Annotated in this window: 51 protein-coding genes (1 of these 51 running past the window's edge); 17 read left to right on the plus strand and 34 right to left on the minus strand. The window is 69.4% G+C overall.

The genetic code is table 11. The annotated features are described in order from the left end of the window. Positions 1–185: 185 nt before the first annotated feature. On the minus strand, positions 186–614 hold the full coding sequence (locus AC3ERS_RS33210) for a DUF4189 domain-containing protein (RefSeq protein ID WP_431972109.1): 429 nt from the start codon (positions 612–614) through the stop codon (positions 186–188). 188 nt (positions 615–802) lie between these two features. On the opposite strand from AC3ERS_RS33210, the gene AC3ERS_RS33215 reads away from it, so the two are divergent. Beyond that, positions 803–1417: a hypothetical protein gene (locus AC3ERS_RS33215; protein ID WP_431972110.1), complete on the plus strand. Its 615-nt coding sequence runs from the start codon at positions 803–805 to the stop codon at positions 1415–1417. Between the two features lie 41 nt (positions 1418–1458). On the opposite strand, the gene AC3ERS_RS33220 is transcribed toward AC3ERS_RS33215, so the two are convergent. Genes AC3ERS_RS33220 through AC3ERS_RS33245 form a run of 6 tightly spaced genes read right to left on the minus strand, consistent with a single transcriptional unit; the run spans position 1459 to position 9106 of the window. Continuing rightward, positions 1459–2937, minus strand: coding sequence for a flavin-containing monooxygenase (locus tag AC3ERS_RS33220; protein ID WP_431972111.1), 1479 nt, complete (start codon positions 2935–2937; stop codon positions 1459–1461). Positions 2938–2978: 41 nt separating this feature from the next. Then, a complete protein-coding gene (locus AC3ERS_RS33225; RefSeq protein ID WP_431972112.1) occupies positions 2979–4385 on the minus strand; it encodes a cytochrome P450 in 1407 nt (468 codons plus the stop codon). A gap of 29 nt (positions 4386–4414) precedes the next feature. Beyond that, the gene (locus AC3ERS_RS33230) at positions 4415–5443 is read right to left on the minus strand and encodes an NAD-dependent epimerase/dehydratase family protein (RefSeq protein WP_431972113.1); all 1029 of its coding nucleotides are present in this window, start codon (positions 5441–5443) and stop codon (positions 4415–4417) included. Next, entirely contained in the window at positions 5440–7158 is a 1719-nt protein-coding gene (locus AC3ERS_RS33235) for a fatty acid CoA ligase family protein (RefSeq protein WP_431972114.1), read from the minus strand. The genes AC3ERS_RS33230 and AC3ERS_RS33235 overlap by 4 nt, the downstream gene beginning before the upstream one ends. Further along, complete coding sequence (locus AC3ERS_RS33240) at positions 7155–8063, minus strand: hypothetical protein (protein ID WP_431972115.1); 909 nt, start codon at positions 8061–8063, stop codon at positions 7155–7157. Before AC3ERS_RS33240 ends, AC3ERS_RS33235 begins: the two co-directional genes overlap by 4 nt. Positions 8064–8068: 5 nt before the next feature. Further along, positions 8069–9106 (minus strand): 3-oxoacyl-ACP synthase III family protein, encoded by a 1038-nt coding sequence (locus tag AC3ERS_RS33245; protein ID WP_431972116.1) that lies wholly within the window; start codon positions 9104–9106, stop codon positions 8069–8071. A gap of 281 nt (positions 9107–9387) precedes the next feature. On the opposite strand from AC3ERS_RS33245, the gene AC3ERS_RS33250 reads away from it, so the two are divergent. The 4 genes from AC3ERS_RS33250 to AC3ERS_RS33265 are packed head-to-tail and all read left to right on the plus strand — an operon-like array spanning position 9388 to position 15275. Then, a complete protein-coding gene (locus AC3ERS_RS33250; protein ID WP_431972117.1) occupies positions 9388–10767 on the plus strand; it encodes a cytochrome P450 in 1380 nt (459 codons plus the stop codon). Between the two features lie 8 nt (positions 10768–10775). After that, a complete protein-coding gene (locus tag AC3ERS_RS33255) occupies positions 10776–12164 on the plus strand; it encodes a wax ester/triacylglycerol synthase family O-acyltransferase (RefSeq protein ID WP_431972118.1) in 1389 nt (462 codons plus the stop codon). A gap of 1 nt (position 12165) precedes the next feature. Continuing rightward, on the plus strand, positions 12166–14091 hold the full coding sequence (gene asnB / locus AC3ERS_RS33260) for an asparagine synthase (glutamine-hydrolyzing) (protein WP_431972119.1): 1926 nt from the start codon (positions 12166–12168) through the stop codon (positions 14089–14091). After that, the gene (locus AC3ERS_RS33265) at positions 14088–15275 is read left to right on the plus strand and encodes a cytochrome P450 (RefSeq protein ID WP_431972120.1); all 1188 of its coding nucleotides are present in this window, start codon (positions 14088–14090) and stop codon (positions 15273–15275) included. The genes asnB and AC3ERS_RS33265 overlap by 4 nt, the downstream gene beginning before the upstream one ends. Here the strand turns inward: AC3ERS_RS33265 and AC3ERS_RS33270 are convergent. Beyond that, positions 15245–17416, minus strand: a complete 2172-nt coding sequence (locus tag AC3ERS_RS33270; protein WP_431972121.1) for an MMPL family transporter — start codon at positions 17414–17416, stop codon at positions 15245–15247. The genes AC3ERS_RS33265 and AC3ERS_RS33270 overlap by 31 nt on opposite strands. Before the next feature lie 506 nt (positions 17417–17922). Between AC3ERS_RS33270 and AC3ERS_RS33275 the strand changes: the two genes are divergently transcribed. The 3 genes from AC3ERS_RS33275 to AC3ERS_RS33285 all read left to right on the plus strand — a co-directional run bounded on the left by AC3ERS_RS33275 (position 17923) and on the right by AC3ERS_RS33285 (position 21490). Beyond that, complete coding sequence (locus tag AC3ERS_RS33275; protein WP_431972122.1) at positions 17923–19962, plus strand: CocE/NonD family hydrolase; 2040 nt, start codon at positions 17923–17925, stop codon at positions 19960–19962. A 79-nt stretch (positions 19963–20041) separates the two neighbouring features. After that, positions 20042–20686, plus strand: a complete 645-nt coding sequence (locus tag AC3ERS_RS33280; protein ID WP_431972123.1) for a TetR/AcrR family transcriptional regulator — start codon at positions 20042–20044, stop codon at positions 20684–20686. A gap of 132 nt (positions 20687–20818) precedes the next feature. Beyond that, a complete protein-coding gene (locus AC3ERS_RS33285) occupies positions 20819–21490 on the plus strand; it encodes a hypothetical protein (protein WP_431972125.1) in 672 nt (223 codons plus the stop codon). Between the two features lie 261 nt (positions 21491–21751). Here the strand turns inward: AC3ERS_RS33285 and AC3ERS_RS33290 are convergent, their stop codons facing one another. The 4 genes from AC3ERS_RS33290 to AC3ERS_RS33305 form a co-directional block, all read right to left on the minus strand. Beyond that, positions 21752–22516 carry an ESX secretion-associated protein EspG gene (locus AC3ERS_RS33290; protein WP_431972126.1) on the minus strand — a complete coding sequence of 255 codons (765 nt, stop codon included), beginning with the start codon at positions 22514–22516 and terminating at the stop codon, positions 21752–21754. 257 nt (positions 22517–22773) lie between these two features. After that, positions 22774–23934 carry a WXG100 family type VII secretion target gene (locus tag AC3ERS_RS33295; RefSeq protein ID WP_431972127.1) on the minus strand — a complete coding sequence of 387 codons (1161 nt, stop codon included), beginning with the start codon at positions 23932–23934 and terminating at the stop codon, positions 22774–22776. Continuing rightward, positions 23931–24404, minus strand: a complete 474-nt coding sequence (locus tag AC3ERS_RS33300; protein ID WP_431972128.1) for a hypothetical protein — start codon at positions 24402–24404, stop codon at positions 23931–23933. Before AC3ERS_RS33300 ends, AC3ERS_RS33295 begins: the two co-directional genes overlap by 4 nt. A gap of 36 nt (positions 24405–24440) precedes the next feature. Beyond that, complete coding sequence (locus AC3ERS_RS33305; RefSeq protein ID WP_431972129.1) at positions 24441–25034, minus strand: DUF3558 domain-containing protein; 594 nt, start codon at positions 25032–25034, stop codon at positions 24441–24443. A gap of 355 nt (positions 25035–25389) precedes the next feature. On the opposite strand from AC3ERS_RS33305, the gene AC3ERS_RS33310 reads away from it, so the two are divergent. Both AC3ERS_RS33310 and AC3ERS_RS33315 read left to right on the plus strand, forming a co-directional pair. Continuing rightward, entirely contained in the window at positions 25390–25860 is a 471-nt protein-coding gene (locus AC3ERS_RS33310; RefSeq protein WP_431972130.1) for a DNA-directed RNA polymerase subunit beta, read from the plus strand. Beyond that, positions 25857–26282, plus strand: coding sequence for a DUF4254 domain-containing protein (locus AC3ERS_RS33315; protein ID WP_431972131.1), 426 nt, complete (start codon positions 25857–25859; stop codon positions 26280–26282). Before AC3ERS_RS33310 ends, AC3ERS_RS33315 begins: the two co-directional genes overlap by 4 nt. A 312-nt stretch (positions 26283–26594) precedes the next feature. On the opposite strand, the gene AC3ERS_RS33320 is transcribed toward AC3ERS_RS33315, so the two are convergent. Further along, entirely contained in the window at positions 26595–28235 is a 1641-nt protein-coding gene (locus AC3ERS_RS33320) for a WXG100 family type VII secretion target (RefSeq protein ID WP_431972132.1), read from the minus strand. After that, positions 28232–28558 carry a type VII secretion target gene (locus AC3ERS_RS33325; protein WP_431972133.1) on the minus strand — a complete coding sequence of 109 codons (327 nt, stop codon included), beginning with the start codon at positions 28556–28558 and terminating at the stop codon, positions 28232–28234. The genes AC3ERS_RS33320 and AC3ERS_RS33325 overlap by 4 nt, the downstream gene beginning before the upstream one ends. 256 nt (positions 28559–28814) lie before the next feature. Here AC3ERS_RS33325 and AC3ERS_RS33330 point away from each other — a divergent pair, with 256 nt between their 5' ends. The 5 genes from AC3ERS_RS33330 (at position 28815) to AC3ERS_RS33350 (ending at position 35283) form a co-directional block, all read left to right on the plus strand. Continuing rightward, positions 28815–29819, plus strand: coding sequence for an NAD-dependent epimerase/dehydratase family protein (locus tag AC3ERS_RS33330; RefSeq protein WP_431972134.1), 1005 nt, complete (start codon positions 28815–28817; stop codon positions 29817–29819). A 31-nt stretch (positions 29820–29850) separates the two neighbouring features. Further along, positions 29851–30873, plus strand: a complete 1023-nt coding sequence (locus tag AC3ERS_RS33335) for an Rv2578c family radical SAM protein (RefSeq protein WP_431972135.1) — start codon at positions 29851–29853, stop codon at positions 30871–30873. Positions 30874–31000: 127 nt separating this feature from the next. Beyond that, positions 31001–32965 carry a 2-oxoacid:acceptor oxidoreductase subunit alpha gene (locus AC3ERS_RS33340; protein ID WP_431972136.1) on the plus strand — a complete coding sequence of 655 codons (1965 nt, stop codon included), beginning with the start codon at positions 31001–31003 and terminating at the stop codon, positions 32963–32965. Next, positions 32962–34041, plus strand: a complete 1080-nt coding sequence (locus AC3ERS_RS33345) for a 2-oxoacid:ferredoxin oxidoreductase subunit beta (protein WP_431972137.1) — start codon at positions 32962–32964, stop codon at positions 34039–34041. Before AC3ERS_RS33340 ends, AC3ERS_RS33345 begins: the two co-directional genes overlap by 4 nt. Before the next feature lie 90 nt (positions 34042–34131). Next, positions 34132–35283, plus strand: coding sequence for an FIST signal transduction protein (locus AC3ERS_RS33350; RefSeq protein WP_431972138.1), 1152 nt, complete (start codon positions 34132–34134; stop codon positions 35281–35283). Between the two features lie 39 nt (positions 35284–35322). Here the strand turns inward: AC3ERS_RS33350 and AC3ERS_RS33355 are convergent, their stop codons facing one another. From AC3ERS_RS33355 to hisS, 3 genes are all read right to left on the minus strand, one after another. Continuing rightward, complete coding sequence (locus AC3ERS_RS33355; protein ID WP_431972139.1) at positions 35323–36330, minus strand: malate dehydrogenase; 1008 nt, start codon at positions 36328–36330, stop codon at positions 35323–35325. Positions 36331–36492: 162 nt separating this feature from the next. After that, positions 36493–37140 carry a hypothetical protein gene (locus tag AC3ERS_RS33360; RefSeq protein ID WP_431972140.1) on the minus strand — a complete coding sequence of 216 codons (648 nt, stop codon included), beginning with the start codon at positions 37138–37140 and terminating at the stop codon, positions 36493–36495. Between the two features lie 122 nt (positions 37141–37262). Continuing rightward, entirely contained in the window at positions 37263–38543 is a 1281-nt protein-coding gene (hisS, locus tag AC3ERS_RS33365) for a histidine--tRNA ligase (protein ID WP_431972141.1), read from the minus strand. A 139-nt stretch (positions 38544–38682) separates the two neighbouring features. On the opposite strand from hisS, the gene AC3ERS_RS33370 reads away from it, so the two are divergent. Then, positions 38683–39549 carry a peptidylprolyl isomerase gene (locus AC3ERS_RS33370; RefSeq protein WP_431972142.1) on the plus strand — a complete coding sequence of 289 codons (867 nt, stop codon included), beginning with the start codon at positions 38683–38685 and terminating at the stop codon, positions 39547–39549. Between the two features lie 411 nt (positions 39550–39960). After that, complete coding sequence (locus tag AC3ERS_RS33375; RefSeq protein ID WP_431972143.1) at positions 39961–40515, plus strand: hypothetical protein; 555 nt, start codon at positions 39961–39963, stop codon at positions 40513–40515. 62 nt (positions 40516–40577) lie between these two features. Here AC3ERS_RS33375 and AC3ERS_RS33380 read toward each other — a convergent pair whose 3' ends face one another. The 17 genes from AC3ERS_RS33380 to AC3ERS_RS33460 all read right to left on the minus strand — a co-directional run. Then, positions 40578–40961 (minus strand): DUF4913 domain-containing protein, encoded by a 384-nt coding sequence (locus AC3ERS_RS33380; protein ID WP_245668691.1) that lies wholly within the window; start codon positions 40959–40961, stop codon positions 40578–40580. Positions 40962–41256: 295 nt separating this feature from the next. After that, positions 41257–43098, minus strand: a complete 1842-nt coding sequence (locus AC3ERS_RS33385) for a type IV secretory system conjugative DNA transfer family protein (RefSeq protein WP_431972144.1) — start codon at positions 43096–43098, stop codon at positions 41257–41259. Positions 43099–43138: 40 nt separating this feature from the next. Next, positions 43139–43666 carry a hypothetical protein gene (locus AC3ERS_RS33390; protein ID WP_431972145.1) on the minus strand — a complete coding sequence of 176 codons (528 nt, stop codon included), beginning with the start codon at positions 43664–43666 and terminating at the stop codon, positions 43139–43141. A 101-nt stretch (positions 43667–43767) separates the two neighbouring features. Continuing rightward, positions 43768–45438 (minus strand): peptidoglycan DD-metalloendopeptidase family protein, encoded by a 1671-nt coding sequence (locus tag AC3ERS_RS33395; protein WP_431972146.1) that lies wholly within the window; start codon positions 45436–45438, stop codon positions 43768–43770. A gap of 61 nt (positions 45439–45499) precedes the next feature. Beyond that, a complete protein-coding gene (locus AC3ERS_RS33400; protein ID WP_488186249.1) occupies positions 45500–45769 on the minus strand; it encodes a transposase in 270 nt (89 codons plus the stop codon). Between the two features lie 118 nt (positions 45770–45887). Beyond that, complete coding sequence (locus AC3ERS_RS33405; protein ID WP_431972148.1) at positions 45888–48212, minus strand: hypothetical protein; 2325 nt, start codon at positions 48210–48212, stop codon at positions 45888–45890. A gap of 7 nt (positions 48213–48219) precedes the next feature. After that, positions 48220–49710 carry an SCO6880 family protein gene (locus tag AC3ERS_RS33410; RefSeq protein ID WP_431972149.1) on the minus strand — a complete coding sequence of 497 codons (1491 nt, stop codon included), beginning with the start codon at positions 49708–49710 and terminating at the stop codon, positions 48220–48222. Then, entirely contained in the window at positions 49707–51188 is a 1482-nt protein-coding gene (locus AC3ERS_RS33415; RefSeq protein ID WP_431972150.1) for a hypothetical protein, read from the minus strand. Before AC3ERS_RS33415 ends, AC3ERS_RS33410 begins: the two co-directional genes overlap by 4 nt. Then, positions 51182–52033, minus strand: a complete 852-nt coding sequence (locus AC3ERS_RS33420; protein ID WP_431972151.1) for a DUF8175 domain-containg protein — start codon at positions 52031–52033, stop codon at positions 51182–51184. The genes AC3ERS_RS33415 and AC3ERS_RS33420 overlap by 7 nt, the downstream gene beginning before the upstream one ends. Beyond that, positions 52027–52839, minus strand: coding sequence for a DUF8175 domain-containg protein (locus AC3ERS_RS33425; RefSeq protein ID WP_431972152.1), 813 nt, complete (start codon positions 52837–52839; stop codon positions 52027–52029). The genes AC3ERS_RS33420 and AC3ERS_RS33425 overlap by 7 nt, the downstream gene beginning before the upstream one ends. Then, on the minus strand, positions 52836–53498 hold the full coding sequence (locus AC3ERS_RS33430; RefSeq protein ID WP_431972153.1) for a DUF8175 domain-containg protein: 663 nt from the start codon (positions 53496–53498) through the stop codon (positions 52836–52838). The genes AC3ERS_RS33425 and AC3ERS_RS33430 overlap by 4 nt, the downstream gene beginning before the upstream one ends. Positions 53499–53529: 31 nt before the next feature. Continuing rightward, the gene (locus tag AC3ERS_RS33435) at positions 53530–53802 is read right to left on the minus strand and encodes a hypothetical protein (protein ID WP_068067780.1); all 273 of its coding nucleotides are present in this window, start codon (positions 53800–53802) and stop codon (positions 53530–53532) included. Positions 53803–53809: 7 nt separating this feature from the next. Further along, on the minus strand, positions 53810–54106 hold the full coding sequence (locus tag AC3ERS_RS33440; RefSeq protein WP_431972154.1) for a hypothetical protein: 297 nt from the start codon (positions 54104–54106) through the stop codon (positions 53810–53812). Between the two features lie 40 nt (positions 54107–54146). Beyond that, on the minus strand, positions 54147–54791 hold the full coding sequence (locus AC3ERS_RS33445; protein WP_431972155.1) for a hypothetical protein: 645 nt from the start codon (positions 54789–54791) through the stop codon (positions 54147–54149). After that, positions 54788–55669 carry a MinD/ParA family ATP-binding protein gene (locus AC3ERS_RS33450; protein ID WP_431972156.1) on the minus strand — a complete coding sequence of 294 codons (882 nt, stop codon included), beginning with the start codon at positions 55667–55669 and terminating at the stop codon, positions 54788–54790. Before AC3ERS_RS33450 ends, AC3ERS_RS33445 begins: the two co-directional genes overlap by 4 nt. A gap of 16 nt (positions 55670–55685) precedes the next feature. After that, on the minus strand, positions 55686–56591 hold the full coding sequence (locus AC3ERS_RS33455; RefSeq protein ID WP_431972157.1) for a DUF8176 domain-containing protein: 906 nt from the start codon (positions 56589–56591) through the stop codon (positions 55686–55688). A gap of 77 nt (positions 56592–56668) precedes the next feature. After that, positions 56669–57671, minus strand: the 3' portion of a protein-coding gene (locus tag AC3ERS_RS33460; protein WP_431972158.1) for a cutinase family protein. Its footprint extends 635 nt past the window's final position; the window shows 1003 of its 1638 coding nt (coding positions 636–1638); the start codon falls outside the window, past its right edge; its stop codon occupies positions 56669–56671.

The raw sequence follows: 57671 nt of genomic DNA on the forward strand, positions 1-57671 counted from the left end.
GGCCCGCCCGACAGACATCCGCGTGCCCGCACGGATTTACCGGGCGGTGTCCGGAAACGGTCGGATTCCGATACCACCGCCCTTGTGAATGTGTCAGGGCGCCAGCCCGACAACGGCCACTACAGCCGATCGGACCGACGCCCCACCCTTGGAACCGCTGACGCCGAGGCGCTGGTTCCGGTGCGTCACTCCACGCTCGGAGTGCAAGCGACGTAACTGATCGCCGCGGGCAGCGGAACGATACTGGCGCCGACCGCGTTGGACAACGCCAGCGCGTTCTGAATGGCCGCTTCACGATTCGGCCCCTCGGCCCACTGGTAGTCCACACCGCGCGTTGCGGCCGCCACGCACGCGTTGCTCCAGGTGACCAGATCGCAGACCGCGTCCGGGTTGCCCGACTCCGAGCCGCATCTGGCCGCCGCGGCCTGCCTGGCAACCTCGGGCGTCGCGGCGTGGGATCCGTAGAAGTACGTCACACCCAACGGATTCGGAGCCTTCTCGACAGCGATCGCCCCGAATTGATCTCCCGCGGCATGCGCCGTCCCCGCACCGACGACAGTGAGCGACGCGGCCCCGGCGACCAGGGCGATGGTGAGCTTTCGAGCCAGAGACATGGCAGTATCCCCCTCCCCAATGGGTGTCCGACTTCGGTAGATCGACACACCGAACTCCCCGCCAGGGAAAGTAGGCGAACCCAATGGGAATGTCAAAGGTACGCTCTACGGCACCCTGAGCCGCTGCGCCGGAAAGAGCTCACTTCCCGGACGAGGCGGACGGTCGACGCTATCGAGATGGGAATTCCATGCGACGAACGATATCGGCTCTGCTTGTCCTCGCGATGACGTTCACCGCCGGATGGGGCGTTGCCGCCGCCGATCCGGCCAAGCAGGCGCCGCAGCCCCCGGCAGCCGAAACCCACACTCCCGCAACGGAAAACCCGCCCGCGCTCGCCGCTCATCCGCCCCTTCCGCTGCCCGCACCCACGCCCGCGAGAGCGGACGTCGCGCTTCTCACGCTCACGACGATGCCCGCGGGCTGGCAGGACCGGATGGATCTGCGGCCCGTCCTCGAGGTCTACGCAGACGGCCACGCCGTCCGCAAACCGGATGCCGTCGCGCCCGAACGGGATCGGAACACCCCGCCGCGCGAGGTGAGCGGCGCGGTCCGCAGGGAGGTCATCGATACCGCCCTCGCCGAGCTCACCGCGCTGTCCACCCTCGACCTCGGCGTGCCCGGCTCCGGCGACGGCGGCAGTCAGATCGTCGACGTGATGCCCGAACCGCCGGGCCAGAACCTGCACGTGATCGTGTACGCGCCCGACGCGACCGACGGCCTGTCCACCGAACAGCAGAACGCGCGCAAGCGCTTCGCCGACGTCTACCGCAGCCTGCTCGACGCCTTCGTCGCCGACCGCTGACGGGCCCGTCGCCGTGCGCCGTCGGATTCGTTTCCGGACGATCAGCCGGCGGCGGCCGAGCGGCGGTCCCAATCCTCGGGGTGGATGTGGCGGCGGTCGCGGCGAACGCTGCGAGTGCCGCCCGGCCAGGTGAGGGTATTGGTGCCGGTGGCAGTGACGAAGTAGCTGGTGCAGCCACCGGTGGTCCAGACGCGGTCGGCGAGAACCCGGCGACAGCGGGCGACGAAGCGGCGCTGGGCGGTGTCCGTGGGTGTGTAGCGGGTGACGGCGCGATCACGCATGTGGGCGATGATCCGGGCGATGAGGCGAGTGGTGGGTTCGATGGCCTGGAACTGGGAGGTGTGCGGGAGCGCGGTATTGGGACCGGTGACGCAGAACAGGTTCGGCAGGCCCGCGAAGGCGATGCCGCGATAGGCGGTGAAACCGTTGCGCTCGTAACTGTCCCGTAGCGAGAAGGCGGGTGTGCGGAAATCGGGGAAGCGCGGGATCGAGTCCTGGACGTGGTAACCGGTCGCCCACACGATCGCGTCGACCTCGTGGACGACACCGTCGGCGGTGCGCACACCGGCCGGGGTGAGGTCGACGATCTTCTCCGTCACCAGGTCGACGTTGTCCCGGGCGAAGGCCGCGTAGTACTCGTCGGACACCATCGGCCGCTTGCACCCGAAGCGGTAGTCCGGTCGCAGCGCCTCGCGCGTGCGCGGATCGGGCACCTGGTTGCGCAGCGCACGCAAGCAGATCTGCTCGTAGACCGGCAGCAACCGAGGATGGAACTCGGCCAGATGCACCAACTCCAGCAGCGAGAACACGGTGCAGCGTAGGGCGAGTCGCGCGGGCGGGAACTTGCGCAGCACCGTCCGCACCGGTCCGGGGATCGCCCGGTCCCCGCGCGGCAGCACCCACGCCGGACTGCGCTGGAACGACACCACGTGCGCGCCTTGTCGAGCCAGCGCGGGCACGATCTGCACGGCGCTCGCGCCCGATCCGACGACGGCGATCCGCTTCCCTTCCGGCTGGAAGCCGATATCCCATGAGCCGGAGTGCATCTGGACGCCGGGGAACACGTCTCGGCCGGGGATGTCCGGGACGAACGGCACGTGCAACGAGAAGTACCCCATGACGACGGCACGCGCGCTGACGATGCGTCCGTCGGCCAGCCGCACGGACCACCGGTGCGTGGTCTCGTCGAACTCGGCCTCGACGACCTCACTGTTCAGCCGCACGTGGCTCCGCAGCTCGAACGCGTCGACCACGGATTCGGTGTAGGCGCGCAGCTCCGGTTGGGTGGCGAACAGTCGCGACCAGTCACCGGGGAAGAACGAGTACGAGTACAGCACCGACGGCACGTCGACGGCGCATCCCGGATACACGTTGTCACGCCACGTGCCGCCGACCGCGTCCGCGCGTTCGAGAACGACGAAATCGTCTATGCCGGAACGCTTCAGGTTGATCGCCACGCCGAGCCCGCTGAACCCGGAGCCGATCACCGCGACTTCACACCGTTCGGTGATCAGGGACATCGCCTCTCCTCGCACGGAACTGTGATCGGTACTGGCATCGGTCATCTCGCGATACCCGCGTCGGTGTCGCCGGATGTCCTCGCTTCGACACGCATGGGCAGGCTTTCGGGATGCACCAGCGCGCCTATGACGGTCTCGCGCGCCGTGAACCCCGGCTCCAGCCGGAGCCGCCAGCGCCCGCACAAGGTGGCGATCTGCAACGCCACCTGGGTCAGCGCGAACACGTTGCCGGGGCACTGCCGCGCGCCCATGCCGAACGGGATGTGCGCACCGCGCGACATCCCCTCCGTCGCCTCGGGCAGCCAGCGATCGGGGTCGAACCGGTCGGGGTCGGCGTGCACCTGCGGGTCGCGATGCACCGCGATCGGGCAGACGAACAGCATTGCTCCCTCGGGCAGCGCGTGCCCGCCCAACTGGTAGTCCGCGGGCACGTGCCGCACGGTGAGCCACGGCGAGTAGCGACGCAGCGTCTCCAGCACGAGCCGCTTGGTCAGGTCCAGCCGCGGCAGGTCGGTGAATTCGGCGGGCCGCCCGCCGAGCACCTCGTCCAGTTCGGCGTGCAGGGCGTGCTCCACCTCCGGGTTGCGCGCCAGCTCGTAGAGCAGCCAGGTGGCGGTCATGCCGATGGCCTCGGTGCCGCCGACCAGGAAGTTGACCAGTTCGTCGTGCACGTGCTTGTCGGTCAGCGGCGCGCCGTCCTCGTCGCGGGCCCGGATCAACGTGTCGAGCAGGTCGCCGTGGTCGAGTGCCGGGTCGGCGGCCAGGTCGGCGCGGTAGGCCGCGATGATGTCGGCGGTGGCGTCCTTGAGCTGATCGACCAGTGCGAGGAAGCGGCGATTGCCCGGTGTCGGCAGCCGGTCCAGCCAGGCGGGCCGGGTGACGCGGCGCGCAAGCAGCGTCATCACCTCGGGCAACAGCCGGTGGACGCGCCGCGCGGTGACCTCGCCGAGTTCGCCGGAGAACAGCGCGCCTGCGACGGTGCGCAGCGCCAGGTCGTGCATCTCCTCGTTGACGGCGAGCGTCGCGCCATCACGCCACTGATCGGCCCGCGCCTGCCCCATCGCCGTCATCACGGTGGCGTACTGGGCGATGCGCGCCTTCGCGAACGCGGGGGCGATGAGCCTGCGCGAACGACGATGTGTCGCGCCGGAGACGACGGTGACCCCCGCGCCGAGCAGCAATTCGGCGCGCTCGATCATCGAGCCCTGATCCGACAGCCCGGTGAAGGCCTCCCTGATCAGCTCCGGTTCGGTGACGACATACGTTTCGTAGCCGGGGATTCCGATGCGCACCACGGGTCCGTGCACCGACAGGGTGGACAGGAACCGGTGCGGTGTGCGACCGAACCGGTGCCAGTGCCCGAGGAACGGCAGCGCGCCTGGCGCGGTGGGAACCGTGGACGGGACGCCGGTGCGGCGGCCACGGACGGTGGCCAGCAGTGATGTCACGAGACAACCTCCGATTCGGCGCGATTCGTTCAGCCGCGGGCCAGGACGGCGTCGACGCCGCCTACCGAGCGCACCCACTCGACGTAGCGCGCCAGGCCTTCCGCGCGGGAGACGGTCGGGTTGTAGTCGAAATCCTTACGGGCGGCGGAGGTGTCGTAGGTGCTGGAGACGGTCAACGCTGCCGTCGTCCAACTCGACAGCGGGGGCGCCCACCGTTCCTTGACGGCGGGAATACGCCAGATGGTGTCGAAGACGGCGATCGCCGCGTCCAGCACGGGTGCAGGCACGGTGCGGGTCGGCGGGGTCAGGTCGAGCGCGACAGCCAGGTCGCGGACGAACTCCCACAGGTCGATGTCCTCGGGATCGGCCAGGAAATACGCGTTTCCGGCGACCTCGGGGGAACGGGCGGCCTGCAGACACGCGGCGGCCGCGTGCTCGCAGTAGGTGATCGACGCCATGACCCGGCGTCCGCCCGAAAGGTCGGGCAGCCGACCGCTTTTCAGCTTGCGCAGCAGCAGGCTCATCCACCCGGCCGAGCGCGGGCCCCAGATCATCCTCGGACGCAGCGCGCACGTGGTGAAGCCGGGCGAGTCGGCCGCGAGGACGTACTGTTCGGCCACCACCTTCGTCGCGACATAGAGGCTCTTGGGCGCGTCGACATAGGGCTCCGACTCGTCGATGCCGAAGCGGTCCGTCTCGTAGGAGGTGGCGACCGAGGGGCTGCTGACGTACACGAACCGCGATACTCCCGCATCGCGAGCGGCCGCGATCAGGTTCCGGGTGCCCTCCACGTTCGCTTGCCAGAACTGTTCCCGCGCACCGACTTCCGACACCAGGCCAGCGCTGTGATAGACGACGTCCACGCCGTGGCAGGCCGCCCGCAGCGAGTCCACGTCGCCGAGATCGCCCACGGCGGTCTCGAGTCCGGGGACGCCGGACACGTAGCCGAGGTCGCTGCCCACGCGGACCAGCGCCCGCACCTCGTCGCCCGCGCCGGTGGCGGCATCGACGAGGTGGCTGCCGAGGAATCCGGTGGCGCCGGTGACGAGAACCTTCATCGGTCCGTTCCTTCCTTCGTTCGCGGGAATCCGAGCTGATCCGAGGCCCATCGCGCAAGCCGCTCCCGCCCGATCTTCGCGTTGTGCCGGATGTCGACGGGAAAGTCGCTGTGCGGCAGGAAGGTCCGGATGCGCTCGGTCGCCTGATTGCTCTGTGCGATGGCCCACAGTTCACGCCGCACACGGGTGAGTTCGGCGGGCGTGAGATCCGTGGCGGGCTCGAAGCACAGCACCGGGATCTGCTCGGCCGGGGCGCCGACGCCGACCAGTGCGCTCCTGGCGACGTCCGGATGGGTGTTGAAGATCTGCTCGCACCGCACCGTGTACATGTCACCGCCCGCAGCCCGGACACGCTGGGAGAGCCTCCCGCAGAACCACAGTCGGCCCGATTCGTCCACGCGCGCCAGGTCGCCCGTGCGGTGCCAGCGCCGGACGCCGCCGTCGGGCAGCCGCTCGTCGATCTTGTGCCGCTTGTCGGCGGCGGCATTGCGGTGATAGGCGCTGCTGACCTGCGGTCCGCTCGCGACGATCTCGCCGATCTGCCCGGCGGGCAGCACCAGGTTCTCCTCCCAGTCGGCGATGGGCTCGTCGGTGGCGCCGATGATCCGGATCAGGGTCGCGCCGCCGCTCTCCGGCAGCGGGCGGCCGACGCACACGCCCGCGCCCTCGGCGGTCGCGGCGCGCGTCTCGACCAGCTCGGACCATTCCAAGGTGGTCAGCGGCAGCGCCTCGGTGGCGCCGTAGGTGGTGAACACCCTGGCTTCGACGCCGAGGGCGGCCCGGATACGTTCCAACGCGACCAGATTCGCCGGTGCGCCCATGGAGATGACCCGGGCGATGTCGGGCAACGACTCGCCGGTTTCGGCGAAATGCTCACCGAGCCGGGTCAGCAGGGCGGGCGAGGCGGTGAGGTCGGTGGCGCCGAAGGACCGCGCCACCTCGGTGAGCAGCGCGGGATTCGCCTTCGACACCCGTACCGGGTCGACCGGGCCGAGCACCACGTGCGCGCCCTGCAACAGATCGAAGAGCCCGAACAGGGGCACCGAGGTGAGCGAAACGAATCCCGTTGGGCGATTGTGCAGTTCGGCGACGACGTCGAGGGCGGCGGCGAAGCCCGACCTGGTGAACTCGACACCCTTGGCCGGTCCTGTGCTGCCGGTGGTGAAGGCGATCATGAACAGGTCGTCCGGAGCATGTTCGGCCGCAGGGATTTCCGGCTCGCCGCGCAGATCGGGCAGGCTGTGACCGCCCCAGTACGACCGCCCCGCCGTGACATGCACGCGGATCGAGCCGAAGGTGCGCCGCGCGGCCAGTCGCACCAGGTGCGCTTCGGGGATCCCGATGAACGCCTCCGCGCCGACGCTGTGGAAGCAGTGCAGCATGCGGCGCACACCCATGCCGGGATCCACCACGACCGGCACCGCGCCGACCCGGAACAGCGCGAACAACACCGCGAACAGGTCCGGATCGGGCCGCACGAGCACGATGGTCTTGACGCCCTCGGTGATACCGATCCTGGCGAAGCCCGCCGCGTACGAGCGGACGCGGCGGCCGAGCTCGGCGTAGGTCATGTCCGCGAACCGCAGGTCGGCGCCGCGCTCGGCCTTCGCCGCGTCCGAGCGGGTCGGGTAGCTGAGGGCGGGCCTGTCGGCCCCTTCCGCGATCCGGCGCTCGAGCAGGGCGTTCGGGTCCTCGTATCCGACGGCGCGCGTCACTCGGCACCGCCGGCGGGCACCCGGTAACCGACACAGCCCGCGGTCGGCCCCGACCCTCCCGCGACGAGCAGCAGCCGGTCACCCTGGCCGACGACGCCGGAGCGGATCAGCTGGTGGTAGGCGATGATGAGACCGGAGCTCCCGGCGTTCTTCGCTCCGGCGTCGGCCTGGTGGTGACGCGCGAAGCCGAAATCGGCGGCCAGCGTCGCCGCGAAGTCCGGCGCGGGATCGTTGGTGACGAGGACCGTCGAATCCGGTTCCAGATCAGGATGATTCGCGAGATAGTTCCGCACCGCCGTGCGCGCGACACCGGTGACCTGCTCGGCGAAATCGCCGGCGACGTCGACGGTGATCGTGCGCGCGCCGTCGTGGCCCATCGCCTTCAGATCGAGGTACCCCGCCACGCCGGGGTGTGCGCCGTCCGGACGCGGCGCGGGCTGCAAGTGCACCGCGCCGAAGCCGCTCGCGTCGTCGATGCCGTTCGTCACCAGGAACGCACCGCCCACGGTGGCATAGGGGAAGTCGGCGGCGTCCGCCCGGCCGCCGGGGTGGGCGTCACTGCCGACGATGAGGACGTGCTCGGCGGTGCCGTTGGCCAGCAACGCATTCGCGGCCTGGAGTGCGTTCAGCACGCCGCAGGAGCTGTTGCGCAGGTCGAGGGAGAACCCGGGCCGGGACGAGCCGGATTCGTAGTCGAGATGCATGCCGAGCTCGCGTTGGATCAGCGCGGCGTTGGACGGCTCCACGATGTTGGCGTCGCGGTACACGCCCACGTTCACCAGCACGTCCACGTCCGCCGCCGACAGGCCCGCCCCAGCCAGGCACTCCCGCGCCGCCGCGACCGCGTGGCCGATCGAGCCGAGCGCCGGATCGTCGCTCACCGCCGAATTCCGCAGAATGGTCACCACGTTCACTTCACCAACTCACCGATGGTCGCCGACAGGACGCCGAACACCATTCCCGACGCCGTCGGCACGAAACAGATCTTCGAACCCGGTTCGATCAGGCCGCGGGACAGATAGTCGTGCAGCACCAGGAAATGTGTACTCGCGCCGGTATTTCCGTACTTTTCGACGCACGCGAGCCGAGGCGGCATCGGTACGTCGTGGATCTTGCTGCCCGACTCCGCCAGTTTCTCGGTGAACCCGACGCCGAGCTGATGGAAAATGATGTAGTCGAAGCCTTCGGCGGCGAAGGTCGTGCCTTTCTTGGCCAATACGTCACGATGGAATTTCGCCCATGTTTCGCGCCTCGGCGCCGCCTGCATGGTGAGGTTGTCGGTCAACATGATCATGTTCTCGGTGGCGTCGCTGGGTTTCGCGATACACAGGCCGGAGTATTCCGCGCAGGTGATCATGTCGATGTAGTGGACGGCATCGTCGTCGTCGACGGCGCGGTCGAGCACCACCGCGACGGCCGCGTCGGCCAGGGTCAGCGCCGCGAACTGGGGATCGCGGGCGTCCACCGCCTCGGCCAGCGCGCCCTCGGTGACCGGCGAGATGACCTCAGGAGTCACCACCATGCCGGTCCGGACGACCCCGGCCCGAATCAGGTTGTCCAGCAGGTAGACGCCAGTCATGGTGCCGCCGCACGCGTTGGCGACGTCATAGCCGGTGGCGTTGACCGCGCCGATGCGGCGGGCGATCTCCCCCGCGGCGGACGGCTCGAACACCATGCGGAACCCGTCGTGCACGGTGGTGCCGCCGCAGATGATCACATCCAGATCGGCGGGGTCGTACCCGGAGCCGGCCAGGCAGTCGAGTGCCGCGGCGACACCCAATGTCAGGGTGTCCTCCTCGGTGCGGTCGACCATATGCCGGTGTGCGATACCGGTAATGCGTTCGACGTCGAACTCGCCGCCGCTCGACATGCGGTCGAGCACTTCGTTCGTGGTGAATTCTCCGGAAGGGAGAGCGGCCCCGAGCGCGCGTATTCGAGAGCGATTCATACGAGATTTCCTCCGAGGGCCGCGACTACCACAGAAATGGAGCGACACGGCGCCGATACAGCAGGGGGGCAACGGAAAACCCGGACTCGACCGGATGATTGTGACACTACGACCAGACCGCGACAGCGGTCCACTTCGGCCGCCGATCGGTGAGGGGGATCACCAATCGATGTGTGCGCGTTGCTACTTCGCGACAAATATTCGGCACGAAGCTGGTTTCCCGCGATGAATTACCGTCGCCGATTGCGCCGGGCCCTCGATTCGTGATTAGGCTCGGCCCGGTGTCCGCCCCGCTCCGCGCACCGATGTCGCTCCTCGATCTTCCCGGCCCGGACGGCTGGCCGGTGCTGGGCAACCTCCCGCAGCTCACCCCGACCCGGCTGCACCGGCAAGTGGACAGCTGGTGCGCGGAATACGGCCCCGTCTACCGGCTGAGCATGCCGGGCAGGCGACTGGTCGTGGTCGGCGATCCCGAACTGAGCAAGGAGATCCTGCGGCAGCGGCCGGGGACCTACCGGCGGCAGTCCTCGATCGAGTCGATCATGAGCGAGATGGGCTCCAACGGGCTGTTCTCCTCCGAGGGCGACGCGTGGCGGCGGCGCAGGCGGCTGGCCATGCCCGGTTTCAACGCCGCCCATCTCACGCGGTTCCACACCACGCTCGAGCAGATCACCGAGCGGCTCCGGCGGCGCTGGCTCGCGTCGGCACCCGAGGACGTGCGCGCCGACCTGACCCGCTACACCGTGGACGTGACCGCCAAGCTCACCTTCGATTACGACATCAACACCCTCGAGCAGTCCGGCGACGTCATCCAGCAGCACCTCGAGCACGTCTTCCCGATGCTCAACCGCCGCTTGAACATTCCGCTTCCCTACTGGCGCTGGGTCAAGCTGCCCGCCGATCACGCGCTGGACCGGGCACTGGAAGCGTTGCGCACCGAGGTGAACGCGGTCATCGCCCGTGCGCGCACGACCGCGCCGGAACAGCCGACGAACTTCATCGAGGCATTCCTGCTCGCCCACGATGGCGGCGAATCGTTCACCGACGACGAACTCTTCGCCGAGGCGCTGACGATCCTGATCGCCGGGCAGGACACCACGAGCAATGCCGCGGCGTGGCTGCTCTACCACCTGGCCTCCGAACCCGAAGCGCAGGAACGCATCCGAGAGGAAGTCGCGCGGATCCCGTCGGCGCTGGAGCGTCAGCCCTATCTGGAAGCCGTTGTCGCCGAGTCGATGCGGCTGCAACCCACCACTCCCCTGCTGCTCATGGAGGCGGTGCACGACACCGTGCTACGCGATATCGCGCTGCCCGCGGGCACGTGGGTGCTGGTCAACGTGCGGTATCCGGGTCTCCAGGAGGAATATTTCGCCGATCCGCAGCGGTTCGACCCCGAACGGTGGCTGCGCGACGCCGACAGCAGGGCGCACCGCCCCGACGTCGCGATCCCCTTCGGGTCGGGGCCGCGGTTCTGCCCGGGGCGCGGCCTGGCGATGCTGGAGGTCAAGAGCGTGGCCGCGATGGCCTGCCGCACTTTCGATTTCCGGCTCCCGGACGGTGTGCCGCCGCCCGACGACCGTTTCCATTTCGCCGTGATCCCGGTCGGCCTGCGGCTCGACCTCGCGCCACGACCGGCGGCCGACCGCGAATTCGAAGGATAGGAGCCGATATGGCGGTGAAGCGCTTGTCGGCGACCGACGCGACCTGGTTGTCGCTGGAGTCGCCGGAGATGCCGATGCATGTGGCGTTCCTGATGGAATTCCACTGTCCCGAAGGCGATGCCGAGAGTTTCGTCCGCCGCTGGCACGCGCGGCACGCCGCCCCTTTCACCGCTCCGGCGCCGTGGAATCTGCGGCCGGTGCGCGGCCGCCTCGGCCAATCCCTCGCCCTGGTGCGGGAAGTCGATGAGATAGACCCGGCCGACCACATCAGGACGTGGCGGCTGCCCGCGGGCACCGGCCGCGACGAACTGGTCGACCTTGTGACGCGCATCCACCGCGAGCAGTTGGACCTGGGCAAGCCGCCGTGGGAGCTGCATTTCGTGACGGGACAGTCCGAGGACCGGTTCGCCGTGGTGTTGAAGACGCATCACAGTCTGCTGGACGGCGTTTCGCTGGTGCGCGTCATCACCGGCGGTCTGTCCCCCGACGCGCGGGCGCGCGATCTGCCGCCCTTCTTCACGATCGGTCCCGAGACCGACCTCGCTCCGGCGCGAACGAGCCGGATCCGCGCGCTGCGCACGGCGGTGTACGGATTCTTCGCGATACTGTCCGGGATCGGCGGGGCGGCGCGAGATGCGCTGCGGCGCAAGAAGGGACAGTCGACCGCGCAGCAGACCTACCGGCAGCCGCCCTCCGTCCTCGACGGTCCGATCACCGGCGCGCGCGACCTCTCGCTGCGCCGCTATCGGCTCGACGAGATCAAACGACTGGCGCGCGCGGCGGACTGCACCGTCAACGATCTGGTGCTGTATCTGGTCGCCACGGCGTTGCGCGGCTACCTCGCCGATCACGCCGAACTGCCCGACCGTCCGCTCACCGCCGGTGTGCCGACCGATCTGCGCGACGGCGACCAGCGGGTGGGCACTCGCGCGGGGCTGATGTTCACGGCGCTGGCGACCGACGTCGAGGACCCGGTGCGGCGTCTCGCCGCCGTCAAGGACGCGATCGACGCCGCCAAGCGGCACATGGGCGCGATGTCGCCCGGCGCGGTCATCGGCTACGGCTTGGCGACCACCTTCCCGTGGGTCTTCGCGCTGCTGCTCGGCATCCGGTCGGCTCCGTCCTCGCACCCCATGGGGATCTCCAATATTCCGGGGCCACGGGAAACGCTGTTCTGGGAGGGCGCTCGCCTGGACGCGATGTATCCGATATCCCTTCTGATGCACGGCAATGCGCTGAACTTCACCTGCTTCGGCTACCGCGACGAGCTGTTCATCGGCGTGCTCGGCGCCGCCGGCAAACTGCCGCCGATCGAGCATCTGACGGCCGCGCTGGACGCCGCCGTCGCCGAACTGGACGGGTTGCTCGCGCCGCCTGCCGCGGTCGGCCAGGACTGACATGTGCGCCATCTGCGGCATCGTCGACGTCGAGGCGCCGGTCGACCCCGGCCCGCTCGCCGCGATGTGCGCCGTGCTGCGCCACCGCGGCCCCGACGACCACGCCACCTGGAACGACCGGCATGCCGCGCTGGGGTTCCAGCGCCTGTCCATCGTGGACGTGCGGCACGGCGCGCAGCCGACCGCCGACGAGAGCGGTTCGGTCCGTGCGCTGCTCAACGGCGAGATCTACAACCACAAGGCGTTGCGCCGCGACCTGGCGGCGCGTGGGCACCGGTTCCGCAGCGACAGCGACGCCGAAGTCGTCCCGCACCTGTACGAGGAGTACGGGGACGGGTTCGTCGAACACCTGGACGGCGATTTCGGCATCGCGATCTGGGATGCCACCCGGCGCCGTCTGACGCTGGCCCGCGACCGCGTCGGGGTCAAACCGCTCTTCTACCACGTGCGCGGCACTCGCCTGACGTTCGCGTCGGAGATCAAGGGCATCTTCGCCTCCCGCGCCTGCACACCCGAGATCGACCGGCAGGGGCTGAGCGACTGCCTGTTCTACGGGCACACGATCGCGCCGGGCACGTTCTGGCGGGACGTGCGCGACCTGGAACCCGGCACCGTCCTCACCGCGGACGCCGACGGCCTCCGGAGCCGACGGTATTTCCGCATCTTCCAGCGCGCGGACCCGGACGCGCCGCTGCTCACCGGGCGCGCGGCGATCGAGGCGTTCGGCGAGCGGTTCACCGCCGCGGTCGCCAAGCGCGTCCCCGACGAGGTGGACGCGGGCGTCGCGCTCAGCGGCGGGCTCGACTCGTCCGCCATCGCCGCCGTCGCCGCCCGGCGCTGCGACGCGCCGCTGACCACGCTCAGTGTGCGGCTGTCCGGCGCGATCCACGACGAGACCGAGATGTCGCGGCTGGTCGCCCGGTCGTTGCGGGTGCCGAACGCGGAAGCCGAGATCACCGGAGCCCGTGTCTGCGAGCTGCTGCCGAAGAGCATGTGGCACTTCGAGTCTCCGTTCTGGTACGGCGGCGTCGCCTCACCCTTCCTCGACCTGACCGCGCTCGCCCGAGACCGAGGACTCAAGGTGGCGATGAGCGGCGACGGCTCGGACGAACTGCTCGCCGGTTACGACTTCTATCGGTTGATGCGGCTGAGTTCGCGGTTGGAGGCCCTGCGGCTGGACGCGCTGCGACCGCTGGTGTGGCGGCAGGCGACGAAGTGGATCGGCGCACCGAGCGGCATCGACCGCCACATCGTCGAGATCTCCACGCAGCGTGGGCAATACACCGAACGGTACGGGCAGATGCCGCCGTGGATGTATCTGTGGAGCGCGCTGTCCGGTACGGCGCGGCCCGCCGTGCTCGCCGAGCTGCCCGAGCCATCGGCGCTGCCCCGCCCGCCGGAACACAGCGCGCTGCACCGGCAGATGCATTTCGAATTCCACACCCGCCTGCCGCACTGGGTGCTACCGATCTCCGACCGGCTCGGCATGGCGCACGGCATCGAGGTGCGGGTGCCGTTCCTCGACCGCGATGTCCTGGACGTCTGCGCCGAGCTCGACCCGCGCATGCTCATGCGCCTCGGCACCGAGAAGTACGTGCTCAAGCGGGCGGTGGCCGACGTGCTGCCCAAGCGGATCGTGCGGCGGCGCAAGAAACCCTTCATGACACCGGTCGGCCCGTGGTACCTCAGCGGGCCGGGCGCGGAGCTGGCCGCCGACCATCTCTCCCGTGCCGCCGCGCGACGCTACGGGCTGTTCGATCCCGAAGCGACGGAACGGATCTGGCGCACGGCCGTGGACCGGCCAGGCACCTGGGACGGCGTCACCGCCGAATGGGCGGCGATGGCGATCCTGTGCACCCACCTCGTGGTCGACCAGTTCAGCGCCGATCGCTTCACCGCCGACGCGATCGCGGGAGCCCGGACATGACCGTGACACGGCCGCGTGCCGCCGAATGGCACGAACTCGCACTGCACGCCGCCGCCCAGCCGGGCCTGGCGCTGCTCGCGCCGCTCGGGGCCGTCACCCGCCCCCTCCGCAGGGTGCCGAAATTCGGCTGGGTGGTGTCGGATCCGGAACTCGCGCGCCGCGTTCACCGCGACAGCGAGCATTTCAGCATCGCGACGGACGGCGCGTCGGGGCACTGGTGGTCACAGATGCTGGGCGACTTCGGCGCCGAACGATTCGAGGGTCCCGAGCATCAGCGGTTGCGCGCGGGGCTCGGGGATCTGTTCAGCAGGCCCGCGTCCGAACACCTGGTCGAGGAGTCGACGGGCGCGCAGCTCGAGCGGCTGCGCACCGATCTGGCCGCGGGGCGGACGGTCGACATCGCCGAGTTCGGTCGGGTGTTCACGGCGCGCACGATGGTCGACGTGGCCGGTCTGCCGCGCGAAACCGTTACCGACACACCGTATCTGGACCTCTTCGCGGCCATGGAACGGCTGGCCGATCTGGGCAAGGGCAACTGGGCGACGACCGTCGTCCCCTCGCGCAATCGACGCAAGGGCAACGAGCTGGCCGCACTGATCGGCGAGAACGTCGAGCACGTCTACGACACGGCCGACGCAGGCACCGTCATCGGACGCTGCCGCGACACAGGGTTGACGCTCGAGCAGACCCGGGGATTCACCGTGCTGCTCGTGGTGGCCGGGACCGTCACCCTCGCGAGCACCATCGGGCGGCTGGTCGCGTTGCTGCACGACACCGGCGACCAGCATCGGCTGCTGGCCGACGCGGGCCGGATCCCCGACGCGATCCGGGAGGGGCTGCGGGTGACGAGCTCGATGCCGGTCGTCGGGCGGGGCGTCGTCGGCGACGTCGAACTCGGCGGCAGGCAGTTGCGCGCAGGCGACCGCGTCAAGGTGATGACCTGGTACATCGACAATTCCGTCGGCCGGTTCGACCTCGATCTGGGTTATGTGCCGCAGACGCGGCAGCTGTGGTTCGGCGGCGGCAAGCACTTCTGCCTCGGCGCGGCGCTCACTCACGTGCAGCTGACGCGCTTCCTGGAGACGCTGCTCGCGGCGGGCCGCCCGTGGGAGATCACCCGCCGCCGCTACCGGTTCAATGCGTTCGTCCCGCTCTACCGCAGGCTCGACATCCGCTTGCGCTGACGCGGGGCGGGCAACCACCAGTTCCAGCGGCCGAGCAGCCGCAGGGTCGCCGGTACCAGCACCAGTCGCACGACGACCACATCGAGCAGGACCGCGACGGCCAGCGCGAAGCCGAGCTGCTTCAGCTCCAGGGTGCTCGCGGTGAGGAAGCAGGCGAACACCACCACCATGATCGCGGCGGCGACCGCGACGGGTTTGGCGGTGGCGCCGATCCCGTCGACGACCGCGTCCTGGTTGGCGGCGGCCGGGTCGGTCGCGGCGCGCGGCGCAGTCGAGTCCCAGTTCTCCCTGATCCGGCGGATGACGAACACCTCGTAGTCCATCGAGAGGCCGAACAGGATCACGAACACGATCAGCGGCATCACGACCTGGAGGAATCCCGGACTCTCGAAGCCGAAAAGCGCTTCGCCCCAGCCCCATTGGAACACCGCGACCGTGATGCCGAGCGCGGCCGCCGTAGCGAGCAGGTTGACCGCGACCGCCTTGACCGGCACGGCGACGCTGCGGAAGACCGCCACCAGCAGAGCGAGCGCGCACAGCACCGTGATCGCCACGACGAGCAGGTAGGCGCCGCGAACCGCGTCGCTGATCTCGAGCAGACCGGCGGGCGCGCCACCCGCGGTGATCCGCAGGTTCGGGGCCGACGCGGCCAGCGTGCGCGCCCGCGCGTCGAGTTCGGCGACCAGATCCGAGCCCGCGGCCGAGTCGATCTGCGTGCGGGTCACGACGGTCAGGTGGACGCGGCCGTCCGACTGCCGCGCCAGCACGGCGGCGACGCGGGGATCGGCGCGCAGCTCGTCGGCGAAGCCTTGCACGGTGCTCGCCGCCTCGGGGTCCAGCGGACCGCGGTCGGGCCCCGTGGCGACGAACTCCATCGGCGAGAGCATGCCGGGCGGGAACTTCTCCGCGACGGTGTGCGCCGCGACACCGGAGGGGTACTCGGTCAGCGATGAGATGCCGAGGTCGAATCCGGTGCGCAGGCCGGTCAGCGGCAGCGAAGCCACGACCAGCAAGCCCGCGGCGGCCAGGCCGAATACGACGGGCCTGCGCATCACCCGGCGCGCCCACCGGCGGGCGGCGTCGCTGTCGTCGGAGTCGACGCTCCGGCCGCGCACGCGCCAGCGATTCACGGCCGGGCCGAGCTCGGTGAGGACGGCGGGCAGCAGGGTCACGGCGGCCAGCATCGCCGCCGCCACGGATACGCCGACGCCGAGCACGATGCCGCGAAAAACCCCGGCGGGCACCACGAGCAGCGACGCCAGCGACACGATCACGACCGAGCCGGAGGCCAGGACCATGCCGCCCGTGGTGGCCATGGTCGCGGTGACGGCGGCGCGGATCGCGTCGGTGTCGGCGCGCGAGGTCACTGCGCGCGCCGAGAGCTGCTCGCGGAACCTGCTCACCACGAACAGGGCGTAGTCGATGCCCACGCCGAGACCGATCATGCTTGCGATGGACAGCATCAGGGGGTCGACGGAGGTCACGGTGCTGGCGAGCAGCAGCACGCCGGTGCACGTCAGCAGCCCGGCTACGGCCATGAGGATCGGTAGCAACGCCGCGGACACCGCGCCGAGCGCCAGGGTCAGCAGCACGAAAGCCACCGGAACGCCGAGGGATTCGGCGCGGCGCGCATCGGCCTGTTCGGCGATGATCACATCGTTCTGGATCGCGGTGTAGCCGGTGAGGTCGACGCGGACCACGTCGCGGCCGGGCAGCGCGGACAGCGCGTCCTGCACGTCGCCGGAGACGTCGACACGGTGCGACTGGTCGCCCTCGATGGCGACGACGGCAAGGGCGGTGCGGTGGTCGTCCGAGACCAGTTGTCGCGCACCGAGATCGCCAGGTGCCGCGAGCACCGTCACGCCCCCGACCGATTCGACGGCGTGCCGGGCCCGCTCGATCTGGACGCGGTATTCGGGGGCGTCCACGACCGCGGTGCCGGAATCGAACACCAGCAGCGCCTGTTCGGCCCGCAGGCCGGGAAAATGCGCGGCGATCAGACGTTGCACCGCCACCGATTCGGCGCGGTCCACGGTGAGATCCGGTGCCTGCAGGCGTAATTCGAGCAGTGGGTAGCCCGCGGCACACAAAATGAGCACGATCGACCAGACCGCGATCACCACGCGCGGACGGGTCGTCACGCGACGTGTCCAGTGCGACAGTGGATCGCGTCGCACGGGCTCCGAATCGGAAGCGGCGGGCAACTCTTCGGCAGCGCCGAGGCTCATCGGCGGGCACATCCCTCGAGCCTGATCGTGCCCGCCGCGAGACACCCCAGGTCCGAAACGCCTACCACCGCACCGCGTCCTTCCCCGGCCCACGAGATCACCCCCGGAGCGGGGGCCGGTGAATCACCGTACGCAGCGCGGCGGCGGGGTGTCACTGCATCGTCGGGAGAACATTCGCGCCAGATCTTGTTCGGGAAGACGAACGTCGCAGCAAACCGACGGCGATCGCGCACCAGCATCGATGATGTTGCCGCGCTGCATGTTTCACCCAGCGATTCCAGAACCGGGGCGGCCCTGCGTCCCGGAATGCGCGGCGCGATGTGAGCCCGGTCATGGTGGCGCGGAATCGTGGCGTGCGTTACCTTTACCTCACTTATGGGAACGAAGTAGTTCCTCTTTGCGGGAGGGTTTGGCAAGGCATGATCAGACGTCGGGGTCCGATCGCTGTGGCAGCCGCAGCGCTGTCCGCGTTTCTCGTGATAACAGGTGGAGTGGTGTCCGCGCCCTCGGCCGAGTCGACGCCGGCGAGCGCCGGGCTCGACGCCGAGTTCATCGCCACACACAATGCGCCGCCGCAATATCCGCACGTCTTCATCGAATGGGATGTGCCGATCACCATGAGCGACGGCACGGTGTTGAAGGCGAACGTCTACCGTCCCGCCGATGCGACGGGTCAGCCGATCCAGGAGCCGACACCGACCGTCGTCAACCTGACGCCCTACACGAAACTCGTTGCGAACCTGGCGGATTCCGCGCTGGCGATTCCCGGGCTCGCGGACCCGTTGATGCATGTGCTGCGCAATCTGGATTTCTCGGCGTTCGGGATGAGCGGGCTCAGCGATCTGATGCGGGCGCTGCCCGGCGGCGCGGCGCGGACCTTCGGCGTGGATCGCAAGCTGATCCAGAGCGGATACACGCAGGTCGTCGTCGACGTGCGCGGAACCGGTTTCTCCCAAGGCCTTTGGCAGGTCTTCGGCGATCGCGAACAGCAGGACGGCGCCGAGGTCGTGGACTGGGCGGCGAACCAGCCGTGGTCCAACGGACGGATCGGCATGAGCGGAATCTCCTATTCCGCCGTCAACCAACTGCAGACCGCCGAGCGCAGACCCGCCGCACTGCAGGCGATCTTCCCGATCGTCCCCGGCAGCGACCTCATTCGCGACGTCGCGGCGCCCGGCGGCGCGCTCGGCATCGGTTTCATCCCCGAGTGGCTGCTTGCGGTCAATGCCACGAAGTTGCTTCCCGACGTGGTCTCGGTGCTGACCGGCAGATTCGACTGGACCTGGCTGGCCGACCGCATCCGCGACCCGTTCACCTTCTTCAACACCGTCATCGCGGCGCTGGTCACGCCGAACATCGACCAGATCCCACCGGACATGATGGCGGTGCTCGACGACGAGAGCCCGCTGCGGACCGCGTGGGTCGGGCATCCGGAGCGGATCCAGACGCCGACCTTCATCTACGGCGGCTGGCACGACATCTTCACCTATTCCTCGCCCCGGGTGTACAACGCCATCGATGTCGCGGACAGCCAGAAGAAGCTGGTGATGGGCGACACCTACCACGTCACCACCGGCGCGGGCATGGGCGACCCCGGCGCGCCGCCGTCCCTGGACGTCCTGCAGCGCGCGTGGTTCGACAAGTGGCTCAAGGGAATCGACAACGGCATCGACGGCTACGACCAGGTGACGTCGTGGCAGCAGGGCGGCGGTTGGAGCGACAGCCCGTCCTTCCCGCGCCCCGGGATGGAGTACCGGCGGCTGTACCTGAACGCGGTCCCGTCGGGCACCGCGCCGACCGCCGCGGGCGACGGCTCGCTGAGTATGGCGCCGGGCGGCCCCGCACGACTGACGATCGCACCCGGCCTGTCCACCTTGTGCTCGCGCGATGCCGCGCAGGGCACGGCGGGCATCGTCTCGGCACTGGACATCTGCGCCGAAGACGCGCGGATCAGCGAGATGAACGCGCTGACCTTCACGACGGCGCCGGTGAACCGGCCGACCCAGATCTCCGGTCCGCTCGCCGTCCACCTGAACACCGTCCTCGACGCCACGGACGGCTACTGGACGGTGACCGTGAATGACGTAGCGCCGGACGGGCGTTCCACCGTGTGGACGACCGGCCAGCGCACCGCCTCGCTGCGCGCGGTGAACGAGGCCGCCTCCACCCGCTCCCCCAACGGCGACTACACCGATCCCTACCCGATCTTGACCCTGGCGAGCCGCGAACCTGTCGTCCCCGGCCAGCCGACCGTGCTCGATATCGGGCTCTTCGCCACCGACGGCATGCTACAGCCAGGGCATCGGCTTCGCATCGACGTCTTCGCGAGCAACTTCCCCAGCAGCATCCCGCTGCGCCCGCTGCTGAACGAAAGCGGACTCAGGCCACAGCATCTCGTCCTGGACCCAGATCAGCCCAGCTGGGTGAACATCCCGGTCGAGGGCGATCCCGGCTGGTGAGCGGAGTGTGACCGCCCTCCGGCGAGCACTCCGATCGGCGTGGTTTGTCTCGCACGGAAGGCGATGCCACCATGGTGGCGTGACCGTTTCCGGCCTCGGCGCCCCGGGCCGCAAATACCGGGGCGCCGGGCCCGAACAGCGTCAGCAGCAACGTCGCGCCAGGCTCGTCGACGCGGCGATCGAGGAATTCGGCACGCGGGGCTATCGCAACACCACCATCGACGCCGTCTGTGCGCGCGCCGGCGTCGGCAAACGCTACTTCTACGAATCATTCGACGGCAGCGAGAGTTTGCTGCTCGCCGCGTACTCCGTCGCCACCGACCGGCTGCGCCGGTCCATCGTCGACGGAGCCGCCGCGTGCCCCGGCACCGTCGACACCGCCGTGCGCGGCGCGATGACCGGCTTCTTCCGCGGCATCGCCGAAGACCCGAGGATCGCGCGGATCGAGTTCTTCGAAATACTCGGCGTCAGCCCGGCCGTCGACGCGGACTACCGCGCGGTGACCGGATCTTTCGTCGACACCTTGCTGGAGCTGGTCACCCCGCTGACCGACATCGAATCCGTGCCGCGCCCGCGCCTGCGTACCATCGCCACCGGCCTGGTCGGCGCCGTGCTCATGATTGCCCAGCAATGGGTCCTCGGCGACTGTCGCCAACCCCTCGACGATGTCGTGGACAGCGCCCACACGGTGGTGACCTCGGTGCTGGAGGGATTGGGCCGGTAGTCGGACCGGCTGTGCGAGCATGGCCGCCGCTGCCCTCGGTTTCGAACTCCACGCACCAGCCCGCCACCCCGACCCGGCTGCGAACACGTCCGATGAACCGTCCCGCGACGGGACTTCTGGAATGATCTGCCCATGGCCGAAGCACGCGGTGAGGTCGAGTCCATCCCACTGCGGACGCCGCGCTCCGCGGCGGTCGCCGGCATCGCCTTTGCCGCGCTTTTCGCGACTGTCATCGTGCTGGTGGGGACCGCCCTGCCGCCTACACCGTCCACCGCATCTCCCCGGGTCGTAGACGACGGGAGGATCGGTGCGGCATTCTTCCTCGCACCTTTCGCGAGCATCGCGTTCCTGTGGTTCATCGGCGTTGTTCGAGACCGTCTCGGCAGGTTCGAGGACCGGTTCTTCTCGACGGTGCTGCTGGGCAGCGGGATCCTGTTTCTCGCCTTCACATCCGTTTCGACGGCGATCGCCGGAGGCCTTCTGGCCGTCTCGCAACGCTCGGATCTCGACGTGAACGGAATCCTCTTCTTCGGACGTGAGGTGGTCCTGGGCATCAACCACGTCTACGCGGTGCGGATGGCGGCGGTCTTCATGATCACCCTCGCCACCATTTTCCTGCGTACCCGGATCATGCCGCGCTGGCTGCCCCTCCTCACCTATCCGCTGGCGCTGCTCTTGCTGATCGTCTTCAGTCTCAATCTCTGGGTGGCGCTGGTCTTTCCCTCGTGGGTGCTGGTGGTCAGCGTGACGATCCTGATCGGCAATCGACCGAAATCACGCCCCGCACTCGACGAGCTGCCGTGACACCGTGGATATTCTTCGGATGGATTGTCGCGGCTTGACCTAGCGGCGTGGGCGCGGTGGCAGGATGCCGCCGACGCGCATCGTGGGCACTGGACCGGCTGCGCGTTACCGGGCTGCCGCTGCGCACACCATTGCCGCGCACTGTCATGGACCGACGCACACCTCGCCGCCGGTCCGGAACACATCGCGGACAGGCGGTCACGGCAAGCGCGGGGTGCGCGAAGAACACCGTCGCACCGAACGATCGCCGGTAACGCGGTATCAGTCGTCGTCGCGGAGGTGGTCAAGCGCTCGGCTGATCCAGGTGGCGAACTGGGTGGTCAGTTCGGCGGGGACGGTGGGGCGGACGGTGATGTGGGCGCCGCGGAGCTCGGTGTAGCGGCCGTCGCCGGAGATGTCGTGCCATTGCAGGACATTGCGGGGTTTGGCGGGGGTGTGCAGGGAGCCGGTGAGCAGGACTGCGGAGCCGCCGCCGTCGGCGGGGCGGCCCAGGAGGCGCTGGTAGCGCTCGCGCGGGGTGTTGCGGGCGTTGTCCTGGAGGTAGCTGTCGCGGCGGGGACTGAGTTCATCCGGGTGGAAGGTAGCGGGTTTCTCGGCGCCGGGTGCGCAGCCGGGAATCGACTTCGCCAAACGGGCGGGCAGTTGGTCGGCGTCGAAGGCGCGCAGGCGGATCGGGCCGTGCTCGCTGTCGGTGCCGTACTGGGTCAACGTGACGGCGCGATGACCGGCGCGTGCGCCGAGGATCCGGTACTCGCGCAGGTCATCGCGGCCGGTGCTGGCGCGATGTTTGCAACTGCCGCCGAGGATTTCGATGCGGAACTCGGAATCACCCAGCGTGTGCAGGGCGGCGCGGATCTCGTCGAGTTCGTCGGCGGAGTAGCGCCGCCGGACCGCGTCGCGGTGCGCGGCGAACTCGTCGCGGAAGGCGAACTGGCTAAGGTGGCGCAGCGGGCTTGGGATCCGATCATGCGCGTCACCCAGCCAGAGCGCCGCGAAATCGTCTGTTTCCCAGGCCCATTCAGCCATTTACTATCCTCATCTCCCGATCCGGCACCCAAAGCCCCGCACGCCTGCTGGTCACGCGAAGCTCAGCACCGAGCCCAGCAAGCGGAGCTTGCCACGGCGCGCCTGGCACGTGCCGCCCAGCGAACGGGGGCTCGGCACGTAGCGTGCTGACACGTGCGGCTCAGCATTGAACATCGTGCAATACCGTTCCACCCGATGCACCGCCCGTCTCGGCCCGCACGCCCCCTATGGCGAAGCATGCGGACCGCCGGTCGGTATCAGTCGTTTTCACCACCGATGACGCCGCCCGGGATCGTCCTCGGGACCTCGCCGAGCAATTCGTCGGTGTTCTCCTGCGTGACAAGATATTCCGGCAGCTTGTGCTCCTCGTCGTCCTTGCCGCCGCCGCGCGCGCCCGGCGCGGCCATGCCCGGCATACCGGCCATGCCGCGCGTGGACGGGTTGCCCGCCGCCGCCAAACCGCCCACCGGGCTTTGCGTGCCGGGCGCCGTCGGCACGCCCTGGACACTGCGGCCCATGCCCGGTGGTGTCGGGACGCCCGGGGTGCCGGGTCCCGGGCCGCCGGGCGAGCCTGGGCCGGAGGGGACGCCGCTCGGTACCGTGCGGTTCGGGTCGGTCGGGTTGACTCCGGCCGGGGTTGTCGACGTCGGAGTCTGGGTGGCGGGTGTGGTCGTCGTGCTGGTCGGGTTCGTCGAGGTGTCGTCGGTGGTCGTGTCCTCGGGGGTCTCCCCTTCCGCCGGCTCCGCGCCCGGAGTGTCGGGTATACCGTCGCCGTCGGTGTCGCCCGGCACGCCGGAACCAAGGCCGGGGCCGGGGCCGGGGCCGCCAGGGCCTGGTCCGGGGCCGTTCGGGTAGCCACCAGGTGGTGGGGCCGAAATGTCCAGCGAGGAGGTGGGACTCACGGGCGTGGGCAGCACCGGAATCTTGCCGTCGATGTCGGCGAACGGTTTGACGTAGTGCGTCTCCATCGCCACTTGCGCAGCCTGTTCCTCCTGCGACTGTTCTCGCTGGAGTTCCCACCGATTCGGAGGCCACAGCCAAGATGTCCAGGTGACCACGACGGGGTCGGGAAGGGCCTTCTTGGTGTTGACGATCGCATCGGCGGCATCACGCACCCGGGTGTACATCTCCGCGAGTACGGGCGTCAGCTCGTCCGCTTTCTTCGTGTATTCCTGGATCCGCGTCTTCGCCATCTCGGCTGTCGGGCCGGACCAAGCCTGCGACATCGAAGTTCGAATCGAGCGTTCGAAAGTCCGTAGACCCTGATCCCACAGATTGCGCACTTGCCAGTACTGCTGGGCCTGGTTCACCGCATTGGTCACATCCAACGGACTGAAGGCGTCGTTGATGTCGGGATGCTTCCAGCCCTGCGGATGTTCGCCGCCGATGGGGATGCGCGTGCCCTCGTAGCCGCTCATTTGGCCGTCCCATCCGGCAGAATGAAGGGACCGAGCACTTGCCCCTCCGGAGGACGCTCCGGCAAGGTCTCGTTCAATCGATTGAACTCCGCGGCAAAGTCACTGTCCGCCTGCATCATCCGCTCGCGCACCAGTCGGTGCACCTCCTGAATGTCCTCCACGATGCGGTAATGCTGCTCCATGATCTTCCACACGGAATTGCCATCCTCGGCGCCATTCGCCTTTGTCTTGAAGCGGTTGACGAGTGTCCCGCCGGACACCAACTTGTCGTTGCCGTCGCCCAGACCCCAATTCGGTTGACGTGATACCGCGTCCATGATGCCCTGAATCTGCTGGATTGCCAGTTTGAAGTACTCGCAGTCACGTTCGATGTAGACGAACTCGTCGGGCTTCAAGACAACCGAGAGGTTGCCTTCGCGCGCCGCGTTGATCATGTTTGCCATCGGCCTTGGCGCTTGATTCTCAGTCATGTATCCCCCGATTGTGTTGAGTTGCGGTTTGCATATTCAGGCTCCCGCGGGCAACGTCGGCACAACTTTCTCGGCCAGCGCTTGAGTGAGACTACATGTATCCAGATGGCCGGTATTCTTTCGCGATGGCGGATTGCTCAGATTGAATTCGAGGCTGCCCCCACGCATCTCGACGTTCAACGTGCACGCGGCCTCGGGATGGTCATCGACTTGGCGGGTCGATATCGCGCGGCGACCGCCGATCGTGAACTCCCGTGCATCACGGAAGTTCTTTCCCTTCACCATGTCAACGGTGATATTCGTAGTTTGGATGCTCGCCCCATAGCCATCAGACTGAACCCACTGGCAGCCTCGCCATTTGATTCCACCGGACGCATCCGAGTCGGCGGGAATCTTCATCCGCAGCTTCTCCGAGTCCAGCACATTCTGCGGAATGTCATCACACGGCTTGAACCCGGACGGCACGTCCGCCGCGACTCCCGTCCCAGCGTTGGTCGTGGCGGTGGAACTACCAGACGGCGTCGCATCCCCGCCCACCGACGACCCACACCCCACCAGCACGAACGCGGCTCCGAGAGCGAGAACGCCCACCCGCCACGCATTCGACTTGCTCGTCATCGGCACCTTCACCGCCGGACCCTCGGCATCACGGGGTAGACCGGCTTCTCCGCCCCCAGCCAACTGCGGGTGAGACTACCATCGGCGCGCGAACACTCGCGAGATGCGGAAGCGCCTTTCTGCCCAGCCCGCATGGCTCGCGCCCGATCGCAACGCGGCGAGCCAACTGGAACCAAATCGACGGGAATCCTTGGAACCTCGGCGAATTCCGCCGGTTCCACCACCTCGAACATTCCCGCCGCGCAATACCCGGTGCTTCACTGAACGCGCCCCGGTCCGAATCAGAAAGTCCTGAAACTCTATCCACCGCAAGGGTTCCAGGTCCAGGACGGCGCGCATGTCAAGACTTCCGGCGAATCGAGGACCCATGAACGACACGGCGTTCGCGGACACCCCGGTGTCCAGATGCACCTACTATCGGCGCACCTGCGGCCTACCGGCGGGCATCGAACCGAAGGCCGGTCGCATCGTCATGACGGCGGGCTTCGTCGGCGGTGTCACCATGCCCGCGACGCTCGGAAGGCAGGTCCGCGACGAAATGTTGTTCCAGGGCGGCGCGATCGGCCCGATCATCGACCATGTTCGTTCGCGCAGATGGACTTTTCTGTGCCGCCCGGATTGCACCGAGGACGCAGACCTGCGCCTGCGTTTGCTCCGACTGGACGTTTCGGTCGTCGCGCAGGGCGGCGAGATCGCGCTACCCGCTCCAGCGGACACCGCATTCCGCCGCTGGGTGAACCCGCCCCGCGATACTTTCCGCCCCTCGGGAGCGACGATCGTCGCGCTCGCGCTCGCCTGCGCGGGGGTGAGCCGAGTGCCACGGCGGGTCGCCCGATGACCGAGCCATTGCCGACGAGAAGCCAACTCCTGCAAGCGTGTCGGGGCCGCCCGCCGGTCGACCACTTTCTCGCGCCGCACGCGCGGGAACTCACGGTCCTGCACCACCGCAGGCTGGGCGAGGAGCGCGACGCCGTCCCCACCCTCGATGAGCGCCGCGCCCAACTGGTGCGCGGCATCGACCGCTGGGCGCGTGCGAACCTCCCCGTCGCGCACGGCGGGGCTTACCTGCACACCGAGGGACTCGGCGCGATCATCGATCGCCTCGCCCAGCTCACCGCCCATGCCCACAGCGCTCTCGCCGAGAGCTCCGACTGGGACCTGTGGTTCGCCTGGGAGCGCCTCGCGGAACTCGCCGTCGCCTACGAGGATCTCGCCACGGAACTTGTCGCGGGCCGCCGCAGGCTTCCCGATATCACCTGACGGCGCACACATCCCGGAGCTCGGACAATCGCACGCCGGAGGCGCCGGGCTGGGGGCAGACCGATCCACGGGGCTGTGGCAACCGATGGCGGGCCGGTTCACAGAAGCACCGCGCCGACCGCCGCGGGCGCGTTACTGCTGCCGCACGACCACCGAAGTCCGGATCGATCACCCCCACGGCACCCCGCTTCGGTGTCGACGACGACTTCTTCGACCTCGGCGGCAACTCGCTCGTCGCCACCGGCACGAACACGAACAACGGCGCCCTCCTCCGAACTCGAAGAAGGGCGCCGTGAAACCCCTTACGAATCCCTAGAACTGATCCTGCTCGTAATCCGAGCTGAGCAGTTCGTCGGTGTGCGTCGCACCGATGACATCCGGCGTCGACTCACCGAGCGGTCCGGTCAGATCGTCGTTGCCGGTGCGGCTCTGGTACGGCTGCACATTGCGCGAGTGCTCGTCGTCGTCACCCTGACGGGCGCCGGCCGCACCCGGCGAACCGCCCATGAACGAGCTGCCGGTGCCCGCGGGCGTGGTCGCCGCGCCGAGACCGGTCGGCAGCGTCGCGCCGGGCATGCCGATGGGGCGGACGGCGGGCACCGCCGAGCCGGGCAGGCCCGGGATGCTCGGCAGTCCGGAAGAGCCGGGCCCGGGGCCGCCGGGGCCGGGGCCGCCAGGACGACCCAGCGGACCCAGCAGACTGCTCGGCGAGCCGGGCGTGCCCGCGGGCGAGGTGCTGTTGAGCGAGGACGGGACCGTCGAGGTCGACGTGTTGAGACCACTGCTCGGGCTGCTGCTCGCCGCCTGCGTCGCGGCCTCCTGCGCCTGCGTCAACAGCGGCTCGCCGATGTTCTGCGCGGCCGCCTGCGCCACCTCTTGCGCCGAGGGCAACCCGCTCTGGCCGAGCAGCTGACCGACGACGCCGTTCAGCTCGGCGGTCTTTCCCGCCAGATCGCCGCGGGTCAGGTTGACCACCGAGACGGCCTGCCCCAGATGCTCGGTCGCGCTGGCGATCAGCGCGGCCTGCCCCGGCGGGGTAAGAATTACCGGCGCCATCGCGGTCGCCTGAGTCGCGAACGAGCCCGCGATGCCGAGCAATTGGGCGTTGCCCTGCTGCACGACGGCCGCCGCCCGCTGGGTGAGCTCGGAGATGTCGAAGCCGCGCTGGCTGGTCTCCTGCCCCTGCTGGTTGGCTTCCTGCCCGGCGGCCTGCGCCTGGCGCGACGCCTGTCCCTCCCAGAGCTGCTCGACGGTGGCCAGGCTGCCCTTGCCGATCTGCATCGCCGTCTCGATGATCTGGGACGACTGGCTCAGGATCGCGGTCGGGTCGAGTGCGCCAAGCACCCCGGTGCCGAAGCTGCCGAGCAGATCCAGGATCGGCTTGAACAACAGATCGACGCCGGGCAGCGCCGGGATCTGCAGTCCGTTCATCAGCGCGCCGATCGGATCGGCGGGCAGTTCCGGCAGCGTGGGCAGCTGCGGGGTCGCCGCCGCGGCGGGCGTCGCGGCGCCGGACGGGCCTCCGCCCAGCGCGCCACCGAGCAGTCCGCCCGCCTGACCGATGAGGTTGGTCGCCGCGTCGTGCACCTGTTCGGCGGCGTGGCTGATCGCGGTGTTCGCGCCGCCGAGCAGGCTTTCCACATCGGTGGGCATCCCGCCGAGGATGTCCTGCGCCTCCGGCGCGGGCGTGCCGCCGAGGCCGGGCATTCCGGCGGGCACGGTACCGAGCGCGGGCGCGTCCTCACTCACCTTGTGCGACAACACGAATTCGGGCGGTTCGATGGCCGGGATGTCCTCGGGCAGCTGCGGCAGCGCCAGATCGATGATGGCTTGATCGGTCGGGATCGCCGCGGGGACTGCCTGATTCGCACCGGCCGCGGCGTGGTCGAGCGAGTCGGCGGCGGGCTCGGACGGGGCGATGAGGCCCGTGGACGAGGAGTCGAGCGGCTTCACGCCCCGCCTCCGATCTCGCCCGCCTGGACGTTCATCGCGGCCGCGTTGCCGGTGTCGGTGCCCTCGTAGAGCGAGGCGGCGTTGAACGCCTTGAACGACAGGTCGGCGTACTTGGCCGACAGATCGTTGATGTCTTTGGCCTGCAGAACTTGCGCGGCCGCGAAGCTCAGCAGATAGTCGGCGCCGATCAGTCCGAACACCGGCGTGAGCGCGGCCACCTGAGCCGGCCCGTCGAAACCGGCCGAGGAAATCTGTGCGGCGATCCCGGCGTTCTCCGTGGCGAAAGCCTGGACCGCTTCGGTCTCCACCGAGAGATTACTCATCGAGTTGCCCCCCAATTCGTCGTGAACATCTGTGTCGTGCACATAGCGTTGTCGAAACGTCTCCCTGCCCGAAACGACTGTGCCCCCGGACAGCTCGGGCCGTCCGAACCGCGAAGCCGCTGCGGTTGGGCTCAATATAGCCGACGCCACCGGCAACTTTCGAGACCGCGGCCGCCCGAAGCGGAACGGATCGCGCCACGACAAGAGGGAACTACAACGTGTTGCAAATTAGAACAAGTTCTATATTCTAACGGCCATGAAGGTCGCAGTGACCGGCGCAGCCGGCTACCTTGGCACGAATCTGCTCCGCCTGCTCGTCGATCAGGGACACGAGGTCACCGCCATCGACAGGGCGGTCCCCGGGCAGTCCGCGCACACGAACGTCACCTGGGTCGCGGGGAACGTCCTCGACCCGGCGTCGATGCGCGAAACACTGGCGGGCGCGGAGGTCGTGTACCACTTGGTCGCCGTGATCACCCTGGCCGAGAAGAACGATCTGGCCTGGAAGGTCAACACCGAGGGTGTGCGCGTGGTCGCCGAGGCCGCGCTCGAGGTCGGCGCGCGCCGGATGGTGCACGCCAGCTCCATCCACGCGTTCAACCAGTACAGCTGCGGCGGCCGCATCGACGAGAGGTCGGGGCGTTCGACCGACCCGGCGCTGCCGGTGTACGACCGCTCCAAATGGGCGGGCGAGGTCGAACTGCGCAAGGTCGCCGACAAGGGACTCGACGCCGTGCTCTGCAACCCCACGGGCGTGTTCGGCCCCGTCGACCACAGCACCCCGCTGTCCCGGATCAACCGCACACTGCGCGACGCCGCCCAGGGCCGGGTGCCCGCGATGATCGGCGGCGGCTTCGACCTGGTCGACGTGCGCGACGTGGCACAGGGCCTGATCCTGGCGGGCGAGAAGGGCCGGACCGGCGAGAACTACCTGCTCGGCGGGTCGATGATCTCGATGCTCGACCTGTGCCGGATGGCGGCGGCGCACGGCGGCAAGAAGGGACCGAAGTTCACCATCCCGCCCAAGCTGGTCGGCGGCCTGATCCCCGTGCTCGAGCCGGTCGGCAAGATGCTCGGCACCGACATCCTGTCCAGGGCCGCGCTAGGCGCGCTGATCTCGGCGCCGGTGGTCGACCACGGCAAGGCGGAACATGAGCTCGGCTATCGGCCGCGCCCGATCGACGACACCGTGCGCGATCTGGTCGCGTTCTTCGCCGACGCGACCGCGTTCGACGCGACCGACGTGCGACGGATCGCTTGACACACCCTAGAACACATGTTCGACTGAGTGGGTGCGGTGGCAGAACCAGACCCTGGACGCCGACGACGGCGCACTGCCCGGCTTGAGCCGGGCGGGGTTCGTTCGCACCGTGCAGACCCCGGAATTCGAGGGCATCACATTCCACGAAGTGCTCTGCAAGAGCGCGCTGAACAAGATGCCCGAGAGTTCGACACTGCCCTTCCAGTGGACGATCAACCCGATGCGCGGGTGCTCGCACGCCTGCCGCTACTGCTTCGCCCGCCCCACCCACGAATATCTGGACCTGGACGCGGGCCGCGATTTCGACGCGCAGATCGTGGTGAAGACCAATATCGCCGCCGTGCTGCGCAAAGAGCTCGGCAGGCGGTCCTGGCAGCGGGACCCGGTCGCGCTCGGCACCAACACCGACCCGTATCAGCGCGCCGAGGGCCGATACCGGTTGATGCCGGGCATCATTCGCGCGCTGACCGATTCCGGCACCCCGTTCTCCATACTCACCAAAGGCACGTTGCTGCGCCGGGATCTGCCGCTGCTGACGCTGGCCGCCCGCGAGGTGCCGGTGAGCCTGGCCGTCTCCATCGCCATCCTGGACCCGGAACTGCACCGCGGCCTGGAATCCGGAACGCCGTCGCCGCGCGCCCGGCTCGACATGGTCCGCGCGCTGACCGACGCGGGCTTCCCGGTGCACGTCCTGGTGGCGCCGGTGATCCCCTACCTGACCGACGGCCGCGCGCACCTCGACGAGTTGTTCGGCGCGATCGCGGCGGCGGGCGCGACCTCGGCCGTCGCCTTCCCGATGCATCTGCGCGGCAGCACCCGCGGCTGGTTCCTCGAGTGGCTGGCCGAAACGCACCCAGCCCTGCTGCGCCGCTACCGCCAGCTGTACGGCCGCGGCGCCTACGTCGCGCCGGAGTACGCGGCGTGGCTGCGCGAGCGGATCACGCCGCTGCTGGAGCGGCACGGCCTGACCAGGGACGGAAAGACCACCGCCGCACCCGCGCGGGAGCCGGAGCCGGAGGGCGCCGTGGACACCCAACTCGCGCTGTTCGCCTGACCGGGCGCCACCCGACCTCCGGAAACCAATCGGGAGCGGACTGCGCGCTTCGGCGGCGATACCCGGTCCAGGCGGAGTAGGTTGGCCACTGGCACCTCTCACCTCGACGAGGAAGTGAAGCAGGCACATGGTTTCGCACCAAAACGATGTCGGCACAGCCAAATTGGAAAAGGTCGTCATTCGGTTCGCCGGGGACTCCGGCGACGGAATGCAGCTGACCGGCGACCGCTTCACCCACGAAGCGGCCGCGTTCGGCAACGACCTGGCGACCCAGCCCAATTTTCCCGCCGAGATCCGCGCGCCGCAGGGCACGCTCCCTGGCGTCTCGTCCTTCCAGATCCAGATCGCCGACTACGACATCCTCACCGCGGGCGACCAGCCCGACGTGCTGGTGGCGATGAATCCGGCGGCGCTCAAGGCGAACCTCGAGGATCTCCCGCGCGGGGCCACCCTCATCGTGAACACCGACGAGTTCACCAAGCGCGCCATGGCCAAGGTCGGCTACGCCACCGATCCGCTGCAGGACGGTTCGCTCACCGACTTCGTGGTGCACGAGGTGCCGATGACCTCGCTGACGCTCGCCGCCACCGAACCCGCCGAGGTCGGCAAGAAGGACGGCCAGCGCGCGAAGAACATGTTCGCGCTCGGCCTGCTGTCCTGGATGTACGGCAGGCCGATCGGCGGCACCGAACGCTTCCTCCGTGAGAAGTTCGCCGGTAAACCGGACATCGCCGAGGCCAACGTGCTCGCCTTCCGCGCGGGCTGGAACTACGGCGAGACCACCGAGGCCTTCGCCACCACCTACGAGATCGCGCCCGCCACGCTGGCGCCGGGCACCTACCGCCAGATCACCGGCAACACCGCGCTGGCCTACGGGCTCGTCACGGCGGGACATCTGGCCGGGCTGCCGGTCTTCCTCGGCACCTACCCGATCACGCCGGCCTCCGACATCCTGCACGAGCTGAGCAAGCACAAGCACTTCGGCGTCACCACCTTCCAGGCCGAGGACGAGATCGCGGGCATCGGCGCGGCGCTCGGCGCCTCGCTGGGCGGCGCGCTCGGCGTCACCAGCACCTCGGGCCCGGGCCTCGCGCTGAAGAGCGAGACGATCGGGTTGGCGGTGATGACCGAACTGCCGCTGGTGATCGTCGACGTGCAGCGCGGCGGTCCCTCCACCGGCCTGCCCACCAAGACCGAGCAGGCGGATCTGTTGCAGGCGCTGCACGGCCGCAACGGCGAGTCCCCGGTGGCGGTGCTCGCGCCCCGCTCCCCCGCCGACTGCTTCGCCACCGCCGTGGAGGCGGCCAGGATCGCGCTCACCTATCGCACGCCCGTGCTGTTGCTGTCCGACGGCGCCATCGCGAACGGCTCGGAGCCGTGGTCGATTCCGAACGTCGCCGACCTGGCGCCCATCGACCCCGCGTTCGAGCCGGACGCCGATGACGAGGCCGGATTCCAGCCCTACGCCCGCGATCCGGAAACCCTGGCCCGCCCGTTGGCGGTGCCGGGCACCAAGGGCCGCGCGCACCGGATCGGCGGCCTGGAGAAGGCCGACGGCAGCGGCAACATCTCCTACGACCCCGCCAATCACGAGCTGATGGTCCGGCTGCGGCAGGCCAAGATCGACGGCATCGCCGTCCCCCGGCTCGAGGTCGACGACCCCGACGAGCGCGCCGAGCTGCTGCTGATCGGCTGGGGCAGTTCCTTCGGGCCGATCGGCGAGGCCTGCCGCCGCGCCCGCCGCCGCGGCGTCCCCGTCGCCCAGGCGCACCTGCGGCACCTGAATCCGTTGCCGCCCAACCTCGGTGCGGTGCTGCGCCGCTATCGGACGGTAGTCGCGCCGGAGATGAACGGCGGTCAGCTGGCCATGCTGCTGCGCGCGAAGTACCTGGTGGACGTGCAGCCGTGGACGAAGATCGCGGGCACCGCCTTCTCGGCGCAGGAACTCGTCGGCGTCATCGACGCCGCGCTGGACGGCTCCCTGGAGGACATGGAGCAGGACAAGTCGTTCGCCGCCCGCGCGCGGGCCACCTATCGAACGCAGGACACACGGCGCCCGGCCGCGGCCGAGCGGATCGGGGGCAACCGATGACCATCGTCGAAACCTCACTCGTCGGAACCGATCTCGGGCTCACCGGCGTATCCGGGGTGCCCGCCGCGGACGGACCGCAGAAGGTCAAGGACTTCACCTCCGATCAGGAGGTGCGCTGGTGCCCCGGCTGCGGCGACTACGTCATCCTGGCCACCGTGCGCGGGTTCCTGGCCGAACTCGGATTGCGCAGGGAGAACCTGATGTTCGTGTCCGGGATCGGCTGCTCCAGCCGGTTCCCGTACTACCTGGAGGCCTACGGCATCCACTCCATCCACGGCCGCGCGCCCGCCATCGCCACCGGCTTGGCGGTGACGCGTCCCGATCTGTCGGTCTGGGTGGTCACCGGCGACGGTGACGCGCTGTCCATCGGCGGCAACCATCTGATCCACGCGTTGCGCCGCAACGTGAACATGACCATCCTGCTGTTCAACAACCGCATCTACGGGCTGACCAAGGGCCAGTACTCACCGACCTCGGAGCAGGGCAAGATCACCAAGTCCACCCCCATGGGCTCGGTCGACCACCCGTTCAACACGCTCTCGCTGGCGCTGGGCGCCGAGGCCAGCTTCGCCGCCCGCGCCATCGACTCCGACCGAGCCGGGCTCACCGAGGTGCTGCGCGCCGCCGCCGAACACCGCGGCACGTCCTTCGTCGAGATCCTGCAGGACTGCCCGATCTTCAACGACGGCTCCTTCGACGTGCTGCGCCGCGGCGACGCCGAATCGCGGCTCATCCCGCTGCACCACGGACAGCCGCTGCGCTTCGGCGCCGACGGTGAATACGCCGTCGTGCAAAGCGGTTTCGGCCTGCGCGTGGCCCGCACCGCCGAGGTCGCGGAGGCCGACATCGTCGTCCACGACGCCTACTCCGACGACCCTGAATACGCCTACGCCCTCTCGCGTCTGTCCGACCAGGACCTGGGCCACGTGGTGACCGGCATCTTCCGCAGCGTCACCCGTCCCACCTACGACGACGCCGTCCGCGCCCAGCACAGCGCCGCCGCGGACCGCAACCCCCTCGCCCCCGACTCCCTCCAAACTCTCCTCACCGGCCCCGAGACCTGGACCGTCGGCTGACCGCGCAGCGTCTCCGTACGCGTCGCAGCGCCGGTATCCTCTGCGAGGCGTGCGGCAGCCGTGTGACGTGTCGCGCCCTACGATGGATGTGTGCGGATCGCGGTCGGACTCTCCACCGCGCCTGACGCGCGGGACGCCGGCGCGGAAGCGGCCCTGCATGCGCGCGATCAGCTCGCGGGTGCGTCACCCTCGATCGCGGTGCTCCTCGCATCGCGAGCACACTCGGATGCGGCTCCGGCCGTGCTGGAGGGTGTCCATCGGTCGGTCCGGGTGCCCGCGCTCGTCGGATGCGTGGCGAACGCGGTCGTGGCCGGACGGCGCGAACTCGAGGACGAACCCGCGACGGCGGTGTGGCTGGCCACCGGTGCACCCGCCGAGACGTTCCACTTGGACTTCGTCCGCACGGCCTCCGGCGGGCTGCTCGCCGGTCACCGCTTCGACCGGGCCGAGCACGACTTCCATCTGTTGCTGACCGACCCGTACACGTTCCCGACCGAAGCGCTGCTCGAGCACCTGAACACCGACCTGCCAGGCATCATCGTGATGGGCGGGCTGGCGAGCGGCGCCGCGGGGCCCGGCGAGAGCCGGCTGTTCCGCGACCACGAGGTACTGGCCTCGGGCGCGGTCGGCGTGCGGCTCCCCGGACTGCGCAGTGTGCCGGTCGTGTCGCAAGGCTGCCGCCCGATCGGACAGCCGTACATCGTCACCGCCGCGCGTGGCGCGTTGATCACCGAGCTCGGCGGGCGGTCGCCGATCGATCGGTTGCGCGAGATCGTCGAAGCGCTGCCACCCGATCAGCAGGAGTTGGTGGCGCACGGCGTGCAGATCGGCATCGTCGTCGACGAGCACCTGGCCACCCCTGGACAGGGTGATTTCCTGATCCGCGGGCTGCTCGGCGCCGATCCGGCGAGCGGCGCGATCGAAATCGGCGAAGAAGTCGAGATCGGCACGACCGTGCAGTTCCAGGTCCGCGATGCGATCGAGGCCGACAAAGATCTGCGCGCCGCACTCGCACAGGCGCGCGCGGAGCTCCCCGGCCGCCCCGCGGGGGCGCTGCTGTTCACCTGCAACGGACGCGGTAGGCGGATGTTCAAGATCGCGGATCACGACACCGCCGCCATCAGCGACGTGCTCGGCGACATCCCGCTCGCGGGCTTCTTCGCCGCGGGCGAGATCGGCCCCATCGCGGGCCGCAACGCGCTGCACGGATTCACCGCATCGCTGGCGCTGTTCGGCGAATGAGCGTCGGCGTCCGCACCCGGAGCCGTCAGACGATTCTGCTCAGACTCGCTTGGCGAAGCCCAGGTCGACGACGGCGTCACGTTCCTGTTCGAGTTCGCCGACGCTCGCGGTGACGCGGGTGCGGGAGAAGTCGTCCAGGGCGAGGTCGGGGACGATCGTGTAGGCGCCGTCGGCGCAGGTGACCGGGAACGAGCTGATGAGCCCCTCCGGGACACCGTAGGAGCCGTCGGACGGGACCGCCATGGAGGTCCAGTCGCCCGCGGGGGTGCCGAGCACCCAGTCGTGGATGTGATCGATGGCGGCGCTGGCCGCGCTGGCGGCCGAGGACGCGCCGCGGGCCTGGATGATCGCGGTGCCGCGCTGCTGCACGGTGGGGACGAAGTTCTCGCGCAGCCAGGCGTCGTCGACGAGGTCGAGGGCGGGGCGGCCCGCGACGGTGGCGTGCGTGATATCGGGGTACTGGGTGGCCGAGTGGTTGCCCCAGATCGTGACGCGGGCGATGTCGGCGGCGGGCGCGCCGGTCTTCTTGGCCAGCTGGGCGATGGCGCGGTTGTGGTCGAGGCGGGTCATCGCGGTGAAGCGCTCGGCGGGCACGTCGGGGGCGTTGCTCATGGCGATGAAGGCGTTGGTGTTGGCCGGGTTGCCCACCACGAGCACCTTCACGTCGTCGGCGGCGCTGGCGTTGATGGCCTGGCCCTGTTCGGTGAAGATCGGGCCGTTGGCGGCGAGCAGATCGGACCGCTCCATGCCCGCCGTGCGCGGGCGCGCGCCGACCAGCAGCGCGACGTTGGCGCCGTCGAAACCGACCCACGGATCGTCGCTGATGTCGATGGACTCCAGCAGCGGGAACGCGCCGTCCTCGAGCTCCATCGCCACGCCTTCCAGCGAGGCGACCGCGGCGGGAATCTCGAGCAGCCGCAGCCGCACCGGCGTCTCCGGTCCGAGCATCGCGCCGGACGCGATACGGAACAGCAGGCCGTAGGCGATCTGCCCGGCTCCACCGGTCACGGCAACGGTCACGGGCGCGTTCCGAGCGGCGGTGCTCACGGGAACTCCTTGCGTTGGACGGACACTCAGGCCCAACCCTACTCAGGCTCACCACGGCCCGAACCCACCCGTGAGCAACGCCTCACGTCCCCACACGCCGCATGTACGCCCCACACAGACGAGGCCTGTGTGGGGCGTGTGCGGGAGGTGTGGGAACGCGGGTCAGCCGAGTTCGGCGACTTCGCGGTCGGTGAGGACGACAGGGGAAACGTAGTCCTTGGCGCGGGCCAGCTGGACGGCGCGATAGAGGGGGCGTTCCTCCAAGCCCGCGTCGCGGGCCTCCGCGCGGAGCTGGTGCACCAAGAGCGCCGAGACCGCGACCGCCGCGGCCAGGTGGCTCGCCGCGAGGGCGTCGGCGAGCTTGCGCAGCCCGAGCAGGTGCAGCTCACGCCCGCTGCCCACGTCGGTGTACATGGCGAGCGGGATGAGCTGGACGTCCGGGCCTGCGGTGACGCGCAGCACGATGCGGCTCAGCCGCGCCGGGAAGACCAGGATCTCCACGCCGGTGGCCGCCGCGACCTCGAGCCTGCGTTCGCCGAATACCCGGCGGGCGTGGATCGTGGTACCCGTCACCCACATGCGGCGCCGCCGCAGCGCCACGGCGTAGCCGACGGTGGGCAGCCCGACGACGAGACCGATGGCGATCGCGATCGGCCAATCGACGACGGTCGCCGAGAGCAGCGCCGCGCCGATCCCGACGCCGGCCGCCGCCAGCGCCAGCCGCCGCAGCATCGGCGCGTACATCTCGGGGGCGACGAGATCGAGTCCGACCGGCGGAACCGATTCCGGCTGACCAGGATTCGCGTCCACTCTCCACCTCTCCGCAGGGTCACCGCAGCGGCGGTGCGCAGTCACGGTACCGCGCGCGACCCCGAGGGGCGCGGCGTCGGGTGGGCACGGAATGTCGCCCCGCACCCCACCCCGCCGGTGGGTCAGCGCCCGGCGATCAGCGCCTCACGCAGGACGCCGACGACCTCGCTGAGCGGCACGTGCCGCTGGTCGCCGGTCGCCATGTCCTTCACGGCGATGCTGTTCTCGGCCAGGTCGCGGTCGCCGAGCACCACGGTGAACTTCGCGCCCGAGCGGTCGGCCGCTTTCATCGCGCCCTTCACGCCGCGCCCGCCGTAGGCGAGGTCGACGCGGATGCCCGCGCCGCGCAGCTGCGCCGCCAGCACGACGAGGCGCTGCTTGGCCGCGTCGCCCAGCGGCACCCCGAACACGTCGCAGCGGGACGGCACGGCGGCCGTCTTGCCCTCGGCCTGCAGCGCGAGCACGGTGCGGTCGACACCGAGACCGAACCCGATACCGGACAGCGGCTGACCGCCCAGCTCGGCCATCAGGCCGTCGTAGCGGCCACCGCCGCCGATGCCGGACTGCGCGCCCAGCTGGTCGTGCACGAACTCGAAGGTGGTCTTGGTGTAGTAGTCCAGACCGCGCACCATCCGCGGGTTCAGCACGTACGGCACCCCGAGCGCGTCGAGGTGACCGAGCACCTGCTCGAAGTGCGTCTTCGCGGACTCGGAGAGGTGGTCGATCATCAGCGGGGCTTCGGCGGTCAGCTCACGCACCTCGGGACGCTTGTCGTCGAGCACGCGCAGCGGATTGATCTGCGCCCTGCGCTTGGTCTCCTCGTCCAGCGGCAGGCCGAACAGGAAGTCCTGCAACAGCTCCCGATACTGCGGACGGCAGGTCTCGTCGCCGAGCGAGGTGATCTCCAGCCGGAAACCGTCCAGCCCGAGGCTGCGGTAGCCCGCGTCGGCGATGGCGATGACCTCGGCGTCCAGCGCCGGATCGTCCACGCCGATGGCCTCGACGCCGACCTGCTGCAACTGCCGGTAGCGACCGGCCTGCGGGCGCTCGTAGCGGAAGAACGGCCCCGCGTAGCACAGCTTCAGCGGCAGCTGGCCGCTCTTGTCCAGGCCGTGCTGGATGACGGCGCGCATCACGCCCGCCGTGCCCTCGGGGCGCAGGGTGAAGCTCTCGCCGTTGCGGTCGGCGAAGGTCCACATCTCCTTGCTGACCACGTCGGTGGACTCGCCGACGCCGCGCGCGAACAGCAGGGTCTGCTCGAACACCGGCAGCTCGATGTGCCCGTACCCGGCCAGTCGGGCCGCATGGACGAGGCCGTCGCGCACGGCGACGAACTCGGCGGAGCCGGGTGGCACGTAGTCCGGTACCCCCCTCGGGGCGGAGAAGCTGCTGGTCTTGGTCACGATGGTCCAGTTTCCACCACTACCGGCCGTCAAGTCCAACCGGTTAGCCTTCGACCCGTCCGAGGAACTGCGGGGCGGTCTCAGGAAGAGATGGCACACTCTTACCTCGGAAGCAAGCCGACACGGGAGGAACGTGGTAGTGCCGAGCAACGAACAGCGACGAGCAGCGGCCAAACGCAAGCTCGAGCGCCAATTGGCCAACCGGGCCGAACGCGCGCGCCGACGCAAGCAACTGACCATCGCGGGATCCGTGCTCGGTGTGGTCGTCGCGATCGCGGCTGTGACCGGCGTCTACTTCCTGACCAAGGGCGAGGACAACCAGAACACAGCCTCGGAGACCAAGGACGCGTCGCTCTCCGCCGCGCCGCCCGCCGCGAAGGCGAAGCCCGAGCTGGTCAACTGCACCTACCGGGACGGGGCCAAGCCCGCGGACAAGCCGGTGCAGAAGCCGTCCAAGACCGACGGCATTCCGACCACCGGCGGCGACGCCCAGGTCAGCATGAGCGTGGACACCAACCAGGGTCCGATCGGCCTGACGCTGAACAACGCCGAATCGCCCTGCACCGTCAACAGCTTCGTGAGCCTGGCCAGCCAGGGCTACTTCGACGGCACCGACTGCCACCGCATGACCGCGGACGAGACGCTGAAGGTGCTCCAGTGCGGTGACCCGACCGCCACCGGAATGGGCGGTCCCGGTTACGAATTCGACAACGAGTACCCGACCGATCAGTACGCGCAGGGCGACCCCGCCTCGCAGATGCCGATCGACTACAAGCGCGGCACGCTCGCCATGGCCAACGCAGGCCCGGGCACCAACGGCAGCCAGTTCTTCGTCGTCTACGGCGACTCGCAACTGCCGCCGCAGTACACCATTTTCGGCACGGTGGACGAGAACAGCATGGCCACCCTGGACAAGATCGCGCAGGCCGGACAGGACAATTCCAACGGCCCCGGCGACGGCAAGCCGACCTCGCCGGTGACCATCCAGTCGGTTCGCCTGGACTGAATCCCCGGCAACTTCTTCGGGCCCGGCGCCGCGATCGGCGACCGGGCCCGAAGTCTATGGACTACGGCAACTCAGGGTAGGCGAGCCTAAATATCCGACGCCGCAGCGCATGTGCCGAAGATCGTCCGGCGCTTCTCGGTGCGTGTCGTAATTGTGCGATATATGCTGTTACCGGCACGTCCGTACGGTTGTGCCACGCGTTTCTCGGGTAATCTCGAAACATGGAGTTCGCGTAGCGTAGCCATCCCTAACGGGCGATCCCCAGCCACGAGGGAACGCGACGAAACGAGACCTCCTGGTGTGCACGTTTGCAGGCGGGGCGCCGGCCGACGAACTACAGTTCGCGTGGCGGTGTCCGTGACGAAGCACCACAATCATCCATAGTGATCACTGCAGCATCGGGGAGCAGCCATGTCCGAGGAACTGGACGACATCGGCCGGGAAACCGCGGCCATGATAAAGAGTATGTTGCAGCTGGCGACCCTGGTCGCACTGCGCACCCGTGAGCGTGGTCAGAAGGAAGCCGAGGCGCGCGCCAAGATCACCGAGGCCCGCATGAAAGAGGCTCGCGAGCTCCAGATTCGGGAGGCTCGCGACTCCAAGGCCAAGGATCCGCGCAACCTCGAGCTCGCGCGCATGGTGGAGAAAGCGGCTCCGGCCAAAGGCATTTCACTGGAGAAGGATCGTTTCTCCGCGCAAGCCGAAGCCACCCGCATGGCGGCCACCGCGTCCGCCGCGAAACAACCGGTCGTTCGGTACGATTCGGCCGAACGGCGGATGGCGATCGCGGCCCATCTCTCGCGGATCGGCGTCGCACCGGAATTGGCGGCGGTCCGCATGCTCATCGAAGTAGGCCAGGGGCAGCCGCCGGAAGAGGCCGTCCGAGCCCGCCTCGAAGAGAACCGCTCCGTCGCGTCCCGCGGCAGGGAGCCCGAGGCCCGCGGCCTCGAACGCGCCAGGCAGTGACCGCGCGGAAAACCTGAAACACCAAGAGCGCCCGCTGAATTCAGCGGGCGTTCTGATGTCCGCTACACCCGGAAATCGCCGACCGTCGGATCGCCGAACATCCCCTGCGCGGGAGACTTCAACGGCAGCGGGCTCAGCATGTCCTTGTGCCCGTTGCGCACACTGCAGTACTTGAACGGCCCGCGCGGGTCGAACAGCTTGGTCATGTGCGGATCGGCGTGGTCGAGGAACCAGATGCTCAGCCCGGTGCTCGGTTCCAGCCGGTAGTGCTCCCAGGCACGCCACAGCGCGTCGAGTCGCGCGACCGCCTCGGCGTGCTTCCACCACTCGGGGCACCACACCGTCTCACTGATGTCGGTCACCTGCCGCCGATACACCAGACTCAAGTAGTTCTCGACGAATTCGACGACATTGGTGTAGATCATCTGCTGCTGCTGTTCGGTCACGACTCCACCTCGCTGGCGCTCGGCTCCGTCGTGCCGAGCGGTGCTGTGCTCATGGTTCGCTCGCTCCGCTCACTCACGCCTCCACCTCGCTGGCGCTCGGCTCCGTCGTGCCGAGCGGTGCTGTGCTCATGGTTCGCTCGCTCCGCTCACTCACGCCTCCACCTCGCTGGCGCTCGGCTCCGTCGTGCCGAGCGGTACTGTGCTCATGGTTCGCTCGCTCCGCTCACTCACGCCTCCACCTCGCTGGCGCTCGGCTCCGTCGCGCCGAGCGGTACTGTGCTCATGGTTCGCTCGCTCACAGAGGCCGAACCTCCTCGACTTGCCCGGACTCGGGTGGCGGAGTGACCTTGGTCAGCGAGGGCGAGCCGATCAGGTCGGTGATCTGGGTCTTGCGTTGCGGATCGTGCTGCGCGATCGACTTCTTCACGTCCGAAGCGTACTCGCCCTCCCACCAGGGGACCGTGCGGATCAGCACCGCGGGCTGACCCGAGGTGAACACGATCGCGCGGCCGCGCGGCAGCGTGGCGAGCGCGTTGACGTTGAACGTCCTCGACGAACCCAGCGATCGCGAATAACTCTTGCTGCCTTTGGATTCCGAGACCGAACCCGAGATCGAATCGTAATCGCCGATCGCCTCGGAGCGGTCGCGCAGGAAGTTCATGTCATCCACGCCGCTGCCGAGTACCTTGATGTTGGCCGCCGACCACAGCGCGAGCATGCCCGCGTCGCCCCAGCAGCGCGCGCCTTGGGCCCAGGACTGCAGCACCGTCATCACGACGATGCCGCGCGAACCGAAGTGGCTGTACTGCTTGGGCAGATCCTTCCAGCGCACCACGTTGGCTGCCTCGTCGAGGACGGCGAGCAGCGGGATGGGCAGGCGGCCGCCGCGCGAACGGGACGCCTTGCGCATGGCCACGTCGATGACGGCCTCGGTCAGCGCACTCACCAGCGGTGCGGCCGAGCCGCGGCCCTCGAGCGACAGGCAGTACAGCGTGCCGTTGCGCTCGATGAACTCGAGTTCGTCGAACTGCCTGCGTGGCTGGCCGCTGCCCGGGTCGGCGCCGGGCAGGATCCAGTCGTGCACGTTCGACAGCTGCAGGCAGCGCACCATCTTCTTGGCGGTGCCGAAGATGCCGCTTCGGGTGCGGGGGTCGGCGTTGTACTGCATCGCGAGGCCCGATGCCATGTAGTGGTGGCGAGCGTTGCGCAGCAGCTCGATCGGCTCGGTGTCGACCGGGTTGGTGACCCAGTCCCAGACCTGCACGATCGGCCGCTGGCCGACCGCCGCGGCGAGGAACAGCGCGGCGAGCAGATCCTCGGCCTCGGGGTCGAAGAACTCGTCGGACTTGGACTCGGTGCCGTTGTCGGCGTCGGCGAAGTGCCCGGCCAGCCGCTGCGCGCGCATCTCGCAGCCCTCGTGCCCGGCGTCGACCCAATCCAGCGGATTCCAGTACCAGCTCGGGCTCTCGTCGGCCACGCCCTGCGGATCGAACACGAACGTGGGGCTGCCCTTGGACTCTCGCACGTCGCGGGTCGCGTCGACGACGTCGCGCTTGTTCGAGGTGGAGAGCACCGGGCCGATCGCGGACAGGATCGCCGGGATCACCCGTGAGGTCGACTTGCCCTGGCGCGGACCCCAGATGTCCAGGTGCAGATCCTCGTAGGAGCCGTACAGCATGGCGCCGTCGGCGACGCCGACGCCGATCGGCACGCCCGGCGCGTCGTCGTAGCCGAGGTTCATCCCGAGCTGTTCGGCCTTCTCCCGCACGCCTGCCTCGGTGAGCGCGCGGATCGCGCCGCCCGATCCCATGTGCTGGGCCTTCTCGTCCACCGGCAGCGCGCCTTTGGACTTGCGCTTGGTCGTCTGCTGGCGCACCACCAGGTAGGCGACGGCGCACAGCACCACGAGCAGCAGGATCACCGTGGCGCCGGTCGGCCAGGTGTACTTTCCGCGCGCTATCCCGGCGACGATCTCGATCGGATTCACCGGCAGATCCTGCGGCTCGGCCGCCATCTGATTGCCGAGATGCAGAGCCACCAAGAGCGTTCCGATCACCACGGCACCGGCGTAGACCGATATCAGGCCGAGATCGGGTCCGGGTATCGCCGGATCCGTCACCTTCTTCTTTTTTGCCATGTCTGCCTCCTCGAATCGCCGTGCGGTGGAAAGCGTGCGGTCAGCGGAACGCGTCGAGCCGCCAGCCGTCGGGCGTGCGCACCACGGTGGCGATCACCGTCGCGGGCGGCAGCGGTTCCTTGCGCCCGTTCGGGTAGACGACGGTCTGTTCGATGCCGATCTTGAATTGTGCGACGTCCGGATCCGGACCGGGTGGCGGCCGGTCGCCCGAGGCGAAGGTGAACGCCTCGACGGTGGCGTTCGCCTTGGCCCAGTCCGCCCACTGCAATGAGGGCTTGGGTGTCTCGGTGATCGACGGCGAGCCTTCCAGCATCCGGATCAGGCTGGGGCCGAGCCACTTCCGGGCCCGGACCAGGGAGTCGCCCGGTCCCTCGCCCGCGGGTCGCCAGGTGTAGATCTCCCGCAGCGCCGTCACCGCGACGCCGTCCGGCGTCACCGGATCGGGGGCGGGGACCTGTTCGAGCAGCCTGGTGGTCGACGTGGCGGGCTGCGGCGCACCGGAACCCGATTCGCCGGTATCGTCGCGCCCGCAGGCCGCGATCGTCATCGCCACGCTCATCACCAGCATCACCACCAGTTTCGCGCGTGCAGTTGCTCTGTCTTTCAAGGCTAACCGCCCGGACCGACACGGTGGTGGTCCGATCAGAACTCGCGCCTGCGCGTGTTCGCTCACAGTACCCTCCGCAGCCGTGCGTCGCCGGGCACCGCGACCTCGCTGACGCCGCCGCCCGACCGCGTGTCCGAACCGGGCACGGACTGGATCATGCGTCCATCACCGGCATAGATTCCCACCTCCGCGGGCCCGCGCGGGCCGAAGGAACTGAACACCAGGTCGCCCGGCTGCGCCTTGCTCATCGGCACCTCGAAGCCTGCCTCCCACTGCTGTTCGGCCGTGCGCGGCAACGTCACCGCTCCCGAGGAGGCCGCGAACACCGCGGCCGCGGTCAGGCCGGGGCCGTCCATGCCGCCGCCGCTGGGGCCCTGCGGCCCGCCGCCGCCCCAGATGTACGGGGTGCCGAGCCAGTCGTGCGCGGCCTCCAGGATCTGTGCGCCGCCGCTGCCCTCCTGCGGGCTGAAGCGACCCGTCGAGCCCGGGGCGCGATATTGCGGTTCCATCGCGAGGATGTTGGCCACGTACGGCCGGGTCTCGGAGTAGTGCGCCGCATACTGATTCGGCATGCCGCCGGAGGCGAGCACCGCGCCCTCGCCCGCGTTGTAGGCGGCCAGCGTCAGCGCGGTGACATCCCCTTGGACGCGCCCCTCGGACACCCACTGGGTGACCTTGCGGGCGATGGCGCACATGTAGCGGCCCTGCCCGATGATCGCGTCGCCGTCGTCCCACACGCTCGCCACACCGTTGCCGTCGGCGTCGATGACGTATGGCCTGCCGTCGTCGGGATTGGTGGCGGCCGCGGTGCCCGGAAGGAACTGCGCCAGGCCCTGCGCGCCCGCGGGCGACGTGGCGCCCCTGCGGAATCCGGACTCCTGCCTGCCCTGCGCGGCCAGCAGGGACGAGGTGATCTGCGGGCACAGCGAACCCGCGCGGCGGTACCAGATCTCGAGTTCCGGCGGCACCTTGCCCGCGGCCAGCGCGCCGCCCGCGCTGCCGAAACCGCGCTGACAACGCGGATCGGACGAGTACCACTGCGCCCCACCGAGATCCGGGGTCGGCGCGCCGTCCAGCCAGGGCAGCGGATCGATCTGACGGCCGCCGGTGAAGCGCCCGCCGGGGACGATCTCGAGATGCAGGTGCGGGCCGCTGGATTCGCCCGCCGAACCGACGGCGCCGATCTGCTGGCCCGCGCGCACCGTCTCCCCCACCCGCACCAGCACGCCGTGGTCCCACATGTGCCCGTAGACAGCCGAATACGACCGGCCGTTGACGTCGACCGAGTCGACGACGATCCAATTGCCGAAGCCCGAGGCCGGTCCGGCCGCCACCACCCGGCCGTCGGCCACCGAGAAGATCGGGGTGCCGTCGCTCGCCGCCATGTCGACGCCTCGGTGCCCGCCGTTGCGTGAGCCGAAGACGTCCGAGATCGTGAAGGTGCCGACCGCCATCGGCAGGGTGCGGCGGATGGGCCCGATGCCCGCGGCCAGCGAGGGGGTGCCCGTGACGCTCGGATTCGCCTGGGAGGCAGTGGGTTCGCCCGAGGCCGCGGCAGCGGGCCGGTCGCCAGGGGCGTAGCCGCCGAGCGGCGGCAGCGCGGTCTGCGAAGGACCGAGCACCGTGGCGTCCTCGCACGGATCCTCGACGGCGGGCAGGACCACGACGAGTACCAGGGCGATCAGTCCGACCACCGCGCCGAGAGCGGTCCACAAGACGCCGCGGGCGCTCACCACGCCCTCACACGGGGCGGCGGCGGGGCGCCGATGGTCGAATGCGGCTCGGGGGAAATCGTCACGTGTGGCGTCTGGCTTCGTTGAGTGTGTCGGCTAGGGTGCGGTTCATTTCGGCGGCGGCCGCCAATTGTTGTTGCAGCAGCGCCACTTTGCGGCGCAGCGCGATCGCGTCCATGCGTTCCAGGCCGGAGCCTTCCGCGGCGCGCACCCAATTGCGCACCGAATTGGTATGCACGCCTATCTGTTCGGCGACCACCCGGCACGCCTCGGATTCACTGCGTAGTCTGCCGGTCAGCGCGACGACCTGCTCGACGGCGGCCTTGCGCACTTCCGGCGACACTCTGCGATACGCACGATGCGGCATCATGCGGCACTCCTTCCGCCGAACAACACCGCCCGTCCAGGCGCTCGGCCGATCCTTGTTGCTCCGCGTCCTGGACGGTATCTCATGCCGCGCTCCCGTTCGGGGATTCACCACCGCGCGCGGTGGATTCGTTGTCCGGGCCGCCGGTGAATTCACTGAACCGCTGGTTCGTGTCGTGGATCCCGCTTTCCTTCTCCGACAACGTGAATTCCATGTGGAATGGAATACCGGGACGCCGGTCCTCACCGATCTTCAGCAGGAATTTACCCGTGCCCGGCGGGGACGGACGCTGCTGCCCCGGTTTCAGCGCCTCGCCGGTGAGCGCTTGCGGCGCCGACCATCCGGTCACCATGTCCTCCTCGGCGGAGGTGAACGGAACCGTGCTGTCGAGCCGCTTGACCTCCTCGGCGGGCAGCGCACCGAAGATCTTGGCGCGCGCGCGTTCCAGGAAGCCGAGCGCCTTGGCGATCGCGGCTTCGGAGCCGAGCGCCTGCAGGTCCTTGATGGTGTGGCTGATCATGATCAGCGCGGTGGCCAGGCCGCGCTGCAGACGGGTCAGCTCGTCGACGCGGTCGACCATGAAGTCGCCGAGCCCGAGCACCTGCCACAGCTCGTCCATCACCACCTGGAAGTACCGCTGCGGGCCGAGGCCCGCGTCGGCCAGCACGTGCGCGGCCTCCACCGAGGCGAAGCCGTCGGCCCAGCAGGCAAGCATCACAGCGGCTTTCAACTTCTTGTCGCCGGTAGGGATGTGCGAGACATCGATGCAGACGGCGACCGCCTCGGTGTCGATCGGCACCGAGGTCTGGCCGTTGAAGACCGCGCCGAACGGGCCCTGCGTGAGCGCGCGCAGCGAACGGCGCAGGCCCTTGATCGCGACCTGGTATTCGGCGGGATCGTCGGCGCCCGCGTCGAGCTGGAGTTCCTCGCCGCCCGCCTGGATCACCTCCAGTAGGTTCTCCATGATCGGCGGCTGGTCCGGGGTGTAGCCGCTGCCCGGCTGGAAGAGGATGCGCAGCGCGGTCGAGATGAGCGTCTCCTCGTAGTCGCGCACCCGCGCGCCACGCACCAGCTCGACCAGACCCGCGATCAGCGTGACCTGCCTGGCCCGCATGTCCTGCAGCACTTGGACTTGCAGCGCGGGGAACTCCTCCAGCTGTGGAACCACCGAACCGAGCACGCCTGCCGCCAAGGGGTTCAGCTTGCCGTGGCCGTAGCCGAGGTCGATGACCTGGCCGCCGACCAGTTCCACCAGCTTGCGGTAGTCGGGCTTCACATCGGCCAGCACCAGCGGCGTGATGCCCTGCGCGATGCCGCCGAGCACGATCCGGCGCACCAGCGAGGACTTGCCGAAACCGTTGAGGCCGAGCACGAACAGGCTCGGCGCGGTGATGAAGCTGCCACGCATGAACCAGTTCATCGGGTCGAAGCAGACCGGTGCGCCGGTGTGCAGGTGCGAGCCGAGCGGCGTGCCGATCAGCGGCGCGCCCGCCCCGACCGACCACGGCCACAGGCCGGCCACCTGGGCCGTCGTCGCGCGGTATTCGACGGGACGACCCACCACGTTCATCCGGCCGCCGCCAGGTCCCGCGTAGCCGCGGTCGGTGAGTTGGGCTGTGCTGCGGTCGAATCCGTCCTCGATGGTCTGCTCGGCGCGCGCGGCGTAGTTACGGCGGCGGATGTCGTCGGTACGGATGCGGAAGGTCGCCCACGCCGCGCGCAGGCCGGAGCCCTCCCGGCTGATCGCCTCCAGCCGCGCCCGCGTCGAGTCGTCGAGCAGCGGCGGGCCGGACTGTTTGCGCCTGTCCGCCTTGGCCTTCGCGCGCTGGGCGGCCTTGTCCATGCGCGGGGCGCCCATGGCGCGGTCCGCGGTGTAGTCGATCTTCGCGGGGCGCGGCGGGACGCGCCCGCCGCGGCCGTTGTCGGAGCGGACCGGCCGGTCGCCGCGCATCGGACGTTCGGCGGGCCGCTGCGGCCGTGCGCCGTTGCCGCGGCCGCGTTCGGCGGCGGCTCGCTCGGCCCGTGCCTGTTCGGCGCGCGCCCGGTCGACCGGCGGCCGGTCGGCGTGTGCCCGATCGGCACGGACACCGTCGGCGCGACCGGGACGCCCGCGCCGCTCGGCCGCGTCCCGGGACGCCCTCCGCTCCCGATCGGACAACTCCCCGTGCATGGTCCGCTCGTCGCCGCTCGCCCGCCCCGAATCCCGGACCGGACGCCGCCCGCGCTCGGGCATCTCCTCGACGCCGCCGCGCTGCCCGCCACGGGGACGCGCGCCCTCGGCGGGCGGGCGATGCGTCCTGCCCTCGCCCGCCGGACGACCCCATTCCTCGCGTTCGACGTCCTCGCGCCTCACGCGCCGCGCCGCCTCGTCTCGCTCCCGTACGGGTGGCTCGTGGTCACCTGCCATGGATCGCTCACCCCGCCAATGCCTTCGGAATCGTCGCGTGCTCCGGCAGGATCACCCCGCACCCGAGCGACGCCGCGAAGGCCGCCGCCTGGTAGCGGTAGCACCGCCGGATCTTCAAGCGCGCCTGGGTGGACAGGTCGCGCGTAATGGCTTCGATGCGCGGCAGATCGCCGCGCAGTGGCTCGGTGATGGTCACCAGCGCCCCGAAGCGGGTCACACCGTGACCCCTTGCCTGTTCCTCACGGGCCTGCTGGGTGGCGCCCACCCGCAGGGTCGCGGCGGCCGAGACGACGCCGCGTTCGCTCTGCTGGGCCACCAGCGCGTTCTTGAAGTCGTCGTCGACGATCTCGGCGGCGTCGGCGGCCGAGTGCGGCCGGTACACGATGGCGATACGCTTGCGCGGCACTTCGGGATTGGGCGCGAGCAGGCGCTGCAGCACCCGCTCGTCCACCGCGCCCTCGGGGGCGGCGTCCATCTCCCAGGTCACCGAGCGGCCGCCGTCGTGCATGAAATGGTCCCACTTCTCGTCGTACGAGACCGGTCCCGCGTCGGCCCAATCCAGCCCGTGCCCTTCGGGTTCGGAGGCGGCGACCTCGAGATCGGCCTGCGAGGCCGGGTCGTAGCTGCGCCGGATGAAGGCGATCACCTCGTCGGCCGACATCGGCTGGGCGCGCACGCCCGCCTCGGCCAGCGCCGCGCAGATGCCGGGCAGCCGCCGACCGATCTCGACGGCCTCCTCGGCCGGGTTCTTGCGGCGCTCCGCGGTGGTGGCCTTGAACGTGATGGCGACGCGCGGCAGCAGCTGCACCCGCTCCTGCGGCAGCTCGGTGGCCAGCTCGTACATCACTTGCTGGGCCAGTTCCGGCGCTTCGGGGCGGGTGATGGTGGAAACCTCGGTGAGCAAACGGTTTCCGGTCTCCGGGACGGTGTCGATCACCGGAACCACGGCCACGATGTCGCTGGTCTGACCCACCGAGGCCAAGAAGGTGCCCCACGCCGAGACCCACCGATCGATGACCGGCTGGTCCACCGCCTCGTGGCCCTGCGGCCAGGCCCGCAGCACCACGGTGTACTGCGCGAACTGCGGGAGGTGGATCATGCCGAAGCTGTAGCCGCCCGCGTCGATGCCCTCGTACAGCTTCGAGGGCGCCAGCAGGCCCGGCAGCCGGGTGACGCCGCCGGGGATGCGGGAGAACCGTCCGCCCCGGTACACGTGTTCGCCGTTGTTCCGCGAGCGCATCCAGTTGAACATCATCAATCCCGTCTCATAGCCGGAGCGGCCCCCCGTCCGCCACACCAGTGGAACCATCACCGCCACGCCGGCGCCGCCGACGATGAGACCCCATTGGAAGCCGCCGACCATCGCGCAGATCAGCGCCGTGATCACGACCACGAAGCCGATCACGGTCTCTTCCCAGCGCAGGCCGAAAAGACCTGCGCTGCGCGGCTTCTGCCACAGGCCGTAGGAACGGCGCTCGTAGGGTTCGGTCATCGTCATCGCGGAATGGTGCTCCTCCCGAGGTCGGGCGAGCGGTTCGCCCAACGATCGCCTGCGACATCACCCATGGAATCGTCGGCGTTGCGCATACTGCCCGCCGCGGCTCTCGCCGCGCCGATACGGCCTGCCGCCCGCGCTGCCCCGGACGGTACTCCGGCCGAGCCCTGCGGTCCGGAGGCGCGCGGTGGTTGTCCCGCCGCTCCGCCGCCGCCTCCGCCGCCGCGCGGGGGCGTCGGACGTGGAGCGCCGCCGCCGCGTCCGCCGCCCGCGCCGCCCGGCGGGCGCGGTCCCGATCCGCTGCCGCTGACGTAGCCCGCCGAGCCGGGGGACGCCGCGGCCTTGACGCCGACCGCCTTGGTGCCCATCGCGCCCAGCGCCAGCGCGCCGACCACGGCGCCGCCGGTCCAGGCCAGACCCGAGCCGCCGGAGCCGACGATCGCGACGGCCGGGGTGACCAGGCGCATGAGCGCGGGCAGCACGAACGCCACGCTGCACAGCAGCACGATCGCGACCAGCATGCGCTGTGCCTCTTCACCTTCCGGCAGACCGCCGGTCGAGGTGAGCCCGTCGACGTGGCCCGCGGTGGTGAACGCGATCATGTAGACGATCGCCGCCACCGGTTTGAACAGCATGAAGGCGATGATCCAGCCGATCAGCTTCTGATACGACGACTTGCCGATGTTCATGCCCGACGCGGCGGCCGCCAGCGGCAGCACGCCTGCCGCGATGATCAGCAGACCTTGCCTGACGATGGCGAACACGATCTGCGCGAGCGCGCCGAGCAGGCCGACGATCGCGATGATCAGCACCAGACCCGGTGAGAAGGCTTGCAGCTTACTGGTTTTCACCATCAACTCGGCCAGGTCCTTGGCATTGCCGTTGGTCGAGTCGTTGATGATCCACTCGGCGAAGCGATCCGAGGCCTGGGTGCCCGCCACGATGATGGCGCCGAGCATCCAGGAGCTGAACACCACCCTGGCGAACATGCGGAACGATTCGGCCGCCTCGCTGACCGCCGCGCCGCGCCTGGCTTCGGCCAGTCTCGCGCCCGACAGGATGACCGAGGCGATGAGCAGCAATATCTGGATCTGATAGGTGTAGTCGTTGATTCTGGTGAACAGTGACCCGTTGTCGCTCGCGGCTTCGTTCGGCACCTTCATCCAGAACGTGAGCGCCAGGATGATGGCCTCACCGAGGCCGTTCATGAGCGAATCGACCACCTTGCCGAAGGTGGAGTCCCACGCCTTGTCCTTGACGGCCGTCGCGGCGTCGCCGGGATGCGAGGCGGCGTTGCCCGCCTTGCACACCGCGGACGCGGCGTCGCCGAGCGAGATGCCGGGCAGGCCGACACCGTCGAGGGTGTCGTGGATCTCGTTACAGGTCTCGTCGAAGCCGTAGGTCTGGCCGTAGGCCACCGTCGGCGTCGCGATCATCACGGTGAAGATGACCGCGAGGATCGTCACTAGTTTTTTCACCATCGTGTCCACCCCTCGATGCTCCGCAGGGACTCGATCTGGACTTGCTGCTCGCCGGTCACCGGTCTGAGCTTCCAATCGCCGTCGCGCCAGACGATCGCAAGGCGCATGCCCACCCATGTTGGTTGGCCATCAATTGTTTCCCGGGCCTTTCTCGCGAACTGGACGATCGCGGAATCGTCTGCGTAGCTTTCGATCCGGAACGCGTCCGACGCGAACAGCAGGGGTCTGAGCTTCTCCGGAATCCGCTCGGAGACCTTGCCGCTCGCGACCAGCCGGTCGTACTCCGCCAGGTAGTGCGGAGTCACTTCGACCAGCCGCAGCAGCAGGTCCCGATCGCGCGGATTGGCGTTGGTGCGCCAGTAGATCTGTTCGGCCGCCAGTGCCGCGCCCCGCGGGGTGTGCGCGAAACCGACGGCGGCGTTGCCCTCGATGCGCGCCGGGCCGTCCGAGCCGGAGAAGCGCACGACCGGACCGCCGAACAGCTTCTGCCAGATGCCTTCACCCTCGGCGGGCGCGGGAGCGGCGGTGAGCCAGTCCGGCTGGCCGGGCCGCGTCGGCAGGCTCGCAACCTGTTCCAGTGCAACGCCCGCCGGGTTCGCTGGGATGTCCACCGGCCTGCCGAAGAGGTCGGTCTCCCGTCCCGCGAAGCCGACGAGGCCTGCCGCACCGGCGCCGGGGGCGTGCTGAGAGGCGGAGCCCGTCACCGTCGAGTCGGCGGCCGTGCCGCCGTCCCTGGTCGCCGTCACCGTCACGCCGACGGCGATCGCCACCGCCAGCCCCGCGCCGACGCCGAGCAGCGCGAGCGGCGGGCGCTCACGGACGGATCCCGGGCCGCCGGTCACCATTTCGTCCACCCCTCGAGCGATTCGATGTACTCGGTCTGCGCGCCGTTGCTGGTCGCGGGCTTGAGCCGCCAGTCGCCCGCGTCCCACACCATGACCAGGCGCAGCGCCGCCCACAGCTGCTTGCCGTCGACGACGGGCCCGCGCGAGGCGAACCGGACGATAGCCAGGTCGTCGGCATAGTTCTCCACCTTGAACGCGTCGGGGGCGACGAAGTAGCGAGTCACCTTCTCCGGCTGCTGTTTCGGCAGCCGGTTCTCGTCGAGCGCTCGGTCGTAGGCGGCGATCTGCTGTGCCGAGACGCGCACCTGCCGCACGTAGAGGTCACGGTCGGCGGGGCGGGCGTTGATCCGGTAGGTGATCTGCGCGGCCGCCAGCGCCGCGCCCTGCGGGGTGTGCGCGTAGCCGACGGCGAGCCCGTCCTCGATGCGGGTCGGCCCGTCGGAGGTGGAGAACGGCACGGACGCGCCGTACACCCGCTGCCAGCCGCGCGGGGCGACGGTGCCCTCGGGCGATGCGGTCAGCCAGTCCGGGTCGGACGGCTTGCGCTGGTGCGTCGGATCCTGCGGAAGCGGTTGCCCCGCAGGGTTGTTCGGAATATCCACGCGCCTGCCGAACAGGTCGACCTCCGGGCTCGCGAAACCCTCTCCGGTCGTCGCGGCGAACTCGGCCTCGTTGCTGCCGGTGGCCTCGTCGTCGCGCGTGAGATACACCACGGTGCCGACGATCACGATGAGCGCAAGCAGCGCCGCGGACGCGATCGCGCCGAAGGAGACGCGATCGCGCGCGTAAGAATCCCGCTCGCTCACTTCTGCGCCTCCAATGTCACGATGTCGGTGGGTAATACGTCGATCGCCTCGACAGGGCGTGCGGTCGATTCGGGCTCGGGCAGTCGTAATCTCCAGTCTTCGGCGAACCACTCGACGACGGTGTGGTTCACGGCTTTCGAGCCGTCCGAGTACTCGGTGTACACATCGACGGCGCTGCGCTGCTCGGTGTAGTCGGTGATCTTGTACCCGAGCAGGCGCGGGGCGTACTCGGGATCGGCGGGACCGGTGATGGACAACTGCACCCGGCTCACCGCCCACTCGTCCCGAGCGACTCCCGGCACCACCTCGGCGGCGATCACCTTCGACCACTGGTTGTCGGCGGCCACCGAAAGGCGCACGGTGTGGGTGATGGCCGCGACCGCGGCGCCGGGCGGCGATTGCTCGAAACCCGTTGCGGCGCCGTCGGCGACGGACGCGGGTCCCTGGTCGGTGCGCGGCAGCGCCACGCCCTGATAGGGCTCCCATCGCAACCCACTCGGCCGCGCGGCGAGATCCGGGCCCGCGGCTTCGTCCGCGCCGCCGCAGCCGACGGCCGCCGCCAGCAACACCGCGCCGACCATTCCGGCCGCGCGACCCCGACGCCCCGCGCCGTGCTGCGAGTGCGCCACCGAATGCGACCGCGTCGCTGTGCAGTTCATGTCCGAACCGTCTCCATCAGGGTCCCGCGGCTCACGTCGGCAGGAACGCCAACGCGATCCCCGAGGCCGTACTGGCGACCGTCGCGCCGATCAGGCTCATCACCACGCCGTGGGTGGCGTCGTTGACGGCCAGATCGCTGCGGAAGGCGATCCACAGCCTCCCCGCGGACAGGATCATCCAGGCCAGGCACACCAGCAGCACGAACCAGAGCAGCCAGTTCAGCAGCTGCATCAGCGGTTCGAGCACCTCGGAGGGCATCTGCTTGTAGGCGAGCAGCTCCGCCGACATACGCGCGGTGGACATGCTCGTCCTAGGTCCCGATGACGGCGTTCATGATGGTGCCCGCACTGGTGGCGACCACGCCGCCGATCATCGCGCCCGCCACCATCTTCGGAGACTCGAGCCCACCGCCGGTCCACTTCTCCCAGGCGAATCTGCCACCGGCGTAGATGATTCCGCAGACACCGGACAGCAGCACGAACCAGGTCAGGTAGCGCACCATCTGCAAGATCTTCTCCGATCCCGGCGGCGCCTCCGGCGTCGGATTGCCCACCTGGGCCAGCACGGTGCCGTACGTGTCCTGCACGGCGAGGAGGAACATGCTCATCGGATGCCTTTCTCGAAATTGCTGCGCGCGCCGGTCTCCGTCACGATTCCTCCCCCTCGTCGAAACCCGCAGTGCTGTCAAGCTTCTCACGCACCACGGAGACGATGTCGACGCCCAGCTCGCGCACCTCGAGCGGGACCTCGGCCAGCGGATCGATCTTGCGTTTCTTCTCCGGCATCGGATCGCCCGGCGTCCACACCGGCAACTGCTCCGGCTCGACCAGGGTCCACTCCTCGTACCACGGCACCTGCCACAGCGGACCGGCCAGCGAGCCGACCACGTCGCGGTAGCGCCGGATCTCGGCGGGCATCCTGCCCGGGCGCGCGGCCACGGTGATCAGGCCGAGCACCTCGGAAGGGCCGCCGAAGCCGAAGTGGTGCTGGCGCAGCAGATCGTGCGCGCGGGTCAACCCGGCGATCGTCTCTCTGGCCACCAACACGACAAAGGGGGATTCACGCTCGAAGACGCCGGGCCAGCGGCGGCTCGAATCCGCCGCCGGCGCAAGCACATGCGCGAGGGTAGTGGCTCCGGCTCCGCCGTGCACACCCAGCAGCCAGACCAGCGGCGCGCGTCCGACACCGGGTACCGGACGGTCCCAGACCGGGGCGCGACGGGACTCGGGCGGCGCGACGACGCCAGCGGGCTGCGGATCGAGTTTCCGGCGAAGTTTCATGGCGGCGGTCATGATGCCACCCCCGACAACAGCACCCCGTACGCACGCCGCGTCTCGGCGGCCAGCGCGCTGTGCCGGACGAGTTCGCCGCGGGCGAGGTGCGGGTCGTAGGGAATCTCCCTGATGTCGCGAACCCAACCGGCCAGGTGTTCACGCAAATGGTCGGCAACCCGCGAATCGCCGCCGGGCTGCTGGTGCGAGACCACGATGGTGGTGTCGCCGACGATGCCGTCGCCCTGTCCCTCGGCCGAATCGCCGAACTGGTCGTCGAGCCATTCCAGGGCGACGCGCAGCCGGTTCGCGGCGTCCGGGCGCGCCGGAATGGCAAGCACCAGAGCGACATCCGCGTCGTCCAGCAGTGGACGCAGCTGGCGTCCTGCGATCGCGCTGCCCCCGTCGTAGACCGCGGTGAAGCCCGCGTCCTCCACCGCGCGGGCGACCGTCAGATAGGTCGCACGGCGGCGCAGCGGGGCGTCGTCGCGCCACAGCAGGCCGATGCCGGAGGTGGCACGGGACAGACATTCCTTCAGCGGGGCCGGTTCGTCGTCACCGCGCCCGTACAGCCACGATTGCAGACTGATCGGGTGCAGGTGTTCGTCGGCGCCGCGCAGCGCGAGATCGCTGCCCGCTGCGGTGGCGTCCACCGCGACGGTCGACGTTCCGGCCGAACCCAATTCGCCCGCGATGCCCAGTGCGGTCGTGGTGGTTCCCGCGCCACCGCACCCGCCGACCACCAGAATCGGCCGCTGTGTGGAGCCGGTGTCCTCCTCGCCGTCACCCCGCTTGCCGCGCCGCAACCGCACCACCGGAGCCTTCGCACGCGCCTGACGACCCTGCGTGGCGCCCTCCTCGGGCGCCTCGTCGAGCCAGCGGCTCCAGTCCTCTCCCATCGTTCTCAGCTCTCCTTCATCCGGCCGCGATACCCATGATCAGGGTGCGGCCGCCGATCACCGCGGTGGTGACCGTCTGCTTGTTGTACGTGGCCGGCGCTCCGCCCGGCCGATACTCGGTGACCTCTACCGAATACATGTTGTCGGCCACCGTGACGATGCGCACGCAATGCGTGGTGCCCTCGGGCACGCTGTCGATCCCGCGCTGGATCGTCGGGGCGGCGGAGATGTTCGCGTCCGGCGCGACGAATGCCCGCGCCCGCTCGCCGGATCGCTCCACGTAGTAGGCGTACTGGAAGGCCAGCACCACGTCCGGGCCGCTGGCCGTGCTGCCCGGCGCCGCGCTGCGGATCAGCCGGTCGGCGCGCTCGGTCGGGCAGCCCGAGGTGATGCCCGCCTGAGCGCTGCCCGCGGTGAACTGCATCGGCGGGGTCGTCGGCGCGATGGCGGCGCGGTTGCCCGAGGACCGCAACAGGTAGAGCGCGCCCGCGGCTACGAAAACCAGCAACAACACCGCAACGATCAACACCACGACCACGCGACCCCGGCGCGAGGCGGGGTGGTCGCGCAGCGCGCGCGGCAACTGACGGACCGGCGGCGAGGGCTCGTCGTCGTAGTCGTCGTCCTCGGGCCAGGGGAAGCGAACGAGATCGCCGTCGCGCGGGGCGTAGTCGTCGTCGGGCCCCGGTGCGCGGTCGGCGACCCAATCCGACCAGCCGCCGGTGAACTCGGCGCGCCGCGACGCCAGGTCCGCGGGAACCTCGTTTCGGGCGCGCGCCTCCTCCGGGTCCTCTTCCTCGCGAATGTAGTGCGGATACCGGGCCGGTCCGTCGTCCTCGGTCGCGTCGAGGCTCGCGTCGTCCTGCTGTGCCGGGGCGGGTGACCCATTGTCGGGCTCGAGCGCGTCGTACCATCGGGACAAGTTTTTGTACGACTTCAACATTCCCCCAATCCCGCAGAGCCAGGCACGTGGTATCGCATCGTCGGACCTCTCGGCGATCAGTTCGTGGAGAACGGGTAGCTGTTGGTGGCGGCACCGGGTCGCTCGGTGGGCGGAATCGAGGTCGCGCCGCCGGATGAGGCGCCATCGGCTCCTGTCCCGAACGGAAATTGTCCCGTACCGGACGAATTCGGCGTAGCCGACGCGCCGGTGCCGTGGCCGAAGAATCCGGCGGGCGGCTTGTCGGCCCCACCCCGCGGCTCGGCGCCCGCGCCGAAGCGATCGGCCAGGTCACGGGCCAGTGCGGCGAACCAGTCGGCCACGAAGCGCGTGGGCGCGTCGCCGTTGGCGGCCACCGCCGCGGTGCTGTACGCGCCGTGTCGCTGCACGGTGTCCCAATACCGTACCCAGGTGGTGACGTTCAGCAGTTCGCTGTTGTCGGTGATGTTCTGCACGACCGCGTCGAACGCCTGGGTGACCAATCGCGAGACGGTCGTCGGCGGGATCAATTGTGGAATGGCGCCGAGCAACTTGGCGCCGAGCAGCAGCAGACCGGCCGCCGGATTGGACAGTCCCGCGGTCGCCAGCTCGGAGATCGCGGCCGGACCGATCACCGCTCTCGCGACGGTGGCGACCGCGTTGAGTCCGATCGAGCCGACCTTCAGCACGGCGCGCAGCGCGCCGTTCAGATCCAGCGGCGTGCGCGGATCGGAGGCGTCGGCGATCCGCTGCGAGATCGACTTCTTCGGGGAGAGTGACAGATTCGCCAGCGAGGTGCCCTGCACATCCTCGTCGACGACCTTGGTCGCGGTCTTGATGGAGGTGAAGGCGAGCGCTTGGGCGATGGAGACCAGCGAGGCGATGGGGTCGCCGCCGCTCAGCTTCGCCTGGCCCGCCACCGAGGCCACCGCCTTCAGGATCGGCGCCCCCTGCGGCGCGTCGCAGGCGAGATCGCCTGCGGCACAGAAGCTCGCCACCCGGCCGGTGAGCGCCGCGAAGTCGGCCGCCTGGTCCCGTTGCGGGCCGATACCGCCGCCGCCCGCGGGCGTCTGCGGCAGCGCG

It is taken from the genome of Nocardia sp. bgisy134 (assembly GCF_057708325.1).

Excerpts from the sequence above, each read along its gene's own strand:
- AC3ERS_RS33290 (WP_431972126.1), bottom strand. The coding sequence starts at position 22,516 with ATGGCTGAATGGGCCTGGGAAACAGACGATTTCGCGGCGCTCTGGCTG.
- AC3ERS_RS33315 (WP_431972131.1), top strand. The coding sequence starts at position 25,857 with ATGACCGAGCCATTGCCGACGAGAAGCCAACTCCTGCAAGCGTGTCGG.
- AC3ERS_RS33405 (WP_431972148.1), bottom strand. The coding sequence starts at position 48,212 with ATGGCAGGTGACCACGAGCCACCCGTACGGGAGCGAGACGAGGCGGCG.
- AC3ERS_RS33390 (WP_431972145.1), bottom strand. The coding sequence starts at position 43,666 with ATGCTGGTGATGAGCGTGGCGATGACGATCGCGGCCTGCGGGCGCGAC.
- AC3ERS_RS33255 (WP_431972118.1), top strand. The coding sequence starts at position 10,776 with ATGGCGGTGAAGCGCTTGTCGGCGACCGACGCGACCTGGTTGTCGCTG.
- AC3ERS_RS33330 (WP_431972134.1), top strand. The coding sequence starts at position 28,815 with ATGAAGGTCGCAGTGACCGGCGCAGCCGGCTACCTTGGCACGAATCTG.
- AC3ERS_RS33245 (WP_431972116.1), bottom strand. The coding sequence starts at position 9,106 with ATGAATCGCTCTCGAATACGCGCGCTCGGGGCCGCTCTCCCTTCCGGA.
- AC3ERS_RS33430 (WP_431972153.1), bottom strand. The coding sequence starts at position 53,498 with ATGAACTGCACAGCGACGCGGTCGCATTCGGTGGCGCACTCGCAGCAC.
- AC3ERS_RS33385 (WP_431972144.1), bottom strand. The coding sequence starts at position 43,098 with ATGGCAAAAAAGAAGAAGGTGACGGATCCGGCGATACCCGGACCCGAT.
- AC3ERS_RS33220 (WP_431972111.1), bottom strand. The coding sequence starts at position 2,937 with ATGTCCCTGATCACCGAACGGTGTGAAGTCGCGGTGATCGGCTCCGGG.
- AC3ERS_RS33210 (WP_431972109.1), bottom strand. The coding sequence starts at position 614 with ATGTCTCTGGCTCGAAAGCTCACCATCGCCCTGGTCGCCGGGGCCGCG.
- AC3ERS_RS33435 (WP_068067780.1), bottom strand. The coding sequence starts at position 53,802 with ATGTCCACCGCGCGTATGTCGGCGGAGCTGCTCGCCTACAAGCAGATG.
- AC3ERS_RS33410 (WP_431972149.1), bottom strand. The coding sequence starts at position 49,710 with ATGACGATGACCGAACCCTACGAGCGCCGTTCCTACGGCCTGTGGCAG.
- AC3ERS_RS33265 (WP_431972120.1), top strand. The coding sequence starts at position 14,088 with ATGACCGTGACACGGCCGCGTGCCGCCGAATGGCACGAACTCGCACTG.
- AC3ERS_RS33415 (WP_431972150.1), bottom strand. The coding sequence starts at position 51,188 with ATGGTGAAAAAACTAGTGACGATCCTCGCGGTCATCTTCACCGTGATG.
- AC3ERS_RS33285 (WP_431972125.1), top strand. The coding sequence starts at position 20,819 with ATGGCCGAAGCACGCGGTGAGGTCGAGTCCATCCCACTGCGGACGCCG.
- AC3ERS_RS33345 (WP_431972137.1), top strand. The coding sequence starts at position 32,962 with ATGACCATCGTCGAAACCTCACTCGTCGGAACCGATCTCGGGCTCACC.
- AC3ERS_RS33310 (WP_431972130.1), top strand. The coding sequence starts at position 25,390 with ATGAACGACACGGCGTTCGCGGACACCCCGGTGTCCAGATGCACCTAC.
- AC3ERS_RS33440 (WP_431972154.1), bottom strand. The coding sequence starts at position 54,106 with ATGAGCATGTTCCTCCTCGCCGTGCAGGACACGTACGGCACCGTGCTG.
- AC3ERS_RS33300 (WP_431972128.1), bottom strand. The coding sequence starts at position 24,404 with ATGACTGAGAATCAAGCGCCAAGGCCGATGGCAAACATGATCAACGCG.
- AC3ERS_RS33275 (WP_431972122.1), top strand. The coding sequence starts at position 17,923 with ATGATCAGACGTCGGGGTCCGATCGCTGTGGCAGCCGCAGCGCTGTCC.
- AC3ERS_RS33445 (WP_431972155.1), bottom strand. The coding sequence starts at position 54,791 with ATGACCGCCGCCATGAAACTTCGCCGGAAACTCGATCCGCAGCCCGCT.
- AC3ERS_RS33420 (WP_431972151.1), bottom strand. The coding sequence starts at position 52,033 with ATGGTGACCGGCGGCCCGGGATCCGTCCGTGAGCGCCCGCCGCTCGCG.
- AC3ERS_RS33375 (WP_431972143.1), top strand. The coding sequence starts at position 39,961 with ATGTCCGAGGAACTGGACGACATCGGCCGGGAAACCGCGGCCATGATA.
- asnB (WP_431972119.1), top strand. The coding sequence starts at position 12,166 with ATGTGCGCCATCTGCGGCATCGTCGACGTCGAGGCGCCGGTCGACCCC.
- AC3ERS_RS33215 (WP_431972110.1), top strand. The coding sequence starts at position 803 with ATGCGACGAACGATATCGGCTCTGCTTGTCCTCGCGATGACGTTCACC.
- AC3ERS_RS33340 (WP_431972136.1), top strand. The coding sequence starts at position 31,001 with ATGGTTTCGCACCAAAACGATGTCGGCACAGCCAAATTGGAAAAGGTC.
- AC3ERS_RS33325 (WP_431972133.1), bottom strand. The coding sequence starts at position 28,558 with ATGAGTAATCTCTCGGTGGAGACCGAAGCGGTCCAGGCTTTCGCCACG.
- AC3ERS_RS33230 (WP_431972113.1), bottom strand. The coding sequence starts at position 5,443 with ATGAAGGTTCTCGTCACCGGCGCCACCGGATTCCTCGGCAGCCACCTC.
- AC3ERS_RS33450 (WP_431972156.1), bottom strand. The coding sequence starts at position 55,669 with ATGGGAGAGGACTGGAGCCGCTGGCTCGACGAGGCGCCCGAGGAGGGC.
- AC3ERS_RS33295 (WP_431972127.1), bottom strand. The coding sequence starts at position 23,934 with ATGAGCGGCTACGAGGGCACGCGCATCCCCATCGGCGGCGAACATCCG.